The 56,235-nt window shown below is 65.1% G+C and carries 56 protein-coding genes and 1 pseudogene (1 of these 57 only partly in view); 35 read left to right on the top strand and 22 right to left on the bottom strand.

The features are described 5' to 3' along the window. A protein-coding gene (locus tag XI03_RS14730; RefSeq protein ID WP_271592514.1) for a protein adenylyltransferase SelO crosses the window boundary here: on the top strand, positions 1-538 show its final stretch. 935 nt of this gene lie to the left of the window's left edge; 538 of the gene's 1,473 nt are visible here — the last part of the coding sequence; the start codon falls outside the window, past its left edge; its stop codon occupies positions 536-538. A 100-nt stretch (positions 539-638) separates the two neighbouring features. Here the strand turns inward: XI03_RS14730 and XI03_RS14725 are convergent, their stop codons facing one another. Next, a complete protein-coding gene (locus tag XI03_RS14725; RefSeq protein WP_271592513.1) occupies positions 639-1,187 on the bottom strand; it encodes an REP-associated tyrosine transposase in 549 nt (182 codons plus the stop codon). 190 nt (positions 1,188-1,377) lie between these two features. Between XI03_RS14725 and XI03_RS14720 the strand changes: the two genes are divergently transcribed. The 5 genes from XI03_RS14720 (at position 1,378) to rnd (ending at position 6,949) form a co-directional block, all read left to right on the top strand. Continuing rightward, positions 1,378-2,226 (top strand): phosphodiesterase, encoded by an 849-nt coding sequence (locus XI03_RS14720; RefSeq protein WP_271592512.1) that lies wholly within the window; start codon positions 1,378-1,380, stop codon positions 2,224-2,226. 1 nt (position 2,227) lies between these two features. Continuing rightward, positions 2,228-3,178, top strand: coding sequence for a carbohydrate ABC transporter permease (locus XI03_RS14715; protein ID WP_271592511.1), 951 nt, complete (start codon positions 2,228-2,230; stop codon positions 3,176-3,178). Then, positions 3,175-4,044, top strand: a complete 870-nt coding sequence (locus XI03_RS14710) for a carbohydrate ABC transporter permease (protein WP_271592510.1) — start codon at positions 3,175-3,177, stop codon at positions 4,042-4,044. Before XI03_RS14715 ends, XI03_RS14710 begins: the two co-directional genes overlap by 4 nt. Before the next feature lie 11 nt (positions 4,045-4,055). Next, positions 4,056-5,390, top strand: a complete 1,335-nt coding sequence (locus XI03_RS14705) for an ABC transporter substrate-binding protein (RefSeq protein ID WP_271592509.1) — start codon at positions 4,056-4,058, stop codon at positions 5,388-5,390. 410 nt (positions 5,391-5,800) lie between these two features. Next, entirely contained in the window at positions 5,801-6,949 is a 1,149-nt protein-coding gene (gene rnd / locus XI03_RS14700; RefSeq protein WP_028144978.1) for a ribonuclease D, read from the top strand. Between the two features lie 218 nt (positions 6,950-7,167). Here the strand turns inward: rnd and XI03_RS14695 are convergent, their stop codons facing one another. From XI03_RS14695 to XI03_RS14675, 5 genes are all read right to left on the bottom strand, one after another. Continuing rightward, positions 7,168-8,550, bottom strand: a complete 1,383-nt coding sequence (locus XI03_RS14695; protein WP_028144979.1) for an aspartate aminotransferase family protein — start codon at positions 8,548-8,550, stop codon at positions 7,168-7,170. 218 nt (positions 8,551-8,768) lie between these two features. Then, the gene (locus tag XI03_RS14690) at positions 8,769-8,939 is read right to left on the bottom strand and encodes a hypothetical protein (RefSeq protein WP_162832232.1); all 171 of its coding nucleotides are present in this window, start codon (positions 8,937-8,939) and stop codon (positions 8,769-8,771) included. A gap of 30 nt (positions 8,940-8,969) precedes the next feature. Further along, positions 8,970-9,533 (bottom strand): isochorismatase family protein, encoded by a 564-nt coding sequence (locus XI03_RS14685; protein ID WP_028144980.1) that lies wholly within the window; start codon positions 9,531-9,533, stop codon positions 8,970-8,972. 25 nt (positions 9,534-9,558) lie between these two features. Further along, positions 9,559-10,179, bottom strand: coding sequence for a GNAT family N-acetyltransferase (locus tag XI03_RS14680; RefSeq protein WP_028144981.1), 621 nt, complete (start codon positions 10,177-10,179; stop codon positions 9,559-9,561). Then, positions 10,166-10,783 carry a hypothetical protein gene (locus XI03_RS14675; protein ID WP_212475972.1) on the bottom strand — a complete coding sequence of 206 codons (618 nt, stop codon included), beginning with the start codon at positions 10,781-10,783 and terminating at the stop codon, positions 10,166-10,168. The genes XI03_RS14680 and XI03_RS14675 overlap by 14 nt, the downstream gene beginning before the upstream one ends. A gap of 70 nt (positions 10,784-10,853) precedes the next feature. On the opposite strand from XI03_RS14675, the gene XI03_RS14670 reads away from it, so the two are divergent. Next, on the top strand, positions 10,854-11,894 hold the full coding sequence (locus tag XI03_RS14670) for a LysR family transcriptional regulator (protein WP_271592508.1): 1,041 nt from the start codon (positions 10,854-10,856) through the stop codon (positions 11,892-11,894). Between the two features lie 10 nt (positions 11,895-11,904). Here XI03_RS14670 and XI03_RS14665 read toward each other — a convergent pair whose 3' ends face one another. After that, entirely contained in the window at positions 11,905-13,041 is a 1,137-nt protein-coding gene (locus tag XI03_RS14665; protein WP_271592507.1) for an autotransporter outer membrane beta-barrel domain-containing protein, read from the bottom strand. Between the two features lie 379 nt (positions 13,042-13,420). Here XI03_RS14665 and XI03_RS14660 point away from each other — a divergent pair, with 379 nt between their 5' ends. Continuing rightward, the gene (locus tag XI03_RS14660; protein WP_007591938.1) at positions 13,421-13,627 is read left to right on the top strand and encodes a cold-shock protein; all 207 of its coding nucleotides are present in this window, start codon (positions 13,421-13,423) and stop codon (positions 13,625-13,627) included. Between the two features lie 90 nt (positions 13,628-13,717). Here XI03_RS14660 and purN read toward each other — a convergent pair whose 3' ends face one another. Continuing rightward, positions 13,718-14,371, bottom strand: coding sequence for a phosphoribosylglycinamide formyltransferase (gene purN, locus XI03_RS14655; protein ID WP_271592506.1), 654 nt, complete (start codon positions 14,369-14,371; stop codon positions 13,718-13,720). 14 nt (positions 14,372-14,385) lie between these two features. Further along, positions 14,386-15,459, bottom strand: a complete 1,074-nt coding sequence (gene purM, locus XI03_RS14650; protein WP_095424291.1) for a phosphoribosylformylglycinamidine cyclo-ligase — start codon at positions 15,457-15,459, stop codon at positions 14,386-14,388. A 157-nt stretch (positions 15,460-15,616) separates the two neighbouring features. Here purM and XI03_RS14645 point away from each other — a divergent pair, with 157 nt between their 5' ends. From XI03_RS14645 to ppx, 4 genes are all read left to right on the top strand, one after another. Next, positions 15,617-16,159: a CDP-alcohol phosphatidyltransferase family protein gene (locus XI03_RS14645; protein ID WP_025035876.1), complete on the top strand. Its 543-nt coding sequence runs from the start codon at positions 15,617-15,619 to the stop codon at positions 16,157-16,159. A 130-nt stretch (positions 16,160-16,289) separates the two neighbouring features. Then, positions 16,290-16,967: a DnaA ATPase domain-containing protein gene (locus XI03_RS14640; RefSeq protein WP_271592505.1), complete on the top strand. Its 678-nt coding sequence runs from the start codon at positions 16,290-16,292 to the stop codon at positions 16,965-16,967. Between the two features lie 158 nt (positions 16,968-17,125). After that, positions 17,126-19,318 carry an RNA degradosome polyphosphate kinase gene (locus XI03_RS14635; protein WP_028144988.1) on the top strand — a complete coding sequence of 731 codons (2,193 nt, stop codon included), beginning with the start codon at positions 17,126-17,128 and terminating at the stop codon, positions 19,316-19,318. Between the two features lie 15 nt (positions 19,319-19,333). After that, entirely contained in the window at positions 19,334-20,836 is a 1,503-nt protein-coding gene (gene ppx, locus XI03_RS14630; RefSeq protein WP_028144989.1) for an exopolyphosphatase, read from the top strand. 106 nt (positions 20,837-20,942) lie between these two features. On the opposite strand, the gene XI03_RS14625 is transcribed toward ppx, so the two are convergent. From XI03_RS14625 to XI03_RS14615, 3 genes are read right to left on the bottom strand one after another with little or no spacing between them, the layout of a single operon-like run. After that, entirely contained in the window at positions 20,943-22,322 is a 1,380-nt protein-coding gene (locus XI03_RS14625) for a sensor histidine kinase (protein ID WP_271592504.1), read from the bottom strand. Next, positions 22,319-22,984: a response regulator transcription factor gene (locus tag XI03_RS14620; protein ID WP_271592503.1), complete on the bottom strand. Its 666-nt coding sequence runs from the start codon at positions 22,982-22,984 to the stop codon at positions 22,319-22,321. The genes XI03_RS14625 and XI03_RS14620 overlap by 4 nt, the downstream gene beginning before the upstream one ends. Continuing rightward, positions 22,984-23,310 carry a PepSY domain-containing protein gene (locus XI03_RS14615; protein ID WP_038946536.1) on the bottom strand — a complete coding sequence of 109 codons (327 nt, stop codon included), beginning with the start codon at positions 23,308-23,310 and terminating at the stop codon, positions 22,984-22,986. The genes XI03_RS14620 and XI03_RS14615 overlap by 1 nt, the downstream gene beginning before the upstream one ends. A gap of 133 nt (positions 23,311-23,443) precedes the next feature. On the opposite strand from XI03_RS14615, the gene XI03_RS14610 reads away from it, so the two are divergent. The 5 genes from XI03_RS14610 (at position 23,444) to XI03_RS14590 (ending at position 29,536) form a co-directional block, all read left to right on the top strand. Next, complete coding sequence (locus XI03_RS14610) at positions 23,444-23,719, top strand: PepSY domain-containing protein (protein WP_028144993.1); 276 nt, start codon at positions 23,444-23,446, stop codon at positions 23,717-23,719. Between the two features lie 11 nt (positions 23,720-23,730). Further along, entirely contained in the window at positions 23,731-24,294 is a 564-nt protein-coding gene (locus XI03_RS14605; protein WP_212429128.1) for a cytochrome b/b6 domain-containing protein, read from the top strand. A gap of 725 nt (positions 24,295-25,019) precedes the next feature. Further along, positions 25,020-26,153 (top strand): efflux RND transporter periplasmic adaptor subunit, encoded by a 1,134-nt coding sequence (locus XI03_RS14600; RefSeq protein ID WP_271592547.1) that lies wholly within the window; start codon positions 25,020-25,022, stop codon positions 26,151-26,153. Beyond that, a complete protein-coding gene (locus XI03_RS14595; protein WP_271592502.1) occupies positions 26,154-29,228 on the top strand; it encodes an efflux RND transporter permease subunit in 3,075 nt (1,024 codons plus the stop codon). After that, positions 29,225-29,536 carry a DUF3240 family protein gene (locus XI03_RS14590; RefSeq protein WP_271592501.1) on the top strand — a complete coding sequence of 104 codons (312 nt, stop codon included), beginning with the start codon at positions 29,225-29,227 and terminating at the stop codon, positions 29,534-29,536. Before XI03_RS14595 ends, XI03_RS14590 begins: the two co-directional genes overlap by 4 nt. A gap of 6 nt (positions 29,537-29,542) precedes the next feature. Here XI03_RS14590 and XI03_RS14585 read toward each other — a convergent pair whose 3' ends face one another. Next, on the bottom strand, positions 29,543-30,403 hold the full coding sequence (locus XI03_RS14585; protein ID WP_028144998.1) for a TerC family protein: 861 nt from the start codon (positions 30,401-30,403) through the stop codon (positions 29,543-29,545). A 44-nt stretch (positions 30,404-30,447) separates the two neighbouring features. Continuing rightward, on the bottom strand, positions 30,448-30,870 hold the full coding sequence (ndk, locus tag XI03_RS14580; RefSeq protein ID WP_018317541.1) for a nucleoside-diphosphate kinase: 423 nt from the start codon (positions 30,868-30,870) through the stop codon (positions 30,448-30,450). A 314-nt stretch (positions 30,871-31,184) separates the two neighbouring features. On the opposite strand from ndk, the gene XI03_RS14575 reads away from it, so the two are divergent. The 3 genes from XI03_RS14575 (at position 31,185) to XI03_RS14565 (ending at position 33,809) form a co-directional block, all read left to right on the top strand. Further along, a complete protein-coding gene (locus XI03_RS14575) occupies positions 31,185-31,445 on the top strand; it encodes a sulfur globule protein precursor (RefSeq protein ID WP_271592500.1) in 261 nt (86 codons plus the stop codon). Positions 31,446-31,663: 218 nt separating this feature from the next. After that, positions 31,664-31,837, top strand: a complete 174-nt coding sequence (locus tag XI03_RS14570; RefSeq protein WP_162832233.1) for a hypothetical protein — start codon at positions 31,664-31,666, stop codon at positions 31,835-31,837. A 109-nt stretch (positions 31,838-31,946) separates the two neighbouring features. Further along, positions 31,947-33,809, top strand: a complete 1,863-nt coding sequence (locus XI03_RS14565; RefSeq protein WP_271592499.1) for an ABC-F family ATP-binding cassette domain-containing protein — start codon at positions 31,947-31,949, stop codon at positions 33,807-33,809. A gap of 93 nt (positions 33,810-33,902) precedes the next feature. Here XI03_RS14565 and XI03_RS14560 read toward each other — a convergent pair whose 3' ends face one another. Further along, entirely contained in the window at positions 33,903-34,871 is a 969-nt protein-coding gene (locus tag XI03_RS14560) for a tripartite tricarboxylate transporter substrate-binding protein (protein WP_097668191.1), read from the bottom strand. A gap of 161 nt (positions 34,872-35,032) precedes the next feature. Beyond that, on the bottom strand, positions 35,033-35,503 hold the full coding sequence (locus XI03_RS14555; RefSeq protein WP_038972959.1) for a MarR family winged helix-turn-helix transcriptional regulator: 471 nt from the start codon (positions 35,501-35,503) through the stop codon (positions 35,033-35,035). 97 nt (positions 35,504-35,600) lie between these two features. Here XI03_RS14555 and XI03_RS14550 point away from each other — a divergent pair, with 97 nt between their 5' ends. Then, the gene (locus XI03_RS14550) at positions 35,601-35,969 is read left to right on the top strand and encodes an antibiotic biosynthesis monooxygenase family protein (protein WP_271592498.1); all 369 of its coding nucleotides are present in this window, start codon (positions 35,601-35,603) and stop codon (positions 35,967-35,969) included. 26 nt (positions 35,970-35,995) lie between these two features. After that, a complete protein-coding gene (locus XI03_RS14545; RefSeq protein WP_271592497.1) occupies positions 35,996-36,469 on the top strand; it encodes a hypothetical protein in 474 nt (157 codons plus the stop codon). Positions 36,470-36,634: 165 nt separating this feature from the next. Here XI03_RS14545 and XI03_RS14540 read toward each other — a convergent pair whose 3' ends face one another. The 3 genes from XI03_RS14540 to XI03_RS14530 form a co-directional block, all read right to left on the bottom strand. Beyond that, the gene (locus XI03_RS14540; RefSeq protein WP_038946527.1) at positions 36,635-37,120 is read right to left on the bottom strand and encodes a hypothetical protein; all 486 of its coding nucleotides are present in this window, start codon (positions 37,118-37,120) and stop codon (positions 36,635-36,637) included. A gap of 166 nt (positions 37,121-37,286) precedes the next feature. Beyond that, a complete protein-coding gene (locus XI03_RS14535) occupies positions 37,287-37,739 on the bottom strand; it encodes a DNA polymerase III subunit chi (protein ID WP_018317550.1) in 453 nt (150 codons plus the stop codon). Positions 37,740-37,745: 6 nt separating this feature from the next. Next, the gene (locus XI03_RS14530; protein WP_271592496.1) at positions 37,746-39,245 is read right to left on the bottom strand and encodes a leucyl aminopeptidase; all 1,500 of its coding nucleotides are present in this window, start codon (positions 39,243-39,245) and stop codon (positions 37,746-37,748) included. Positions 39,246-39,584: 339 nt separating this feature from the next. Here XI03_RS14530 and lptF point away from each other — a divergent pair, with 339 nt between their 5' ends. From lptF to XI03_RS14485, 9 genes are all read left to right on the top strand, one after another. Further along, positions 39,585-40,754 (top strand): LPS export ABC transporter permease LptF, encoded by a 1,170-nt coding sequence (gene lptF, locus XI03_RS14525; protein ID WP_028145004.1) that lies wholly within the window; start codon positions 39,585-39,587, stop codon positions 40,752-40,754. Further along, a complete protein-coding gene (gene lptG, locus XI03_RS14520) occupies positions 40,751-41,848 on the top strand; it encodes an LPS export ABC transporter permease LptG (RefSeq protein ID WP_028145005.1) in 1,098 nt (365 codons plus the stop codon). Before lptF ends, lptG begins: the two co-directional genes overlap by 4 nt. 89 nt (positions 41,849-41,937) lie before the next feature. Further along, positions 41,938-44,337 carry an LPS-assembly protein LptD gene (locus XI03_RS14515; RefSeq protein WP_442869721.1) on the top strand — a complete coding sequence of 800 codons (2,400 nt, stop codon included), beginning with the start codon at positions 41,938-41,940 and terminating at the stop codon, positions 44,335-44,337. A gap of 69 nt (positions 44,338-44,406) precedes the next feature. Beyond that, positions 44,407-45,342, top strand: coding sequence for a SurA N-terminal domain-containing protein (locus XI03_RS14510; protein WP_028145007.1), 936 nt, complete (start codon positions 44,407-44,409; stop codon positions 45,340-45,342). Then, positions 45,342-46,379, top strand: a complete 1,038-nt coding sequence (gene pdxA / locus XI03_RS14505) for a 4-hydroxythreonine-4-phosphate dehydrogenase PdxA (RefSeq protein ID WP_038946520.1) — start codon at positions 45,342-45,344, stop codon at positions 46,377-46,379. The genes XI03_RS14510 and pdxA overlap by 1 nt, the downstream gene beginning before the upstream one ends. Further along, positions 46,379-47,239, top strand: a complete 861-nt coding sequence (rsmA, locus tag XI03_RS14500) for a 16S rRNA (adenine(1518)-N(6)/adenine(1519)-N(6))-dimethyltransferase RsmA (RefSeq protein ID WP_028145009.1) — start codon at positions 46,379-46,381, stop codon at positions 47,237-47,239. The genes pdxA and rsmA overlap by 1 nt, the downstream gene beginning before the upstream one ends. 16 nt (positions 47,240-47,255) lie before the next feature. Continuing rightward, positions 47,256-48,314: an alcohol dehydrogenase gene (locus tag XI03_RS14495; RefSeq protein WP_271592495.1), complete on the top strand. Its 1,059-nt coding sequence runs from the start codon at positions 47,256-47,258 to the stop codon at positions 48,312-48,314. A gap of 74 nt (positions 48,315-48,388) precedes the next feature. Beyond that, positions 48,389-48,625, top strand: a complete 237-nt coding sequence (locus tag XI03_RS14490) for a hypothetical protein (RefSeq protein WP_028145011.1) — start codon at positions 48,389-48,391, stop codon at positions 48,623-48,625. Between the two features lie 337 nt (positions 48,626-48,962). After that, positions 48,963-49,682, top strand: a complete 720-nt coding sequence (locus tag XI03_RS14485; RefSeq protein WP_028145012.1) for a Crp/Fnr family transcriptional regulator — start codon at positions 48,963-48,965, stop codon at positions 49,680-49,682. Between the two features lie 114 nt (positions 49,683-49,796). Here the strand turns inward: XI03_RS14485 and XI03_RS14480 are convergent, their stop codons facing one another. Continuing rightward, positions 49,797-50,534: a Crp/Fnr family transcriptional regulator gene (locus XI03_RS14480; RefSeq protein ID WP_038972967.1), complete on the bottom strand. Its 738-nt coding sequence runs from the start codon at positions 50,532-50,534 to the stop codon at positions 49,797-49,799. A gap of 158 nt (positions 50,535-50,692) precedes the next feature. Between XI03_RS14480 and XI03_RS14475 the strand changes: the two genes are divergently transcribed. After that, positions 50,693-50,926 carry a hypothetical protein gene (locus tag XI03_RS14475; RefSeq protein ID WP_028145014.1) on the top strand — a complete coding sequence of 78 codons (234 nt, stop codon included), beginning with the start codon at positions 50,693-50,695 and terminating at the stop codon, positions 50,924-50,926. Between the two features lie 16 nt (positions 50,927-50,942). Continuing rightward, positions 50,943-51,644 (top strand): Crp/Fnr family transcriptional regulator, encoded by a 702-nt coding sequence (locus XI03_RS14470; RefSeq protein WP_028145015.1) that lies wholly within the window; start codon positions 50,943-50,945, stop codon positions 51,642-51,644. 50 nt (positions 51,645-51,694) lie between these two features. On the opposite strand, the gene XI03_RS14465 is transcribed toward XI03_RS14470, so the two are convergent. Together XI03_RS14465 and XI03_RS14460 are read right to left on the bottom strand one after the other, a co-directional pair. Next, positions 51,695-52,309, bottom strand: a complete 615-nt coding sequence (locus XI03_RS14465; RefSeq protein ID WP_097668185.1) for a cupin — start codon at positions 52,307-52,309, stop codon at positions 51,695-51,697. Positions 52,310-52,486: 177 nt separating this feature from the next. Further along, positions 52,487-53,767, bottom strand: coding sequence for an amidohydrolase family protein (locus XI03_RS14460; protein ID WP_152103063.1), 1,281 nt, complete (start codon positions 53,765-53,767; stop codon positions 52,487-52,489). A gap of 1,515 nt (positions 53,768-55,282) precedes the next feature. Between XI03_RS14460 and XI03_RS14450 the strand changes: the two genes are divergently transcribed. Both XI03_RS14450 and XI03_RS14445 read left to right on the top strand, forming a co-directional pair. Next, complete coding sequence (locus XI03_RS14450) at positions 55,283-55,579, top strand: hypothetical protein (protein ID WP_244429075.1); 297 nt, start codon at positions 55,283-55,285, stop codon at positions 55,577-55,579. 132 nt (positions 55,580-55,711) lie between these two features. Next, positions 55,712-56,235 (top strand): annotated as a pseudogene (locus XI03_RS14445) (hypothetical protein); the annotation flags it as partial.

Raw genomic sequence — 56,235 nt, 5'->3', positions numbered from 1 at the left:
GCAGGAGAAGGCGGTCGCGGAGGCCCAGGACATCCTCGGCGCGTTCTCAGACCAGTTCAGCGCGGCTTATCAAGCCGGCCTGCGCAAAAAGGTCGGCCTGTTCACGGAGCGCGACGGCGACGAGGCGCTGATCCAGGACCTGTTAGATGCCATGGCCAAGAACCAGGCCGACTTCACCCTCAGCTTCCGCAATTTGGGCCATGCCGCCGTTGATGACAGTGCGGATGCGCGCGCGCAGTTCATGGAGCCCGCAGCCTTCGACGAATGGGCCAGCCGCTGGCGCGCACGCATCGCGCTGGAGCCGCAGAGCGCCGCCGAGCGGCAGGCGGCCATGCACGCCGTCAATCCCATGTTCATCCCGCGCAACCACCGCGTCGAGGCCGTGATCCAGGCCGCCGTCAACGACGACAATTACGCGCCATTCGAGGAATTGGTGAAGGTGCTGGCGAAACCCTTCGAGGACCAGCCCGATTACGCCGCCTATGCCGATCCACCGCTGCCGGACCAGCGGGTGTTGCAGACGTTCTGCGGGACGTAGCCACAAACCCGGTGCGTAGGGTGGATTAGCCGAAGGCGTAATCCACCACTTCTCTCGAAGCCGGAAAGTAAAGAGGTGGATTACGCTTCGCCAATCCACCCTACAGATTGGCGCGGCTATCACGTCCGCTCTCCGAACTCGCCGATGAACTGAGTGTCTCCCAATCCTCCGGAAGCAGTTCTGCACGAACATCGCGGTGAAATGACGAATACGGCCAGTCGCAGACTCGCGACACATGCCCGTGCTTGACGGGATTGTAATAACAATACTCGACGTGGCGGGCGTAGTCGGCCTCGTCCCGGATCAGGTGCTCCCAGAACCGTCGCTGCCATATGCCGCGTTCATTCCGTGAGAAACGGACAGCGCTCAGCCGCTCGGTCACCGGGAGTGCTTTGGCGAAACGAGAGTTGATCAAGCGCCAGCGCACCGAAAAATCGGCGTCGCCCGACGGCAGCTTCCAGATTGCGCGGAGATGGTCCGGCAGAACCACGAAAGCATCGATTGCGAAGGGGTGGCTCTGTCGCGTTGCGGCGACCGTGTCTCGTAGGCTCTCAATCTGGTCGGTCAAAAGAGCTTTCCGCCGATCGAGCAGGTTCACGGTAAAGAACCAGCATCCTCCCGGGACGAATGCGCGGCGGTAGTCGGACATCGCCCACCGATAGCACAACTTGAAGTTGGCTCACTGTGGTGGATTACGCCTTCGGCTAATCCACCCTACCAAGCGAGCACTGTGGACGCAGGAACCGCTGTCATCAAACTGAAACACACGCCCTCTAACCGCCTGTCAGGGTCGTCTTGCCGGAAGCGCCCATCCTCCAACCGTCCCGACAAAGCGCGCCATGCCCTTCAAATTCATCCACATCACCGACACGCATCTGGCAAACCCCGGCTTGAAGCTCTATGGCCTCGACCCGCGCGCCCGGCTGGACGCTGCGATTGCCGACATCAACAAGCATCAGTCCGACGCGGCGTTCGCGGTCGTGACCGGCGACCTCACGCATTGGGGCGAGCCGGAGTCCTACGCCAATTTCGCCGACGCGATGGCCGCGCTGAAGATTCCGTACATCGCGATGGTCGGCAATCACGACAAGCGCGTGACTTGCCTCGATAGCCTGAAGGCCGCGCCGCGCGATTCAAACGGCTTCGTGCAGGGCACGCGGACCACCGAGCACGGCCTGTTCGTCTTCCTCGACACGCTGGACGAGACCAGCCACGCCGGCGAGATGTGCGCCAAGCGCTTCGACTGGCTCGCGAAGACGCTCGCGGCTGCGCCTGCCGACCAGCTCTTCGTCGTGTTCATGCATCACCCGCCCTTCCCGATCGGCGTCCATGCGATGGACGAGATCGGGCTGAAGCAGAGCGCCGAATTTGCCGAGGTGATCGCACCCTATCGCGCCCGCATCCGCCATCTCTTCTTCGGCCATGTACACCGTCCCATCTTCGGCAGCTACGGCAAGATCCCGTTCTCGACCTTGCGCGGCACCAACCACCAGGTCTGGTTCGAGCTCGACGCCAACGCGCCGCACCTCGCCAGCCACGAGCCGCCGGCCTATGGCGTCGTGCTGATCGACGACGAGAATCTCGTCGTGCACAGCCACGACTTCCTCGACGAAAGTCTGCGCTTCCCGTTCGAACCACCCGTGGGAACGGACGGCCGCGACTATGCGCTCAATTTCCCGGCGCGGTGAGATGAGCCTCGCCGAACCCGCGGCTCTTCCGGTCGCGACCTCGGCGGCGCCGCGCCTGGACGTCCTGAAGCGCCTCGGCACGCGCTTCAAAGCTTCGCTGCCCGCCTATCTCCTGTTGCTGCCCTCGCTGGTCTTCCTCGCGCTGTTCACCTATGGCGCGATGGGCCGCGTGCTCGTCGATGCGCTCTACCAGCGCGCCACGCCGAAGGCCCCGGTCCGCTTCGTCGGTCTCGACAACATCAGCGCCGTGCTGGCCGACCCCGCGTTCACCGGCGCCGTCGTCAACAATCTCATCTATGCCGTCGGCACGGCGATCCCGAGCATCGGGCTGGCGCTCTTGTTCGCGCTGACGCTGTCGCGCACCCATGCCGTGAGCAGCGCGCTGCGCGCCGCGCTGTTCCTGCCGGTGCTGATCCCGATGGTCGCGGCCTCCGCGCTGTTCATGTTCATCTTCCTGCCCAATGTCGGCCTGCTCGATTACTATATCGGCCGCCTGCTTCCGGTGCTGCCGAACTGGCTCGGCGACCCCGACATCGCGCTTTATGCGATCATGATCATCACGATCTGGAAGAACGCCGGCTATTACATGCTGTTCTTCCTCGCCGGCCTGCAGGCCGTGCCCGAAGACGTGATGGAAGCCGCACATCTCGACGGCGCCGGGCCTTACATGCGCCTGCGCCACATCATCCTGCCGGAGCTCAAGCCCACTTTCCTGTTCGTTACCGTCATCGCGATCCTCAACGCGGTGACGCAGGTCGACCACGTCTTCGTCATGACCCTGGGCGGACCGTCGAACTCGACCAACCTCGTGCTGTTCTACATCTACCAGCAGGCGGTCGAGCATTACGACGTCGGCAAGGCCTCGGCCGCGACGCTGCTGACGCTCGCCGCGCTGATGGGCCTCACCGCGCTCTCCTTCCGCACCATGGCCCACCGCGAGGGCGGGCCATGAAGCTGATCGACGCCCTCTACAAGGACGCCCCGCTCGCCACAAGGGGCGAGATCACGCCCAAGCTCGGCTTCCTGCTGACCGTGCTGCTCGCAATCGTCTGGCTCATCCCGTTCCTGTGGATGGTCGTGGCGACGCTGCGCCCGGCCTCCGACGGCATCAACGCCATGGCCGAGTTGATGCCGAGCCTGAAGCCGACGCTCGACAATGTCAGGGATGCCTGGGAGATCGGCGATTTCCCGCGCTACACGCTCAACACCACGATCATCTGCGCCGGCATTTTGCTGGTGCAGTTCGCCACGATCACGCTGGCGGGCTTTGCCTTCGCGCGCCTCGCCTTCGTCGGCAAGACGCTGATCTTCTATCTGTTCCTGATGCAGCTGATGCTGATGCCGGTGCTGCTGATCGTACCGAACCTGTCGCTGGTGGCGCAGCTCGGCCTCTACGACACGCTCACCGGCGTGATGATGCCGTTCTTCGCCTCCGCCTTCGGCACCTTCCTGATGCGCCAGGCGTTCGAAGCCATTCCGACCGAGCTGGAAGACGCCGCGCTGATCGATGGCGCCAGCCTGCTCCAGCGCATCCGCCACATCTACGTGCCGCTGTCGATGCCGAGCTTCTCGGCCTTCGCCATCATCTCCGTGACCAGTCACTGGAACGACTTTCTGTGGCCGCTGATGGTGATCAATTCGCCGGACAAGCGGCCGCTCACGGTCGGGCTCTCCGTCTTCACCAAGACCGCCGAAGGCACCCAGGCCTGGGGCACCATCGCGGCCGGCACGCTGATGGTGATCGCGCCGCTGCTCATCACCTTCCTGATCTTCCAGAAACGCTTCATCAGCTCTTTCGTCACCTCAGGCATCAAATAGGAGATTTCTCGATGCTGTTTACCCGCAGGCTCATGCTGGGCCTCGCCATGGCAGGCTCTATGGCAGGCGCCCTCGCCTTTCCGGCTCTCGCCGGCGAAGGTCCGACCGAAATTGATCTGTTCTTCCCCGTCCCCGTCGACGGCAAGCTCGCCCGCGACATGGGCACCTTGATCAAGGAGTTCAACGAGACCCATCCGGACGTCAAGGCAACCGCGGTCTACACCGGCTCCTATGACGACACGCTGATCAAGACGCGCGCTGCGATCAAGGCCGGCAAGCCGCCGTCCGCCGTGATCATGTCGGCCAACTTCCTGCTCGACATGCAGATCGAGAACGAGCTCACCAATCTCGATGCCCTGATCAAGGCCGACGGCACCACCAAGGAGCAGTTCCTCGGCCAGTTCTTCCCCGCGCTGCAGGGCAACGCGGTGATCAACCGCTCGGTCTACGGCGTGCCGTTCCACAATTCGACGCCGCTGCTCTACATCAACGCCGACAAGGCCAAGGAAGCCGGCCTCGATCCGAACAAGCCGCCGCAGACCTGGGCCGAGCTCACCGACTGGGCCAAGAAGCTCACCAAGCGCGAGGGCGACAAGGTGACCCAATGGGGCATCGCGATTCCCTGCGCGTATGACTATTGCGGCTGGATGATGGAAACGCTGACCATGAGCAATGGCGGGCGCTACTACAACGAGGAGTTCGGCGGCGAGGTCTATTACGACACGCCCTCGATGCTGGGCGCACTGACCTGGTGGAACGACCTTGTCACCAAGCACAAGGTCCATGCGCCCGGCGCCACGCCCGGCCCTGCCGTCAGCACCTCTTTCATCTCCGGCAATGCTGCGATGATGATGCTGTCGACGGGCTCGCTCACTTACGTGCGCGACAACGCCAAGTTCAACTACAAGGTCGCCTTCATCCCGCGCAACGTCCGCAACGCCGTGCCGATCGGCGGCGCCTCGCTGATCGTTCCGGCCGGGCTCGAGGCCGACAAGCAGAAGGCCGCCTGGACGCTGATCAAGTGGATGACCTCGCCCGAGAAGAGCGGCTGGTGGAGCCGCGCCACCGGTTATTTCGCGCCCAACATGGCCGCCTACAAGACGCCTGAGATGGTCGACTTCCTGAGCAAGAACCCGGACGCCAAGACCGCCGTCGAGCAGCTCGATGTCGCAAAGCCCTGGTTTGCGACCTACAAGACCGTCCCGGTGCGCAAGACGCTGGAGGACGAGGTGATGCTGGTCCTCAACGGCAAGAAGCAGCCGAAGGAGGCCCTCGCCGCCGCCCAGAAGGCCGCGGATGAGACGCTGAAGCCGTACAATGCGGAGACGTCGCTGAAGCTGCCGTAAGGATCGCTGCATCGCCAACGACCATCGGCGCTCCGTCATGCGGGGCGCCGATTTCGTTTTAGGCGGCCGCCCGTATTAACCCCCCGTCCACCATCCGGCGGCCCGCACCGCCGGTAACCATCGCAATTAACAGACCCTCAACGCACCCCCGACAAATCTATCAATGTTTCTGGAGATTTCGCCGTGGATCTGTTGGTTTTCGAGTTCCTGGGATTGGCATTGGTCGCCATGTGCGTGGTCGTGGTGGCGTTGCCCTGTGCCCGCAAATCCTCGCACCGGGTCCGCTACGAATAGGATTTTCGTCGGAAAAAGCGATTCCGACCCAAATGCAAGGCTCGAATTCGCATCGAGCCCCTTGACATCACAGCGCTTTCGGCAGAACGGCTGATATCAAGTGTCATGGGCCGTTCATGGATTTGATTACCACCACCGCTGACCTCGCGGCTGCCTGCAGCCGGCTGGCCAAGCACCCCGTCATTACCGTCGATACCGAGTTCCTGCGCGAGACCACCTACTACCCGCTGCTATGCGTGGTGCAGATGGCCAGCGCCGAGGAAGCCGTCGTCGTCGATACCCTGGCCGAGGGGATCGACCTCAAGCCGTTCTTCGAGCTGATGGCCAACGAGGCCGTGCTGAAGGTCTTCCACGCCGCCCGTCAGGACATCGAGATCATCTGGCACCAGGCCAACATCATCCCACATCCGGTGTTCGACACCCAGGTTGCCGCGATGGTGCTGGGGTACGGCGACAGCATCGCCTACGACGCGCTGGTCGAGAAAGTCACCGGCCACCGCCCCGACAAGACCCACCGCTTCACCGACTGGTCGCGCCGGCCACTGACCAAGGAGCAGATGCATTACGCCGTGTCCGACGTCACGCATTTGCGCGACGTGTTCGCAGCGCTCGATGCCGACCTCAAGAAGCGCCGCCGCAGCGAATGGGTCTCCATCGAGATGGAGGTCCTGACCTCGCCCCGGACCTACGACTTCCACCCCGAGCGCGCCTGGGAGCGGCTGAAGACGCGCGTGCGCAAGCCGAAGGATCTCGCGGTCCTGATGGAGGTCGCCGCCTGGCGCGAGCAGGAGGCGCAGAGCCGCGACGTGCCGCGCGGCCGCGTGCTGCGCGACGAGGCCGTCAGCGATATCGCGACCCACGCGCCGAACACGCTCGAGAAGCTCGCCCATCTGCGCTCGGTGCCGAAGGGTTTTGAGAAATCCAAATGGGGCGCGGACATCGTCGCCGCGGTCGAGCGCGGGCTGGCGCGGGATTTTTCGACGCTGCCGAAGCTGGAGAAGCCGCGCAACAACAACAATGGCGCCGCCATCGTCGAGCTCTTGAAGGTGCTGCTGCGCATGACCGCGGAGCGGCATGCGGTCGCCAGCAAGGTGATTGCCACCGTCGACGATCTCGAAGAGATCGCAGCCGACGACGAAGCCGACGTCCCCGCCTTGCGCGGCTGGCGCCGCGAGCTGTTCGGCGATGCCGCCTTGAAGCTCAAGCGCGGCGAGCTGGCGCTGGCGATCGAGAAGGGCCGCGTGATCGGGGTGCAGCGGGCGTAAGGCTGCCGCCAGCTATCAACGCGGCATAATTCAGACCGTCATCCCCGCGCAACGGCGAAGCCGTTGTCTGCAAAGGCGTGCGATGCAAAGCATCGCACGGGGATCCTCGAAGGATGAGCGGCCACACTGCGAGCCAGCCGGGCCGTCGCCCTTCGAGGGCCGCTGAAGAAGCGGCCACCTCAGGGTGACGGTGTTAGATTGAGCGCCCAGACAAGAGCCTACGCCGGCGTCAGCTTCGCCACTTCCGCCTTCATGTCATTCAGCACGCCCGAAATGGCGGCGACGAGGTCGTCGATCTGCGCCTTGGTGACGATCAGCGGCGGGCAGATGGCGATGGCGTCCAGCATGTTGCGCGAGATCACGCCGCGCTCCTGGAGCATGCGGCTGGCGATGCCACCGACTGCGCCCGGCGTCGCCGCTGCGGTCTTGCGCCCCTTGTCGAGCACGAGCTCGATTGCCGCGATCATGCCGACGCCGCGGACTTCGCCGACCAGCGGATGGCTGGTGAGCTCGCGCAGTCTGCCCTGCATGTAGGCGCCGAGCTCGGCGGCATGCGCGACCAGGCCGCGCTCCTCGATGATCTTGAGGTTTTCCAGCGCAACCGCCGATCCGACCGGATGACCGCCCGCGGTGAAGCCGTGGCCGAGCACGCCGATCTTGTTGCTCTCGTCCGCGATCGGCTCGAACATGCGATCGTTCATGATGATGGCCGAGAACGGGAAATAGCTCGAGGTGATCTGCTTGGAAACCACGAGCACGTCAGGCTTGATGCCGTAGGTCTCGCAGCCGAACATCTTGCCGGTGCGGCCGAAGCCGCAGATCACCTCGTCGGCGACGAGCAGGATGTCGTACTTGTTCAGGACCGCCTGGATCTTGTCCCAATAGGTCGCCGGCGGCACGATGACGCCGCCCGCGCCCATCACCGGCTCGCCGAAGAACGCCGCGATCGTATCGGGACCCTCCTTCTGGATCAGCGCGTCGAGCTCCTCGGCCCGGCGCGTCGCAAACGCTTCCTCGGTCTCGCCGGGGGCGCCGTCCTTGTAGAAATGCGGCGAGCCCGTGTGCAGGATGTTCGGCAGCGGCAGATCGAACGAGCGGTGGTTGTTCGGCAGGCCGGTGAGGCTCGCCGAGGCAATGGTGACGCCGTGATAGGCGCGCATCCGGCTGATCACCTTCTTGCGCTGGGGCTGGCCGAGCGCGTTGGAGCGATAGGCGATCAGCTTGAGGACGGTGTCGTTGGCTTCCGAGCCGGAATTGGTGAAGAATACCTTGCTCATCGGCACAGGCGCGAGCGCGACCAGTTTCTCGGCAAGGTCGATCGAGGGCCCGTGCGATTTGGCGGAGAACGTGTGATAGAACGGCAGCGCCAGCATCTGCTTGTGTGCAGCCTCGACCAGCCGCCTCTCGTTGAAGCCGAGCCCGACGCTCCACAGGCCGGCCATCGCCTCGAAATAGCGCTTGCCCGACGCATCGAAGACGTAGGGACCCTCGCCGCGCTCGATCACCAGGGGACCGGCCTGCTGATGGGTGCGCGCATTGGTGTAGGGATGGAGCTGATAGGCTACATCCCGGGCCTCTTGCGAATTGGGCAGCATGGACATTTGCGAGGATCCTTGAAAGCGTCAGGTCGCAGGCACAGCCGGCGTCATCACTCGATGATCAAGTACCTTGGCTATTGCGACAGCGCAGAACTTGCAACGCCAATTCGTCGGCAGCAAGCGCTCAGCAGCGATGCACAAAGATGCACGCGAAAAAGCTGCACGTGACATTGCCGCACGTGACAAATCCGCTCATGACGAAGCAACACGTGGAGCAGCTCTCATGCCGCGTCGTCGTCATGCCCGTCGTCAGTGCCGGCGGCGGCTTCCCTCACCTCCACCAGCGCCATCGAGAGCAGATAGACCGTCGTCGGCAAACCCAGCCCGCGCGCCCTCTCGGCCGCACGCGACAGATCGCTCGCCAGCTCCTTGAGCTCGTCTCCCCGTGACAATCTCTCACCCCATCCGCCGGTCGCGGCCGCCTACACCGCAACGGCGCCGCTGGTTCTGATCAGTTCGGCGCTGGACTGGATTGTAGCAAAATTCCCGATGACATTCACTACCGCATGCTTATAGGCGGCGGCATCGCCCGTACCCGGCTGCCGGCAAGCCGCGGCGTCAGCGACGACCTGGTAGCGATGGCTGCGGTGAAACCCATCAACGGCGGTGGCCAGGATGGTCTCGTCCAGGGAAAAACCGATCAGAATGCAGCGCACAGTGCGGATATTGGACATGTAGTCCACAAACCGTGACGAGCTGTAGGCCGACGGCAGCGGATGGTCGAACGTCATTTCTCCCGGCCGCGGCTTGGTCTCCGCGATCCAATCGGTCAGCCTCGATGCCGGATTGAACCACGCCGCCTGTGCGATGCGCTTCAGATGCATCACCGGCCAGAGATTGCCCCGCCACAAGGTCAGGAGTTCCAGGCAGCGCGCAGTGACGGCGTCGCCGTCGAGGACGACGTGGCGGCGCCCAGGGGTCAGATATTCGACCTGGAGATCCGCGCAGACCAGGATCGGCGGATCTTCGTGAATGGAAGCCAGCATTGTCTTGCGCAGGGCTGCACCAGTTTCAACGGTCGGCGAGCGCGAGATCTCGCAGCGGTGAGGTCACCGCCCGCCCCGCCGAAGCGTCGAGCACGCCCGGCCGGTCCCAATCGCCTTCGGGGCGGATGATCACGTAGGGATCACTGTCCAGCGTGATCGCGTCCGGGCCCGGCTCGATCTCCAGCAGCATTTCCGTGTAGGAAAAATCCGAGAACGTGACCTTGCGATTGTGGCCGAGCGGCTTGGCGCCGAAATGGGCCCAGAAATCGACCAGCCTGTCCTGCGCCTGGCCGTAGATCTTGCGAAAACCCTTGCGCTTCACATAGTCGACGCTGGCCTGCACCAGCTTGAACGAGACGCGCGAGCGCCGGTATTGGTGGCGGACCGCGAGCCGCTCCACCTTGGCGAAATCGCCGAAGAAGCGCACCCGCAGGCAGCCTGCGGGCTCGTTGCCGACGAAGCCGATGAAATGGGCCGCGACCATGTCGTTGCCGTCGAACTCCTCCTCGAACGGACAATCCTGCTCGGCGAGATAGACCGCCGAGCGAATGGCAGTGACCAGCATGAGATCGCTTGGATCGCGCGCAAGGCGGATGGTGATGGCGCGGGAACAGGGCTTGGCGACGGGAATCCTAGTACCGTGCATCTGCAAAACTCCTTGCTTGGATGATCGCGCCTGGCATCCGCATCGGCTGCCGATGCCAGGGCCGCTCGTAGCACCAGAGGTCGGGCTGGAAGCTCGGGACCGGCGCAAAGCCGGTCGCCTTCATGATGTCGCGTCCGGCCACCGTTGACGGCTGCGCATAGCAATCGGCGCTGCGAAACCTTAGCTGTCGCAGATGTGCTGCAGCCTTGCCGAGACCGGCGATACCGCGTCCCGTCGCCGCGATTGCCCAGATGTAGATGGCAGCGACCTCTTCGTTCGCGGAAGCGAGATAGCGCGTCTCGGGCGCGGCGAGGCAGATCTCGTCGAGCAGCAGCGCATCGTGCCCGCGGTCATTGAGAAACAGGAAAGCCATGCCGCCGACGAGATCGCCTTTCCGGCGGAACGTCAGGATGCTCTGGGGATCGAACGTGAAGTAATGCGCAAGTTCGGCTGTCCCGATCCGCACGCCCGGCACCAGCCGGTGCGCCATCTGCGAAAGCGGTGCAATTTCGGACAATTGCGCGCAGCGGACATCCACATCCGGGCTCAGCGGCAAGGCATCGAAATCATGCCTTGCGGCAAACGAGCCCCTTTCCATAGCCATATCGCGCCTCTATCGTCCGGGCTTTCGTGCCCCGCTATGCCGACGAGCTTAGCGGCTGGGGATCAGGAGTATGCAGCAGTTATTGCACCGGGGTGCTGCTATGATGCAGCACCGTGAAGAAGCCCTGGGTGCGTCCTGGGACGATTTGAAACTGTTTTTAGCGTGCGCAAAATATAAAAGTTTTCGCAACGCTGCTGAGGAGCTCGGGCTCACCTCCACGACGCTGATGCGCCGGATCGACCGGCTCGAAGAGAGCATCGGCTGCAAGCTGTTCCTGCGCGACCAGAGCGGGCTCACGCTCAGCGATGAAGGCACCGCGATGATCGCCGACGTTGCGCATATGGAGCGTCATGCCTTCAACGTCTTCCGGCGCGCCTCGCGGTCGTCGAACGACACCTCAGGCACAGTGCGCGTCGCGGTGACGGAAGGCCCGGGCAATTTCTGGATCCTGCCGCGACTGATCGACTTCCAGAAGACCTACCGCAAGATCACCGTCGATCTGCGCTGCGCGATGGAGCAGGCCGACGTCGCACGGCTTGAATCGGACATCGCGATCCAGCTCGAGCCGCCGACCAATCCGGATCTGATCGTCGCCAAGCTCGGGCGTCTGCACATCTATCCCTTCGTCTCCAAGGAGTACGAAAATCTCTACGGCGTGCCGGCGACGCTGGCCGACCTGAAGAACCACCGCATCATCAAGCAGAGCGCGCCGCAGGTCGACGACGGCGCCTACGCGCGCGTGCTCGGACTGAAGTCGCTCGAGGGCATCGTCGGGATCAAGACCAACTCCTCGGTCGGCGTGCTCTATGCCGTCGAGCGCGGCGCCGGCATCGGCTTCCTGCCGACGGTCTCGATCGCGCTCGGCGCGCCGCTGATCGCCGTCGATCTCGGCGTCAGCCACCACGCCGATCTCTGGCTCACCTATCACCGGGAATTCCGCACCTCCGAGCGCCACAAGATCGTGGTCGACTGGCTGAAGAAGATCTTCGATCCCAAGACCCATCCCTGCTTCCGCGACGAGTTCATCCATCCGAACGCGCTGGTGCCGATGATGACGGGGGCGCGCGAGGGTTTTGGATTGACGGGATATGTCGCGGCGACGCCGACCTAGGAGGCTGCGCCTACCAGCGATATTCGAAGCCGACCGTGCCCTGGTGCGAGGTCAGCTCGTTGCGGAACTTGCCGTCGTAATTGACGTAGAGCCGCGCCACGCTGGTCAGGCTCAGCGAAGCCGAGGCACCGGCATCCACGCCGTAACGGCTCTCGCCGATCCCGGGAACGACGATGTTCTGGGCGCCGAGGCTGACCTGGACGGATCCCAGGTCCTGATGGAAATTGTCGACGAACTTGCCGTAGGCGGACAGGTCCAGGATCTTCTGGTCGATGATGAAGTAGCGGCCGATCTCGGCCCCGATCATGATGCGTGCGCGTGAGAGCGCCGTCGAACCAACGTTGAGCGGATCGAGGCCGCCGGCCTCCTGGAACGCCGCGCTGGTGGCGCGCACATATTCCAGTGCGCCCTTGGGCACGATGCGCATCTGGTCCTTGGTCCAGTAATAGCTGATCTCGGTCAGCGCGCCATCGACCGCGGCGCGATAGCCCGCGGTCGCAAGGCCAAGGCCGGTGTCGCGGCTGGAACGGACCTTGCCGAAACCGTGCACCACGGCAAAGGCCCAGGTCCATGGCCCCTTGTCGACCGAGCCGTTGAAGCCGATTTGCGTCAGGTCGAGCGTGGCCGACTGCAGCGCCAGCGGGACGTCGATGTCGGTGTGGCTCTGGTCGACCGAGAAGCCGAGATTGACGCCCGGGGCCACGCGCGCGCCGAAGCCTGCGACGCCGCCAACCGTTTTGCGCTTGTCGCCGACGAAGTCGCCTTGCGCATCGGTCCGGACCGAGATGCCGTAGCCCTCGAACCAGGTGCGGTAGCGCGGGTCTTCGGTGCTGGCGGACGCGCCGCCGCCGCCGGGATTGGTCCGGAACGCCCGGTCGAAACCGTTCGATGCCCGGTTGCCGAGCCGCTCCAGAAAATTCGAGCCGAGATCGAGCGCGGCGTTGCCGGCCGACGGGGACGGGATCGGGGTGGGTGACGGCGTGGGCGTCGGGGTCGGCGTAGGCGTCGGGCTTTGCGCGAAGACTGGCGACGTGGCCGACATCATCACGACGATCGCAAACGCCGTCGCGATCGCTGCCGCGACCCTGCGGACGCGGTCCAGCCCGATCGTCTGCCGTGTCCCGGAGGGCTGCGATGTGCAGCACATGACGACAAATCCCGAAGCAAATGGCGGCGCGCAAAAATGCAACACGCGCGGCGCACGCATGTCGCGATTTGTGCCGAACTGCCACGGAGGGTCAACTGCTTAGCCCGCGGTCACCGAGGCTATTGCCCTCGATTGTGGTTCCGCGGCCACAGGTCGGAAATTGCAGAACGGCACAATCCGCCCGCCCTTGAAATTTACGCGCGGCTTGCTAACGGGCGATTTTCATGTTGCAATGTTGGACACAATCGGAATTGGCCGCTCGGCTGTGCGTTTCGCGACATTGAGACTCAAGACTCGAACAGACTCCCGGAAGCCCGTTTGTGGCGTGGCACGCGAAAAGCGGCCGCGTCTTTTTTATATCTAGTGGAGGAGACTGAGGATGCCGCAAAAGGGCACCGTCAAATGGTTCAACCCGACCAAGGGCTATGGGTTCATCAAGCCGAACGGCAGCGACAAGGACGTGTTCGTCCACATCTCCGCCGTCGAGCGTGCCGGACTCTCGACCCTCAACGAGAACCAGGTGGTTGAATACGACCTCGTGGAGAACCGCGGCAAAGCATCCGCGGAGAACCTCAAGGTCTCCTGACGTCTCTCAAAGCTACGCGAGAGAGATCATGACGTTGCCCCCGGCTCTGCCGGGGGATTTTGTTTGGGACGCCCGTCGCAGGAATGCGGCTCAGCTCACCACCGGCGCAACCAGAAAATTCTCCGACGCCGCGCTCCCCGCCGTCTTGCACACATCACCCTCGATCCGGACCTTGCCGGTCGCGAGCAGACGTAGCGCTTCCGGATAGATGCGGTGCTCGACCTCGAGGATGCGCTCCGACAGCGTATCCCCCGTGTCGTGATCGCTCACGGGAACCGCGCCCTGCATCACGATCGGGCCGGCATCGGTCTCGGGGATGACGAAGTGCACCGTCGCGCCGGACAGCTTGACGCCGGCGCGCAAGGCTTGGCCGTGCGGGTCGAGACCGGGGAAGGACGGCAGCAGCGAGGGATGGATGTTGAGCATCCGCCCGTACCATGCCCTGGTGAACTCGGCCGTGAACAGGCGCATGAAGCCGCCCAGACAAATCAGCTCGATGCCGTGCTGGTCGAGCGCCGCCTGCAGCACCTTCTCGAAACCGGCGCGGTCCTTGCCGAACGGCTTGCTCTCGATCACCAGCGTGTTCACGCCGCTTGCCTTGGCCCGTTCAAGGCCGAGCGCATCGGCCTTGTTCGAGATGACGAGCGAAATCTCCGCCGGGAAATCCGCCGCGCTTGCGGCCCTGATCAGCGCGGACATGTTGGAGCCGCGGCCGGAGATCAGGATGGCGACGCGGCGCTTCATCACAGCGCCAGTCATTACAGTGCCATGTCGAGATGGCCGTTATAGACGACGCGGTGCTCGCCCTCGGCCGGGATCACGGTGCCGAGTTGCGCCACGGTCTCACCGGCGTCGGTGAAGACCTGCATGACCTCGTCGACCTTATCGGGCTCGACGATCGCGATCATGCCGATGCCGCAGTTGAAGGTGCGCAGCATCTCCAGCTCGGCGATGCCGGCCTGCGCGGCCAGCCATTTGAACACCGGCAGCACCGGCAGGCGCGCCAGATCGATACCGACGCCGAGGCTGTTCGGCAGCACGCGCGGAATGTTGTCGGTGAAGCCGCCGCCGGTGATGTGGGCGAGCCCCTTCACCGCGCCGGTCTCGCGGATCGCGCGCAGGCAGGATTTGACGTAAAGTTTCGTCGGCGTCAGCAGCGCGCCGCCAAGGGTCATGACCGGGGCGAACGGCGCAGGCGCCTCGAAGCCGAGGCCCGATTGTTCCACGATCTTGCGCACCAGCGAGAAGCCGTTCGAATGCACCCCCGACGAGGCGAGACCAATCACGGCGTCGCCAGCCGCGATGTCCTTGCGCGGCAGCAGCGTGCCCCGCTCCGCAGCACCGACGGCAAAGCCGCCGAGGTCGTAATCGCCGTCCTTGTACAGGCCGGGCATCTCGGCGGTCTCGCCGCCGATCAGGGCGCAGCCGGATTCGCGGCAGCCCTCCGCGACGCCCGCGACGATCGAGGCCGTCGCCTCCGGATCGAGCTTGCCGCACGCGAAATAGTCCAGGAAGAACAGCGGCTCGGCGCCCTGCACCACGAGGTCGTTGACGCTCATGGCGACGAGATCGATGCCGATCCCGCCATGCAGCCCGGTCTCGATCGCGATCTTGACCTTGGTGCCGACGCCGTCGGTCGCGGCCACGAGGACCGGATCCTTGAAACCGGCCGCCTTGAGGTCGAACAGGCCGCCGAAACCGCCGATCTCGGCGTCGGCGCCCGGCCGTGCGGTGGCGCGCACCATCGGCTTGATCAGGTCGACCAGGCGGTTGCCCGCATCGATATCGACGCCTGAATCGGCGTAAGTGAGGCCGTTTTTGCGGTCGGTCATGCCCGATTTCCAGTGGGTTCGCGGCTGGTTACGTCGAATTCCGGGGACGCGCAATGGCTCGCATGGCGCACCGCCGTATACTATGTAGAGATATCAACCGGTTCAGCCTCCCGAGAGGCCGGATTCGAGGTCAGACCGGGTGCCGGGAAGCGCTTTCGTGAGTATTCCGAATATCATTACCCTGGGCCGCATCATGCTGGTCCCGATCATCGTCTGGGCCATCGTGTCGAGCCAAATGGAGGTCGCGTTCGCCGTCTTCCTGATCGCCGGTATCAGCGACGCCGTGGACGGCTTCCTGGCCAAGCGCTTCAACATGACGAGCGAGCTCGGCGCCCTGCTCGACCCGCTCGCGGACAAGGCGCTGCTGGTCTCGATCTACATGGCGCTGGGCATCTGGGGCGCAATTCCGCGCTGGATCGTGATCCTGGTGGTCTCGCGCGACATCATGATCGTCGCCGCCGTGATCGTGTCCTGGCTGTTCGACCGGCCCGTCGAGATGAAGCCGTCGAAAGTGTCAAAGCTCAACACCGTGGCACAGGTGGCGTTCGCGGCGCTCGTGTTGGCAGCGCTTGCCTTCGGCTTCAAGCCGGCCCCTTATGATATCATCCTGATGGGCCTCGTCACGGTCTTCACACTCTCCTCCGTGTCGCTCTATCTGGTCGAGTGGCTGCGGCACATGAGCACGATCGAGGCCAAGTAGCACGATCGAGGCCAAGTAGCACGATCGAGGCCAAATGAGAGGCGATGCGGCCCCGTAAAAGGCCAACTCCCGCTCGATACGTCCGACCTCTTCGAATGACGCCGGCGCGCCGGCATGGAGCAAAGCAAGCGTGCCAGGCCGCGTTCACCCCCGACAATTGGCGTTTTCGCTTCCGCATGCGGAGAGCCTCAGCCGGGACAATTTCCTCGAAGGCCCCGCCAATGCGGCCGGTCTCGGCCTGATCGACAGCTGGCCGGAATGGCCGAACCGGATCATGTGGCTGGCCGGTCCCGAAGGAAGCGGCAAGAGCCATCTCGCCGCGATCTGGGCCGAGGCATCAGGGGCCCGCTCCACCACGGCCAATGCGCTGACCGCTGCGGGGGTCCCGGGCACGCTCGCCACCGGTGCGCTGGTGGTCGAGGATATCAAGGCCAGGGAATTTGACGAACGCGCCCTCTTCCACCTGATGAACCTCGCCCGCGAGGATGGCGCCTACGTCCTGTTCACCGGACGCGAGGTGCCGGCCTCGCTGGAGATCGAGCTTCGCGACCTGCGCTCGCGTCTGCGCGCCGTTCCAGTGGTCGCGCTGCTACCGCCCGACGACCAGCTGTTCCGCGGCCTGATCGTCAAATTCTGCGCCGACCGCCAGCTCACCGTGGACGAGAGCGTGGTCGGCTACCTCGCCACCCGCCTGGAGCGGTCCTCGGCCGCCGCCCGCCAGGCCGTGGAACTGCTCGACAGCGAAGCCCTCAGGCTCGGCCGCCCGGTCACCCGGGCGCTGGCCGCCGAGCTGCTCCGCGACGCCTGATCGGCCTCCGTGGCCGCCTCCAGACCCACGCCAAGCCCGCTTGACGCGGCGAACCGGCGGAACATCAATGTCATCGAAACGTCATCGCTCTAACACATGCTCCGGCCGGTTTTGCGCATAAGTCGCAAATTGGGGCGAACTGGATGGACCGACTTCTGATGGACTCTGCGCAAGCTGTTGAAACTAAAGAAAAAGCCCCAGAGACCGAGAGCCTGCCGGCGATCGCATCGAGTCCCGAGCGATTCATCAACCGCGAGCTCTCCTGGCTGCATTTCAACCGCCGCGTCCTGGAGGAATCGGTCAATCCCAGCCACCCCATGCTGGAGCGGGTGCGATTCCTGTCGATTTCGGCGAATAACCTCGACGAGTTCTTCATGGTCCGCGTCGCCGGCATCAAGGCCCAGGTGCGTGAGGGCATTGCCGAACGCAGCCCCGACGGCCTGACGCCGTCCGAACAGCTCGCGCTGATCAACCGCACCGTCTCCGAGCTCGCCTCCGACCAGCAGGCGATCTGGCGCGACCTGCGCGGCACGCTGGCCGATGTCGGCATCGTGCTCGTCGAGGGCAAGGAGGTCACCAAGGCGGAACGGACCTGGATCGAGGACTACTTCCTCAGCAACGTATTCCCGCTGCTGACCCCGCTGGCGATCGACCCGGCCCACCCCTTCCCGTTCATCCCGAGCCTCGGCTTCACCATCGCGCTCCAGCTCACGCGCGCCGCCGACGGCAAGCAGATGAACGCGCTGATCCGCATGCCCGGCAAGATCGACCGCTTCATCCGCCTGCCGACCGAGGGCAAGGCCGTCCGGCTGATCTCGCTGGAGCAGGCGACCGCCCTGTTCATCAACCGCCTGTTCCCCGGCTACAATCTGCACGGCCAGGGCGCCTTCCGCATCATCCGCGACTCCGAGCTCGAAATCGAGGAAGAGGCGGAAGACCTCGTCCGCCTGTTCGAGACCGCGCTGAAGCGCCGCCGCCGCGGATCGGTGATCCGGCTCGAGATCGACGCCAAGATGCCGGAGGAGCTGCGCAACTTCGTTCAACACGCGCTGTCGGCCGCCGATGACGAGGTGTTCCTGGTCGACGGCGTGCAGGCGATGAACGAGCTCTCGCAGCTCACCCGCCTCGACCGGCCCGATCTCGAATTCACCCCTTACGTGCCGCGCCACCCCGAGCGCGTGCGCGAGCATGGCGGCGACATCTTTGCCGCGATCCGGCAGAAGGACCTCGTGGTCCATCATCCCTACGAATCCTTCGACGTGGTGGTGCAGTTCCTGCAGCAGGCCACGCGCGACCCCGATGTCGTCGCGATCAAGCAGACGCTCTACCGCACCTCCAACAACTCGCCGATCGTCCGCGCGCTGGCGGAAGCCGCCGAGGCCGGCAAATCCGTCACCGCGTTGATCGAGCTGAAGGCGCGCTTCGACGAGGAAGCCAATATCCGCTGGGCACGCGACCTCGAACGCGCCGGCGTGCAGGTCGTCTACGGCTTCCTCGAACTGAAGACGCACGCAAAGCTCTCGATGGTGGTGCGCCGCGAGGGCGGCAGCCTCACGACTTACGTCCATACCGGCACCGGCAATTATCACCCGGTCACCGCGCGCATCTACACCGACCTCTCCTACTTCACCTCGGATCCGACCATCGGCCGCGACGCCGCGCGTGTGTTCAATTTCATCACCGGCTATGCCGCGCCGAGCGATCTGGAGAAGATGGCGGTGTCGCCGCTGACCTTGCGCAAGCGCATCATCGAGCACATCCAGGGCGAGACCGCGCATGCGCGCCACGGCCGCCACGGTGCGGTCTGGATGAAGATGAATGCACTGGTCGACCCCGACATCATCGACGCGCTCTATGAGGCTTCCCAGGCCGGCGTGCAGGTCGAGCTCGTGGTGCGCGGTATCTGCTGCCTGCGCCCCGGCATTCCCGGCCTGTCCGAGAACATCCGCGTCAAGTCGATCATCGGACGCTTCCTGGAACACGGCCGAATCTACTGCTTCGGCATGGGCCAGGGCCTGCCGAGCGCCAAAGCGGCTGTGTATATCTCCTCCGCCGACATGATGCCGCGCAACCTCGACCGCCGCGTCGAGGTGCTGTGTCCGCTGCAGAATCCGACGGTGCATCAGCAGGTTCTCGAACAGATCATGGTCGCGAATCTCAAGGACAATGAGCAGAGCTGGCAATTGTTGCCGGACGGGTCCTCAACGCGTATGAAGACCGCGAAAGGCGAGGAGCCTTTCAACGTCCACAACTACTTCATGACAAATCCGAGTCTGTCTGGCCGTGGAAAGTCGCTCAAGGAATCCTCGCCGCGTCGTCTCACGCGCCGGAACGAACGCCATCAATCCTGATCAGGGATGTTCGACGTGAAGCGGCCGCGCAAGCGCGGCTCGAGCGTCGCGGTCATCGATATCGGTTCCAACTCGGTCCGTCTCGTCGTCTACGAGGGGCTGACGCGGAGCCTCATTCCGATCTTCAACGAGAAGACGCTGTGCGGCCTCGGCCGCGAGGTGCAGAGCACCGGTCTGCTCGCGCCCGACGCCGTCGACAAGGCGCTGACCTCGCTGAGGCGCTTTCGCGCATTGTGCCGTGTGATGCAGGTCGGGCGCGTGTTCGCGATCGCGACCGCGGCCTGCCGCGACGCCTCCAACGGCCCCGACTTCATCGCGAAGGCCGAGCGCATCTGCGCCGTGAAGATCGAGATCCTCTCGGGCCCGCGCGAGGCGCGGCTGTCGGCGCTCGGCGTGATCTCCGGCATCCACCATCCCGACGGCATCGTCGGCGACCTCGGCGGCGGCTCGCTCGAATTGATCGACGTGCGCAGGAACAGCGTGCGCAGCGGCGTGACGCTGCCGCTGGGGGGCCTCGCGCTGCAGGACCTCGCGCATAAATCGCTCAAGCGCGCCGATCGCATCGTGCGCGAGGAGCTCGACGAGGTGCCGCAGCTCACCGCCGGCAGCGGCCGCACCTTCTACGCCGTCGGCGGCACCTGGCGCGCGCTGGCGCGCATTCACATCATCCAGAGCGGCTATCCGCTCCAGGTGATGCACGGTTACTCGCTGTCGGCGGCTGAAGCGCTCGACTTCTCGCGTCGTCTCCGTCGCCTGGCGGCCGCGGACATGCTCGCCGACATCGAGAGCGTCGCCGATGCCCGCCGCCCCCTTCTCACCTATGCGGCGCTGGTGCTCGAGCACATCATCCGGGTGGCGAAGCCGAAGACGATCGTGTTCTCGACCTTCGGCGTGCGCGAGGGCCTGCTGCACGAGAAGCTGTCGGAGCCGGAACGCAACAAGGACGGCCTGATCTGCGCCGCGGAAGAGCTGAACCAGCTGCTGTCGCGCTCGGCCAAGCACGCCCACGAGCTGATCGCCTGGACCGACCGCCTCGCGCGTGTGGTGAAGCTGCGCGAGACCGAGGAGGACCGCCGCTTGCGCCACACCGCGTGCCTGCTGTCCGATATCGGCTGGCGCGTGCATCCCGATCACCGCGGCGAGCAGACGCTGAGCCTCGTCGTCAACGGCAATTTCGGCGCGATCACCCACACCGAGCGTGCCTTCGTCGGCCTGTCGGTGTTCTATCGCTATGCGGGCCTGAGCGAGGAAAACCAGCCGCCGGTCACCATGCAGGAGCTGCTGACGCCGGCGCAGCTCGAACGCGCGCGCCTCTTGGGGGCGGCGTTCCGCGTCGCGCATCTGATCTCGGCGGCGCGCCCGGGCGTGCTGCCGGCCACGCATTTCCGCAGCCAGGGCCGCAAGCTGATGCTGGTGTTCGAGCACCGCCTCGGCGACCTCGTCGCCGACCGCGTCGGCAGCCGCTTCCGCGCACTCGCCCGCCTGGTCAGCCGCGCCGGCTCGATCGTGCGGCGCTAAAGCATGATCCGGAAAAGTGCGCAGCGGTTTTCCGAAAAGATCATGCTCAAACAACAACCTGAAGAGCGATGACGTTTCATCCTAATCGCATCGCGCTTTAGGGTCTTCAACCAGCAGCGGCCGTTTGATCGCGGCTGCCCTCTGGCGCGATGACGGCTTTCAGTCCGCCGAGCTCGGAATCGGTGAGGACAAGCAGCCATCCATAGGCACTGAGCACGTCCTGAACGATCGCGAGGCCGAGGCCGGCGCCCTCGCCGCGCTCATCCAGTCTCGCACCGCGTTCGAGCACGCGCGGACGTTCGGCGGCCGCGATGCCCGGCCCGTCGTCCTCGACCGTGATCGCCGGGCCCGCAATGGCATCCGCGCCAATGCGCACCTGGCTCTTGGCGTGACGGGCGGCATTTTCCAGGAGATTGCCTAGCACTTCGGCCAGATCGGTGCGATCGAGCGGCACGCTCGGTTCGCCCGTTATGCAGGCCTTGAATTCAAGCCTCTGCGCGGCAGGCGTGCGCGCCAGCGTCAGTATCAGGGACTCGACAAGCGGTCTGAGGGGCGTGGAGATACCGCCACGCTGTCGTGCCGTGCCTCGCGCCCGGGCGCGTGCCAGCTCGCGGTCGACATGACGGCTCATCGCGTCGGCGACAGCTTCGATGGCCTTGGCAACGTCCTGCTCACCTCGCTGACGCAAAAGCGCGACGTCGGCCGCGAGCGCGGCGAGCGGCGTCTTCAGCCCATGCGCCAAGTCGGCGGCGCGGCTGCGCGAACGTTCGATCTCGCCTTCCTGGGCGTCGATCAGATTGTTCACCTCTTCCACCAGCGGCTTCACCTCGGCAGGGACGTCGACGGGGAGATGCTTGCGTTGGCCTGAGCGGACGTCGGCGACGCCGCGGCGAAGTGCATCGAGCGGACGTAGGCCCAGTCCGACCTGGATCGAGGTGGCCGCCGCCAGCACCAGCCCCAGCAGGCCGAGCGCCAGTGCCAGATCCCTGGCGAATTGCGAGGCGGCGACCGACACGCGGGCAAGATCGGCCGCCACCGCGACGCGCACCGGGACGCGGCGGTCGCCCACGGTCAGCAGCACGCGGCGTTCACTGACCAGGAGCCGCGCGTTCGCCGGCCCGGGGATGACGTGACGGTGCAATTCGCGAGGCGACGGCTCGTCCTGCGGCAGGTCCAACGCCGTGTCCCACAGCGAACGTGAACGCAGCACCTGACCGCCGTCGTCCGATACCTGCCAGTACAGGCCCGAAAGCGGGTCGGCAAAACGCGGATCGGCCGGCGGCCGGCCCACCACCAGCTTGCCCTGGGCATCGACGTCGATACCCGCGACGAGCTGCTTCAAATAGATGTCGAGGTCGCTGCCGATCGTGCGCGTGACGTGGCGTTCGAACAGCAGCGTCAGCCCGGCGCCGGCAATGGTCAGCGCAACCAGGATGGCCACAACGCCGCCGGCCACCAGTCGCAGCCGCAACGAGCCCCAGCTCACGGCGTCGTCTCCGGTATCAGATAGCCGAAGCCGCGCCTGGTCTCGATCAGATCGGCGCCGAGCTTCTTGCGCACCCGGCCGACCAGCACCTCGAGGGCGTTCGACTCGTGATCCTCGCCGTGGCCATAGACGTTTTCGTCGAGCTCGTGCTGCGACACCACACGGCCGCGGTGGTGCAAGAGAAAGGCGATCAGGCGATATTCCAGCGGCGACAACGCGACGGGTACGCCGCGCAGCGTCACCTTCATCTGACGGTCGTCGAGTTCGACGTCGCCGGCGACGATCCGTGAGGAGGCATGGCCTGCCGAGCGGCGCACGATCGAGCGCAGCCGCGCCAGCAGTTCCTCCATGCGGAAGGGCTTAGGCAGGTAATCGTCGGCGCCCGCGTCGATACCATCGACGCGCTCGGCCCAGCTGCCGCGCGCCGTCAGGATCAGCACCGGCATGGAGCGTCCGTTCGCGCGCCAGCGCTTGAGCACCGCCAGGCCGTCCATGTCGGGCAAGCCGAGATCGAGGATGACGGCGCCGTAGTCCTCGGTATCACCGCGGAACCAGGCTTCCTCGCCGTTGCGGACGGTCTCGACCACATAGCCGGCCGCTTGTAACGCCCTCTCCACATCGGCCGCGATCCGTCGGTCGTCCTCCACGAGCAGCAGGCGCATCACTTCTCCTTGACGCGTTCGATCTCGCCGCTGCGCGCATCGACGTACACCTCGTAGAGGCGGCCCTTGTCGTCGACGACGCGAAACTCGTAGATCCAGCGGCCACGCTCGCGCTCTATCTCCACGCCGGCAACCTCACCCGGCAGCTTGCCGCGAATGGATGCGAGAATGTCGGCGAGCGGCTTGATCTCACCCGCCTCGACTGCACGGCGAACCGCGTCGGGCGCGCCTTTATCGTGGCCGCCTGCTGCGGCAGGCACCGGCGCGAGCAGGACCCCTGCCAGCAATGGCACCGCGAGGAATCCCAGGAGGCTGGCGGGCTGCATTCGCAAAGAATGCCCTAATCGACCTGACAGAACGCTGACGTGGATCAACAGGTGGCCGTCAGCGCTCTTCTGCCAGTGTCCGTCCATCGCCTCGCCGCATGACGCGGCCGGGCGCCACAAGCCGGAGAGAACCATGCGCAACATCACCATCTTCATCGCGACCGCCGCCTTGCTCGCAGCCACCGCGACCGCTCATGCCGGCAGCCTCGGGCGTCCCTGCACTGCGGCGCCGCAGACAAGCTGGCTGCCGCTCGAACAACTGCAGGCCAAGGTCGAAGCCCAGGGCTACAAAGTCCAGAAGGCCAAGCTCAAGAACGCCTGCGGCGAACTCTACACCATCGACAAGTCCGGCAGCCGGGTCGAATTGTTCGTCGATCCGACCAGCGGCCAGATCGTCGGTCAGCTGTAAGAGGCCGCGCCATGAGCTCGATTCACGATGCGATCGTGGCCGGCGGCGAGAAGCCGCCGGCCACCGTCAAGGTCTGGGACCCCTTTGTGCGCGTGTTCCATTGGTCGCTGGCCGGGCTGTTTCTGCTCGCGTATGCGACCGGTGACGAGATCGAGAATGTCCATATCGCCGCCGGCTACACGATTGCGGGGTTGCTCGCGCTACGGATCTTATGGGGCTTCGTGGGGCCGCGCTATGCGCGCTTCAGCGACTTCGTGCGCTCGCCGCGCGCGGTGCTCGCCTACATGCGCGACGTGGCGCTGCTGAGGGCGCCACGCTATCTCGGCCACAATCCTGCCGGCGGCACGATGGTCGTGGCGCTGATCGTCATGCTGATCGGCACCTGCACCACCGGTTACATGATGACGATTGGCAGCTTCTGGGGAGCAAAATGGGTGGAAGAGGTCCATGAGGCGTTCGCCAACCTCTCGATCGGCCTCGTCGTCGTCCATGTGCTTGGCGTCCTCGTGGCGAGCTTCGAGCACCGCGAGAGCCTGGTGAAGGCGATGATCACCGGGAGGAAGCGTCCATCATGAGCGAGCCCGGGGATGCCCCGGCACGAAGGCTTCTCAAACGCTCATCTGCCGACAAATCGGCTTCCGTTCCACCACAGCGTGCGGCTCGTGCCCCTCCCGTCCACGACTTCAACGACGGCCTGATCGTGGGAAGAAGACAGCCGAACGTCATGAGCGTGCACGGAAAGCACACGTCTGTAACGCCCGCTTTTCGAGACATACACCTCGTGCAGGCACCCTGCGGACCCGCAATAAACTGCCCTGTTGCGGCAACGAAAGTCGTCAAAATGGAGAGCCAGGAATTGAGCGCCCGGCACGGTCAGATAAAGAGCAAAGCGTTGGGCAGCGGCGATTGGCGCGCCGCACGCTGCATCCCATTTCCGCACGTCCGCTCGGATTTCAGGCGGCAGCATTTCGATGTGCGCAGAACTCCAGGGGTCCTGCGCCGTTCCGCTATGGGAGAGTGCCGGCTGCACGAGCCCAACCAGCGCGACAAAGCCGGTTGCCAGGATCGACGCGAATCTTGTTGGTCTCACGGCCGCCTCTCCGAAGGATGCAAAGCCAGCCTAGCTTCCCGGGCTGGGACGGAATTGAGCAAGATCAACCGAAGCCCTCCCGGGACGGCGAGCAGCCTTCCAAAGTGGTGGGCCCGCTTGAGACAGATCAACGCCCCAACGCGCTGGTGGGTTAAGCGAAACCTTCAATCGAGCAGCGCTTCGCTCGCCGGCGAATGCGGGACATTCCTCATGCGAGTCCGCCACGGACCTCTCCTTCTCACCTTCTCTGGCGGCACGCTCGCTCGTACGCTCATCGCCATTGCATTGAGCTTGTTACCTTCCGTGTCGATGGCACAGGACGAGGTGAAGCTGAGCGATGCGCAGGCGCGCAATCTCGGGGTGCGCGTGACCCATCCGGTCGCGAGCCGGACCGATCTGACGCTGCCCTATCCCGTCCAGATCGTCATCCCGACGCAACAATTGTGGGTCGTCAGCGCACCTGTGGCCGGCATGGTCGCCAATCTCCTGGTCGGGCGCGGTGACCGCGCCACGGCCGGCCAGCCGCTGGTCACTCTGGAAAGTCCGAGCTTCGTCTCCCAGCAACGCGACTATCTGCACGCGATCGCGCAGGAGCATCTCGCCAACCAGCAACTCAATCGGAATGCGGATCTGTTCGAGGGCAAGGCCGTGCCGCAACGCGTGCTGGAGGCCAGCCAGGCCGAAGCGCGCCAGGCCGCCCTCGTCGTCGCCGAACGGCGTCAGATGCTGCATCTGAGCGGGATGTCCGACGATGCAATCTCCCGGCTGGCCCAGCAAGCGGCGATCAGCGGGACGCTCACGGTCAATGCACCGCAAGCCGCGTCCGTGGTCGAACTCGCGGTGTCACCAGGGCAGCGGCTCGAACAATCCGCACCGCTCGTCAAGTTGGCGCGGCTCTCGCCGCTATGGGCGGAAATCGCGATCCCTGCCGCCAATATTCGAGCGATCCGTACCGGCGCGAAAGTCGAGATCGAGGGCTATTCCACCCCGGGCAAGGTCGTGTTGGTCTCAGAGACCATCGATCCGGCCACCCAGACTATTCTGGTTCGCGCGGAAGTCCCCAACGACGGCGAGCTGCATCCCGGCCAGACCACCGCGGCCCGCATCGGATTTCTCTCGACCGGCGAAAGCGCCTGGGAGATCCCTTACAGCGGGCTAGTCCGGCGGGGCGAGCAAACGTCGGTCTTCGTCGCCTTTGACGGCGGCTTCCGGCTGGTGCCGGTCAAGCTGCTTGCGGAAGATCAGGACCATGTGGTCGTAGCGGGCGCCGTCTCGGCCCGGGATGAGATCGCGATCGGCGGCATCTCGGCGCTTCGCGGCATCCTCTCCGGACTGGGGCAGTAAATGCTCCGGCGCCTGGTCGCGTTCGCACTGTCGCAGCGACTGTTCGTCATGCTCGGCGTGCTGCTGGTGATCGGCGCCGGCGCTGTCCTCCTGCCCGGCTTGCCGATCGATGCCTTTCCTGACGTTTCGCCGGTTCAGGTCAAGGTCATCATGAAGGCGGCGGGCCTCACTCCCGAAGAGGTCGAGCAGCGCATCACCGTTCCCGTCGAGCTCGAACTGCTCGGATTGCCGAACAAGAAGGTGCTTCGTTCGACCACGAAATACGCGCTGGCAGACATCACCGTCGATTTCGAGGACGGCACCGACATCTACTGGGCACGCAACCAGGTCTCGGAGCGCTTGTCGAACATCTCGCGCGATTTCCCGGACGGGGTGAGCGGCGGTCTGGCGCCGATCACGAGCCCGCTCGGCGAGATGTTCATGTTCACGATCGACAGTCCCGAGCTGTCGCTCGCGGAACGCCGCACCCTGCTCGACTGGTTGATCCGCCCGGCCTTGCGGACCGTCCCCGGCGTTGCGGACGTCAATGCGCTCGGCGGCTATGTCCGCGCCTTCGAGATCGTGCCGCGCAACGATGCGCTGGCCGCGCGCGGCATTTCCTACGATTTGTTTCGCCGGGCCATCGAAGCCAACAGCCGCAACGACGGCGCCGGACGGGTGAACCAGGGCGAGGACAGCGCTCTGGTTCGAATCGAAGGCAGCATCCGGTCGATCGAGGACATCAAGGCCATCGTCGTCGACACCCGCGAGGGCGTGCCGATCCTGGTCAACGACGTCGCGAGCGTCAAAGTCGGGACGCTGACCCGCTATGGCGCCGTCACGGCGGACGGCCGCGGCGAAACCGTCGAGGGACTGGTCCTCGGCTTACGCGGCGCCAACGCGGGTCAGCTGATCCGTGACGTGCGTGCTCGGCTCGCGGAGCTGCAACCCTCGCTGCCGAAGAGCGTGTCGATCAACGTGTTCTATGACCGCAGCCGCCTGGTCAACCGCGCCGTCGGCACCGTGGTGCGGGCCCTCGGCGAGGCCACCGCCCTCGTCATCGTCCTTCTGCTGCTTTTCCTCGGCAACTGGCGGGCCTCACTGGTGATCGCGCTCAGCCTGCCGCTGGCCATCGTCATCGCCTTGATCGTCATGCGCGTGGTGGGAATGTCGGCCAATCTGATGAGCCTCGGCGGACTTGCGATCGCGATCGGCATGCTGATCGACGCGCTGGTCGTCGTGGTCGAGAACATCGTCGGCAACCTCGGCAAGCACGACCCGGGCAAGGCCACTCCGCTGATCCACCTGATCTACCGTTCGGTCTGCGAAGTCCTGGAACCGGTCGCCTCGGGTGTGCTCATCATCATCATCGTGTTCGTCCCGCTGCTGACGCTGCAGGGGTTGGAGGGCAAGCTGTTCATCCCGGTCGCGCTGGCCATCATCTTCGCGCTGGCCGGCTCGCTGCTGCTGGCGCTCACCGTGATCCCGGTCGCAACCTCCTTCGTGCTCAAGTCGGCGTCACATCGCGATCCCCTGCTGGTGCGTGCGGCCCAACGGATCTACGCGCCGGCACTGGACTGGGCCCTCAACAACGAGCGCAAGGTGATGGCTGCGGCGCTGATCGGCCTCGTCGCGGCGGGCTTCGCCTATACCCAGCTCGGCAAGACCTTCATGCCGACCATGGATGAAGGCGACGTCATCGTCAGCGTCGAGACGCTTCCGTCCGTCAACCTCGACGAGTCGCTAGCGATGAATGCAAGGCTGCAGACCGCGCTTCTGGCCGTACCTGATATTGCCGGCATCGTCGCGCGAACCGGGTCGGACGAGCTCGGCCTCGATCCCATGGGCCCCAACCAGACCGACACATTCCTGGTGCTCAAGCCGGCCGCCGAGCGCGCGACCGACAATCGCGAGGCCCTGCTGCAGAAGCTGCGCGAGGTCCTCACCGGCTTCCCCGGCATCTCGCTCAGCTTCACCCAGCCCATCGACATGCGCGTGCAGGAGATGATCAGCGGCGTGCGCGGTGACGTCGCCGTCAAGATCTTCGGCCCCGACATCGCCAGGCTGAACGAAACCGCGGCAAAGCTGTCGGCGATCCTGTCCAGCATCGACGGTGCCGAGGACGTCTACACCACGCTGAATGAAGGCGCTCAATACTACACGGTTGCGGTCAACCGCATGGAAGCCGGCCGCTTCGGCCTGACCGTGGATTCCGTCGTCAACTCGCTGCGGACGCAGATCGAGGGCCGGACCATCGGGACCGCGCTCGAGGACGGACGCCGCACGCCGATCCTCGTCCGGGGCAGCGAGACGACGCGGGAAGCGCCAACGCTGCTGGCCAGCCTGCCGCTCACGCTCGCCTCCGGACAGCACGTCGCGCTATCGCAGGTCGCCCGTATCCAACGCGTAGACGGTCCGGTGAAGATCGATCGCGAGGACGGCGCTCGCATGAGCGTGGTGCGCGCCAACGTCCGCGGTCGCGACATGGTCGGCTTCGTCGAAGCGGCCCGCCAGAAGGTGGCGACCGAACTCCCGCTGCCGAACGGTTACCGGCTGACCTGGGGCGGGCAGTTCGAGAACCAGCAACGCGCCGCCGCGCGCCTATCCGTCGTAGTCCCCGTCGCGATCGGCCTGATCTTCGTGCTGCTCTTCACAACATTCGGTGCCATCCGCCAGGCCCTGCTGGTGCTCGTCAACATCCCGTTTGCCCTGATCGGGGGCGTCTTCGCGCTGGTCGTGACGGGCGAGTACCTGTCGGTGCCGGCTTCGGTCGGGTTCATCGCGCTGCTCGGCATCGCCGTGCTCAACGGCGTCGTGCTGGTCTCCTACTTCAATCAGCTCCGTGCCCACGGCCTTCCCGAGGATCGCATCGTCGTCGAAGGCGCCATGCGCAGGCTTCGCCCCGTGCTGATGACCGCGAGCATCACGGCGCTTGGCTTGATCCCGCTGCTGTTCGCCTCCGGCCCGGGTTCCGAAGTGCAGCGACCGCTCGCAATCGTCGTGATCGGAGGACTGCTGTCCTCCACCCTGCTCACCCTGATTCTCCTGCCGATTCTGTATCGCCGCTATGGCGGATCGTCGAAGGTGGCCAAATGATCGAGCAGCCGGTCTGTCTGACGCTGATTGTGCCGCATCTCCTCCGCGAGGAGGTGTTCGACTATCTCACTGAGCAGACCGACCTGGTTTCGGGATTCACGGCATCGCACGGAGCCGGTCACGGCACTGAGATCCGCTTGCATACGGCCGCCGAGCGCGTGAAGGGCCACGCCGATCAGGCCGTCGTGCAGGTGGTGCTCGCAGGGACAGATGCCGGCCGCTTGCTCGACCGTCTGCGGGTTTCGTTCGCCGGAACCAAGCTGGTCTACTGGACGATATCCGTGACGGAACTCGGCACGATCGACTGAGCGGGCCTACTCCGCCGACGCCCTGGCGTGCCGCTCGGACGATTCCAGCGCCGCGGCGGTCAGCTTGCGGCGGCGCCAGATGGTGCCGACCACCAGCACGACGACGACGCCGAGCGCTGCGCAGAAATATTCGCCGCCCGCCCCGCCATGGCCGAATTGCGGCGGGATGCGCAAGGCGCCGAGCATCGAGTCGAGCGCGGCACCGAACGGACCGTCGAACAGCGTGTGCAGCTTGGGCGCGACGCCGGGATCGGTCGCCATCACCTCGCCCGCGATCCAGCCGAGCAGCGCAGCACCCGCCCAGACCAGCACCGGCAGCTTCTCGAGCAGCGCCATGATCAGCGCCGCACCGGCGACGATCAGTGGCACGCTGATGGCAAGGCCGAGGATCAGGAGCGGCACGCTGCCATTGGCGGCGGCTGCGACCGCAATGACGTTGTCGAGACTCATGACGATGTCGGCGACCACGACGATCTGCACGGCCTGCCACAGATGCGAGGCAGCGTCGACGTCGTCCTCGTCCTCGTGTTCCGGCACCAGCAGCTTGGCCGCGATCACGATCAGCGCGAGTCCGCCGATCAGCTTGAGGTACGGCAACTCCATCAGGGTTGCGACGATGCCGGTGAAGATGATCCGCAGCAGCACCGCGGCGCCGGCACCGAAGATCATGCCCCACAGGCGGTGTCGCGGCGAGAGGCCGCGGCAGGCGAGCGCGATCACCAGCGCGTTGTCACCGGACAAAAGGATGTTGATCCAGATGATCTTGCCGACCGCAATCCAGAAAGTCGGTTCGGCCATCTCGTTGCGAAACTGGGTGAAGAACGCCCCGATCGTTGCGGGATCGAAGATCTGCCAGAGCCAGCTCACAATACGTCCTTTCGCCCCGTCGATTTAACTTATCAGCCGATGGATCAGCCGACGATCTCGTTGCCCGAGAAGAACTGCGCGATCTCGATCGCGGCGGTCTCCGGCGCATCCGAGCCGTGCGCGGAATTCTCGCCGATCGACTTGGCGTAGAGCTTGCGGATGGTGCCGTCGGCGGCCTTCGACGGATCGGTCGCGCCCATCGCGTCGCGGTACTTGGCGATGGCGTTCTCGGCTTCCAGCACCTGGACGACGACCGGGCCCGAGGTCATGAACTCGACGAGCTCGCCGAAGAACGGCCGCGCCTTGTGGACGGCATAGAAGGTCTCGGCCTGTTCCTTGGTCATGCGGATGCGCTTCTGCGCGACGATGCGCAGGCCCGCCTTTTCGATCACGGCGTTGACGGCGCCGGTCAGGTTACGCGCGGTCGCGTCGGGCTTGATGATCGAGAAAGTGCGTTCGATGGCCATAATCTTGTCCTTGGGAAGAAAAGCGGTGGTTGTCGAGTTGCCGGGCTTATATCGGCGCCTTTGCCATCCGGCAAGCGATCGCCGGTATGACGTCACAGGCGCTTCGCCGCAGGACCGGAGGATGCGGTTTCAACCTGGATTACGACAATTTCACCCAGATGAACCCAATCTGAAGCCCCTGTCAGGATTCGGTTCAGCCTTGCCGGCGTAGGGTTGGCCCCATCGAAACTGAAGCCCGATCACTGGGCGGACCGTTTCGGCGGCCTTTCCATCGGACGCGATAGCCCCGCGCCGGCAGTATTGAGGAGATCACCATGTTGAGGAAACTTTCGCTTGCCGCCGTCGCTGCGGTTGCGCTGGGTGCCGCGCTGGCGCCGACCTCGGCTTCCGCCCACTGGCACGGTGGCGGCCCGGGCTGGCACGGCGGCGGCGGCGGTGGCTGGCATCGCGGCCATGGCTGGGGCGGTCCGCGTTTCTATGCCCCCGTCTCCTACGGTTATGGCGGCTGCTATGTGCGCCGGTTGGTCCCGACCCCCTGGGGACCCCGCTGGCGGATGATCAACCGCTGCTACTGAGCCCGACAGCACCTTAACTTAAAGGCTACCGACCCCCAGGTTGCCTTCCAAGAGAAGCCCCGGCGATCCCCCCGCCGGGGCTTCGCATTTTGGGCGGATATGGCGGGACTCATACAATTTCGACGAGAATGCCGGCATTCCCCCAAAAACGGCGAAACCATTTTGGGGGCCAATGACTTGGTACCGTGTCCTAACTTTGAGCACACGGAACCTGCGCGATGGCTGGCCTTTTTGCCAATGACAGTGAGCAGATCGACCGGCGGACCAGCCGTTCGATTTGCGATGCGGTGGGCGAACGGCTCCAGCAGAGCCTGCGTCCCGAACCCCAGCTCCCGACCCATCTCGAGCAGCTCATGAAAGAGCTGAGGCAGCGCGACCGCGACTCGCATTGAGCCGAGCATGATCCGGAAAAGTGTGAAGCGGTTTTCCGGAACGATCATGCTTGAACGATAACCCCGAAAAACGGGTTGCGTTCGGCGCGCCTTGCGGTGACAAGGCCGCATGCTTGGGATCACCGACCTCTCCATCCGCCTTGCCGGACGCCTTCTGATTGACCAGAGTTCCGTGCAGATCACGCCGGGATCGCGCGTCGGCCTGGTCGGACGCAACGGCACCGGCAAGTCGACGCTGTTCAAGGTGATCCGCGGTGAGCTCGCGGCGGAGCACGGCTCGGTGACCCTGCCGCCGCGCTGGAGCGTCGGCAGCCTCGCCCAGGAAGCCCCGAACGGACCCGAAAGCCTGATCTCCGTCGTGCTCAAGGCCGACCTCGAACGCGACGCGCTGCTTCACGAAGCCGAAAGCGCGACCGATCCGCACCGGATCGCCGAGATCCAGACCCGGCTGGTCGACATCGACGCGCATTCGGCGCCGAGCCGTGCCGCCGCCATCCTCTCCGGCCTCGGCTTCTCCGCCGCCGATCAGCTCCGCCCCTGCGCCGAATTCTCCGGCGGCTGGCGCATGCGCGTCGCGCTCGCCGCGACGCTGTTCGCAGCCCCCGACCTGTTGCTGCTCGACGAGCCCACCAACTATCTCGACCTCGAGGGAACGTTGTGGCTGGAGGATCACCTCGCGCACTATCCGCGCACGGTGATCGTGATCAGCCACGACCGCGATCTCCTCGAAAGCTCGGTCGACCAGATCCTGCATCTGGAGCGCGGCAAGCTTACGCTCTACAAGGGCACCTATTCCTCGTTCGAGGAGCAGCGCGCCGCGCGCGAGCTGCTCGATGCCAAGCAGGTCAAGCGCCAGGAGGCCGAGCGCGCCCGCCTGCAGGCCTTCGTCGACCGCTTCAAGGCCAAGGCTTCGAAAGCCCGCCAGGCACAGTCTCGCGTGAAAATGCTGGAGCGGCTGAAGCCGATCACGGCGCTGGTCACCGAGGACGTGCGCGAGATCAGCTTTCCGGCGCCGGAGAAGATCCTGTCGCCGCCGATCATCGCCGTGGACAACGCTTCCGTCGGCTACGATCCGGCGGCGCCCGTGCTCGGCCGCGTCACCTTGCGCATCGACAATGACGACCGCATTGCGCTGCTGGGTGCCAACGGCAACGGCAAGTCGACGCTGGTCAAACTGCTCGCCGGAAGGCTCGCGCCGTTCTCCGGCAAGGTGACGCGCGCGGACAAGCTGTCGATCGCCTATTTTGCGCAGCACCAGCTCGACGAGCTCAACGTGGACGCCTCGGCCTATGGCCACGTCCGCAAGCTGATGGGCGATGCGCCCGAAGCAAAGGTGCGCGCGCGCGCCGGCGCGATCGGCTTCTCCGGCAAGGCAGCCGACACCAAGGTCGCCAAACTGTCGGGCGGCGAGAAGGCGCGGCTGCTGCTCGGCCTTGCGACCTTCTTCGGCCCCAACATGATCATCCTGGACGAGCCGACCAACCATCTCGACATCGACAGCCGAGCCGCGCTTGCCGAAGCCATCAACGAATTCCCCGGCGCCGTCATCATGGTCTCGCACGATCGCTACCTGATCGAAGCCTGCGCCGACCGGCTCTGGATCGTCGCCGACCGCACCGTCACCAATTACGACGGCGACCTCGACGAATACCGCCGCCTGGTGCTGTCTGCGCGCAACGGCGAGCCGGCACCGCGCGAGCGCAGTGTGCCAAGCGAAAAGCCGCAGCGCGCGCGGCCCGACAATCGCGGCTCGCTGAAGAAGCGCATCACCGAGGCCGAAGCCGAGATCGCCCGCGTCAGCGACATCATCACCAAGATCGACACGGCCCTCGCTTTGCCCGACATTTTTACGCGCGATCCCAAGCAGGCCGCGCAGCTGTCAAAGGCGCGCGCCAATGCCGCCGATGCGCTGGCGCGCGCGGAGGAGCAGTGGCTCGAGGCGAGCACGCAGTTCGACGAAGCGGCGGGCTGAATCCAAATCTGGAAAACAACCCCATGCACAGGAGCGGTAGTTAATCACCCTGCCTTAAGTGGCTCACCAAGCTACTCTCATGGGATTGTCCGCTCAGTCCGCGAACTGCCCGGCCGCCTTGATGATCGGGGCCCAGCGGTCGACTTCGCTCGTCAGCATCGCGCCCAGCGCCTCGGGCGTCGCCTTGTCCTGCGGCACGGGCTCGGTGTTGATGTCGTTGAACCGGGCGATCAGCGCCGGATCCTTGAGCGCCGTCTGCAGCGCGGCCGTCAGCTTCTGCACGACCGCGGGCGGAGTGCCCTTGGGAGCATAGAGGCCATGCCAGACGCCGAGCTCGAATCCCTTGAGGCCCGCCTCATCGGCCGTCGGCAGATCGGGCAGACTCTTCAGCCGCTCCTTTGTTGTGATCGCATAGGCCTTGACCTGCTTGGCCGTGATCGGCCCGGTGGTGTTGGTCGCCTGGTCGCAGGTGAGATCGATCTGCTTGCCGAGCAGATCGTTCATGATCGGACCGTTGCCCTTGTAAGGCACCGTGGTGAGCTGCTTCTGGATCGCCGTCATGAACAGCATGCCGCAGAGATGCGATGCCGCACCCAACCCGGCATTGGCGTAGGTCAGCTTGTCGCCCTGCTGCTGGGCGTAGGCGACCAGTTCCTTGAGCGTGTCAGCCGGAAAATCCGGACGCGCAATGATGGTCATCGGCGCATTGGTCACGAGGCCGATCGGGGCAAACGCCGTCTTCGTGTCATAGCTGAGATTGCGATACAGCGTCGCGGCGGTCGAGATGCCGACGTGATGGATCAGCAGCGTGTAGCCGTCGGCCTGGGCGCGCGCGGCGCGGGTCGTGCCGATGGTGCCGCCGGCGCCGGTCGCGTTCTCGACGACGATTTGCTGTCCCAGCGACTTCCCCATGCCTGCGGCCGTCAGGCGCGCGATGGTGTCGGTCGGCCCGCCCGCCGCGAATGGAACCAGCATGGTGATGGGCCTCGTCGGATAGTCCTGGGCAACGGCCGCGCCGAGCGGCAGAAGCAGAGCCGATACGAGGGCAATCGAGAACCGCATAGTCTCCTCCAGATTTTTATTGCTCCATATGAGCGCATTCCTGGCCGCAAGACCATCAGGAAAGCGACTCATCAGAAGCGTGCAGCAATTGTTCGGCCGCAGCGGCGTTCCGGGAACATGTCGCGAAGAGCTGCCCGTCAATTCCGCCTGCTCGCCGTGCGCTAGGTCTGGCTCTCTGTCTCGCTCTCGAGCTTCGTTCGCAGGTCCGCGACGATGCGATGAACGGTTTGCAGGTCCTTGACCGGAAGCCCATCCGAAAGGCCGTTGACCCACGGCGCCTGCAAAGCCATGGCGGCATCGAAAGCGTGCCGCCCCTTGTCGGTCAGGACGACGAGTTGCGCTCGGCGGTGATGCGGATTGGCCTCGAAAGCAACGAGGCCTTCCGCGTGCAGATCATTGACGATCCGCTGCACGTTCTGGCGATTGGCACCCAGATCGCGGGCAAGCCAAGCCACCGGCTGGGGGCGCTCCGCATGCACGATGGCGCCGAGAATCTGCCAGCGAGCGCTCGTGAGCCCGAGCCGGGCCACCAAGCGGTCCCCTGCGGTCAGGAGCAGGCTGTTCAGCCGGAACAGGTCAAGCACGAGGTTCGACAGAGCATCACCGGCCGGCGTTCGCAAGGATTTCGGCATCCGTCACCATAAACTGTTATTGACATCATGATGTCAAGTAATTACTTACGTATAGTACCACATTGACACCATATTGCCATATCGAACGGAGCCTGCCATGGCGCACCTACGCCCTCTGGACCCTAACTTTCCCATTGAACGTCAGCTTGGCATCGACACCAGCCCCGCAGTGCTGGTGAATGTGTTCACGCTCGACAAGACCGACGAGCAGAGCTTCCTCCAGGTTTGGCAGGACGATGCAGCCTTCATGAAGCGGCAGCCGGGCTTCATTGCCACCCAGCTTCACCGCGCAATCGGCGATAGCCCGACATATCTGAACTATGCCGTCTGGGAATCGACTGCCCACTTCCGGGCCGCGTTCACACATCCTGAGTTCAGATCGAAGATCGCAGCCTATCCCTCCTCCGCCGTCGCCTCTCCGCACCTGTTCGAGAAGGTCGCCGTGCCCGGCGTCTGCGTCGCGTAGCTCGCCTTAAAGAACAGCAGGACCCGATGACCAAGATCATTCACCCCGTCGCGGGCGTGGTCGCGCTGACGACCATTGCGACCTTCTGGCTCTCCACGGCTCTCTCCGAGCTATTCGCATCACACGCGAGCGTAACCCTGGTGAAGACAGCCATCCCCTGGGGCTTCCTGTTGCTGGTTCCGGCGCTGGCGGTGACGGGAGGTTCGGGTTTCTTTCTGGCAAAGGGACGGCGCGCTGGCCTGATCGGCGCGAAGATCAAGCGCATGCCGTTCATCGCGGGCAACGGCATCCTCGTTCTCATTCCCGCCGCCTTGTTTCTTGCCTCCAAGGCAAACGCCGCGGAGTTCGACACCACGTTCTATGCGGTACAGACTCTCGAATTGTTGGCCGGCGCGACGAACATCGGTCTTCTCGGCCTCAATATGCGTGACGGCTTCAAGATGAAGGGCCGCTTCCGCGCTCCCCAACCCGATCGCTTCGACACCAAGCCGATGCTCTGAGGTTCGCGCGCGAAGCGGACTTCCGATCGGGGCCGCCCACGCTCGCCCGTGTCCTTCAGAAGCACGGCATCGATGGCGTCATTTAAGCGGACGGCGATCTATGGAGCAGTACAATAACTTCTCCGATGCGCGCAGCCGATCCGTTGTGGTGCCGGGGATCCGCGCTTACGCGTGCTTCTTCGGCTTTGGCTTGGTCGCCCTCGGCACCGGTTGCGGATCGGGGTTGCCCTCGATTGACGACAGACGTCCAGCCGTGAACGTGTAGATGCCGGCGCGCGGTCCCGTGGCCCAGGTGACGACGGCAACGCGGCGGCCGACGGCATCATTGGAGAGATTGACGTTCGATGGCGCGCCGATGCCGCGCACCACGTCGCATTCGGTGTGGCCGAGCGCGACCGTGCCGCCCGTCGGCGCCGGTGCCGTCGTCGATGCATTGGCATCGGCCGGCCCGGGAGGCGGCGCCATGCCGGGACAGCCGCCGTCGGCGCTGACGAGATCCTCAGCTCCGACCGCCTTGTCGGGGGTCAGCGGCGGGGATTCGATCGAGATGTTCTTGATGAAGAGACGGCTGGGCGTGTTGAACCATTGTGCGTCCTTGGACAGCAGATCGGTCCCCGAGCAGCCCGCGACCAGCGGTGCTACGGCAGCCAACGCAACTATGAGCGACTTGGGAAGCTTTTGATGTCGCACGATAAACCAAATTCCCCGCGTGAAGGACCAGCCCTAAGCGATTGTCCCAACATCACTTTGCGGCACGAAGGTGACAAAAGCCAGCATCGCCCGAAAAGTGCAAATTATCATTAATTGCGAAGGACCCCTAATTCCGACGCTGCCATCGGCCCCGCTCGTCGGCCTGCCAATAGGTGACATCAAATCCCCGCTCCTTGCAATCCGTCCAGGCGCTGCGGGCGAGCGCGAGTGCGTCCGGATCGTCGCCGTTGAACAGCAGCACCATGCGCGCATAGCCCTGCGCGTCCTGCGGCAGGGCGGCATTGTCGACCAGGAAGCGGACATGGGCGCCGTTGGGATTGCCCTCCTCGATCGCCAGCACGATCGGCTGATCGGCGGCATCGTTCACGCGCCATGTCGCGTGCGGCAGGAAGGAATCGTCGCGATAGGTCCATAGATGCGCGTCGAGCGCATCGGCCCGCTCTTCCGAGGTCGACTGCACCACGACGCGCCAGCCGCGCTCGAGCGATTTCTCGAGAAGCGGCGGCAACACGTTCTCCACCGTCATGTTTTGCAGATGATAGAACAGGACTTCGGTCATCTCAGGTCATTTGCGCTCGTAATGGTCGGCGACCAGGCGATCGAGCAGGCGGACGCCATAGCCGCTTGCCCAGCTCTGGTTGATGTCGGTCTTCGGCGCGCCCATGGCGGTGCCGGCGATGTCGAGATGGGCCCAGGGCGTGCCGTCGACGAAACGCTGCAGGAACTGCGCCGCGGTGATCGAGCCGCCATGGCGGCCGCCGGTGTTCTTCATGTCAGCGAACTGGGAATCGATCAGCTTGTCGTATTCGGGACCGAGCGGCATGCGCCAGACCTTGTCCCCGCTCTCGATGCCGGCCGCCAGCAGGCGTTCGGCGAGTTCGTCATTGTTGGAGAACATGCCGGCGTGCTCGGTGCCGAGCGCGACCACGATCGCACCGGTCAGCGTCGCCAGATCCACCATGAATTTCGGCTTCACCTTCTTGGCGACGTACCAGAGCACGTCGGCCAGCACGAGCCGGCCTTCCGCGTCGGTGTTGATGATCTCGATGGTCTGGCCCGACATCGAGGTCACGATGTCGCCCGGCCGCTGCGCGTTGCCGTCGGGCATGTTCTCGACGAGGCCGATGGCGCCGACCACGTTGACCTTGGCCTTGCGCGCGGCAAGCGCGTGCATCAGGCCGACGACACAGGCCGCGCCCCCCATGTCGCCCTTCATATCCTCCATGCTGCCGGCCGGCTTGATCGAGATGCCGCCGGTGTCGAAGCAGACGCCCTTGCCGACGAAGCTCACCGGCGCCTCGCCCTTCTTGCCGCCGTCCCAGCGCATGATCACGGTGCGGCTCGGCCGCGCCGAGCCCTGGCCGACGCCGAGCAGCGCGCCCATGCCGAGCTTCTGCATCGCCTTGACGTCGAGCACCTCGACCTTGACGCCGAGCTTGCGGAGCTGACTGGCGCGGCGCGCGAATTCCTCGGGGAAGAGCACGTTCGGCGGTTCGTTGACGAGATCGCGCGCGATGATCACGCCGTCGACGACGTGGCCGGCCGAGGCAAACGCCTTCTTCGCGGCAGCGGCATCGCCGACAGCAAGCGTGATGTCGGCGCGCGAACCACCCTCCTCGCCGTCCTTCTTCTTGGTCTTGTAGCGGTCGAACTTGTAGGCGCGCAGGCGCAGGCCCGAGGCGATCGCAACCGCCTGCTCGCTCGTCATGGCACCACTTGGCAGTTCCGCCATGATGGTCATGGCGGCCGCCCCGGCGGCAAGCTTGCCCGCCGCCACACCGCCGAATTTGAGGAAATCGTTCGCCTTCAGGCCGGCCGCCTTGCCGGCGCCGATCACGAGCAGACGGGTGGCCTTCACTCCTTCCGGCGCCAGGATGTCGAGCGCAGCCCCGGTCTTGCCCTTGAAGGCGGCGGCGATGGCCGCACGCTTCACGAGTTCGATAGCGCCGCCCAGGGCTTTGGCCGTCGCCGGACCGACCTTCAGACTGTCGTCGCAAAACACGACCAGGATGCCACGGGCGGCGGCAGACAACGGGACAAAGCCGACCTTGATGGCATCGGACATGGGTAACTCCTTCAAAAATCTTGGTCTTTTTGCTGGTCACGGTTCCTGGCCAGGGCCGGACCTGAACGGCGATTCACTAAGCCTCCCGCACTATGGGCCAGCGCCCCGGCAGATGCCAAGCACCCCCCGTGGCCTCAAGGCAACAACGAGGGAAATATTAACCATATTATGAGGGTGCCACGGGGCAGCCATTTTGTTGACGGATCAAAGGGATGGTAGTGAGAGAGTGAGCTGGCGGAAGAGGCGCTCGCCAACCTTGGGGATCCCCTGATCGGGGATTGGTTGGACAGCGGAGTTTCGGCCGACATTGGGGACTTGGTGGGATTCGTGCGGTAGCGCATGGGGTCGATCGATAGGTATATCTTCCGCACGACGCTGGCGTCGTTTGCGCTGATCCTGGTCAGCCTCACCGGCGTGATCTGGATTACGCAGGCGTTGCGCGGCATCGACCTGATGACGAGCCAGGGACAGACCATCCTCACCTTCCTGGGCATCACCAGCCTCGTCGTGCCGGCCCTGGTCCTGATCATCTCGCCGATCGCGCTGATGATCGCGATCTCGCACACGCTGAACAAGCTCGCGACCGATTCCGAGATCATCGTGATGAATGCCGCCGGCCTGTCGCCGTTCCGGCTGTTCTATCCGTTCTTCTACGCCACCTGCGTGGTGGCGCTGCTGGTTGCCTTCATCGCGGCCTATCTCGCCCCCGACGGCATGCGGCGGATCAAGCAGTGGGATGCCGAGATCACCGCGGACGTGCTCACCAACATCCTGCAGCCCGGCCGCTTCGCCCAGCTCGACAAGAACCTCACGATCCGGATTCGCGAACGCCAGCCCGGCGGCATCCTTGCCGGCATCTTCATCGACGACCGCCGCGATCCCAACGAGCGCGTCTCGATCGTCGCCGAGCACGGCGAGGTCGTGAAGAACGAGACCGGCTCGTTCCTGGTGTTGGAGACCGGCAATCTCCAGCGCTTCGAGGCGGGCAAGCGCGATCCCGCGCTGGTGGCGTTCGGCCGCTACGGCTTCGACATGTCGAAGTTCTCCAACCAGGGCCGCGACGTCACCCTCGGCATCCGCGAGCGCTATCTCTGGGAGCTGCTCGCGCCGTCCGACAACGACCCCGTCTACAAGCAGATTCCCGGCCAGTTCCGCTCGGCCCTGCATGACAGCCTGCTCGCGCCGATCTATCCCTTCGCCTTCGCCGTGCTGACCTTCGCCTTCCTCGGTGCGCCCCGCACCACCCGCCAGAGCCGTAATTTCTCGATCGGCACTTCGGTCGTTGCGGTGTTCGGCCTGCGCATGGCCGGCTTTGCCTGCTCGGTCATGGCGGTGAAGTCGCCGAGCCCGGTGCTGGTACAATATGCGATGGTCATGGGCGCCATCGGCGTCGGGCTGTGGATGATCATCCGCGGCGTCGTGGTCGAGCCGCCCCCTGGCCTCATGGAGGCCATCAACAGGTCGAACGCGCGCATCGCGCAGCTGTTCGGACGGCCAGCCACCGCATGAGCATGCTCACCAACACACTCGGACGCTATTTCGCCGGCCGCTTCGTGGTCGCGGCGCTCGGCGTGTTCGCGGGCATTTTCCTGCTGCTGGTGCTGGTCGACTACATCGAGATGGTGCGCAAGACCTCGGGGCTGGCGTCCGCCTCGGCGCTCATGGTGGCCGAGACCTCGCTGTTCAGGGTGCCGCAACTGCTGGAGAAGCTGACGCCGTTCTGCATGCTGATCGGCGCCATGACCTGTTATCTCGCCCTCTCCCGCCGGCTCGAGCTCGTGGTTGCGCGCGCCGCCGGCATCTCCGCATGGCAGTTCATTTCACCGGCGCTCGGCAGCGCGCTCCTGATCGGGGTGATCGCAACCGTCGCCTACAATCCGATGTCGGCGAATCTGCGTGAGCTCTCCAAGCGCATGGAAGCCGAGTTGTTCGGCTCGGCGCCCGGCGGCGGCATCCAGGACGCTTCCGGCTTCTGGCTCAATCAGGTGACCAGCGACGGCCAGACCATCATCAACGCCGCGCGGAGCGAGCAGCAGGGCGTCCGACTCACCGGCCTGACGCTGTTCCGCTTTGACACAGACAGTCACTTCAAGGAGCGGATCGAGGCGCGCGAGGCGACACTGGAGTCCGGCCACTGGCTGTTCAAATCCGTTCGCCGCTTCTCGCTGGACTCCCCGCCGATCGACCAGGCCACCATGGAGATTCCAACGACGCTCACCGAGGCGCAGGTCCGCAACAGCTTTTCCACCCCCGAGACTGTGTCCTTTTGGCAACTACCGAGCTACATCCGCTCATCCGAGAGCTCAGGCTTCGCGACAGCCGGATACCGACTCCAGTATCAGAAGCTTCTGGCACAGCCGTTTTTGCTTGCGGCCATGGTGATGCTCGCGGCCTCCGTGTCGTTGCGCTTCTTCCGGATGGGCGGCGTGCAGAAGATGGTTTTGAGTGGCGTGGGCGCAGGCTTTCTGCTCTACGTTCTGTCGAAAGTGACTGAAGACTTGAGCAAGGCTGAGTTGATGCATCCGATCGCTGCGGCGTGGTTGCCCGTGGTGGTGGGCGGCCTCACCGGCTTTTTGGCCTTGTTGTACCAGGAGGACGGTTAGTGACTGCCGTCCATCGAGGACTCGTGTCTCGTTTGACGCGCCGCATCGTGATGCGCGCGAACGGGTCCGGCTTGTCTCTTCGCAGGCTCATGATGGCTGTCGCTGCCGTGGCATCGCTCGGCGCGCTGATCGACGTTGCTGCCGTGGCCCCCGCCTCGGCCCAGAGCTTCACCTATAATCCGCTGCCGCCGCGTCCGAAGCCGCCGAAGGCCGCCAACGACAACCAGATGCTGGTTCAGGCGACCGAGGTCGACTACGACTACAACAATTCACGCGTCTCCGCGGTCGGTAACGTCCAGCTGTTCTACAACGGCACCAGCGTCGAGGCCGACAAGGTCATCTACGACCAGAAGACCAAGCGGCTGCATGCCGAAGGCAACATCCGCATGACGGATGCCGACGGCAAGATCACCTATGCCGAGATCATGGATCTCTCCGACGATTACCGCGACGGTTTCGTCGATTCGCTGCGTGTGGACACGGCCGACCAGACCCGCATGGCCGCGAGCCGCGCCGACCGCTCCAGCGGCAACTACACAGTGTTCGAGAACGGCGTCTACACGGCCTGCGCGCCGTGTAAGGACGATCCGAAGAAGCCGCCGCTGTGGCAGGTCAAGGGTGCGCGCATCATCCACGACCAGCAGGAGAAGATGCTGTATTTCGAGACGGCGCAGATCGAATTCTTCGGTGTGCCGCTCGCTTACATGCCCTATTTCTCGACGCCCGACCCGACCGTGAAGCGCAAGAGCGGCTTCCTGATGCCGGGCTATGTTTCCGGCACGACGAACACGGGCTATGGCGTCGAGGTTCCCTATTATTGGGCGATCGCGCCCGACATGGACGCGACCATCAACCCCCGCTTCTTGTCGCGGCAAGGCGTGCTGCTGCAGGGAGAATTCCGGCAGCGCCTGATCGACGGCGCCTACCAGATCCGCGCCTATGGCATCGACCAGCTCGATCCCGGCGCGTTCTCCGGGCAGCCGGGCGACAAGCAGTTCCGCGGCGCCGTCGACACCAAGGGTCAGTTCGCGCTGAACGACAAATGGGTCTGGGGTTGGGACGGCGTCCTGATGTCCGACTACTATTTCTTCTCGGACTACCGGCTCTACCAGTACCGCGATCCGCTCGGCTCGTTCCTGCTGCTGCCGACGGAGGCGCTGTCGCAGCTCTATCTGACCGGCGTCGGCAACCGCAGCTTCTTCGACGCGCGCACGATGTACTGGCTGAGCTATTCGGGTAACCAGAGCCAGGTGCCGATCGTCTATCCGGTGATCGACTACGCCAACGTGCTCAACTATCCGGTGTTCGGCGGCGAGTTCAGCTACAAGACCAATTTCGTGAACATGTCGCGCGACCAGGCGGTGTTCGATCCGATCACCACGATCGCGAACACCAACAGCCTGTGCACGACGGCGTCGGCCGATCCGCTCGCCCGCACGCCGTCGCAGTGCCTGCTGCGCGGCTTCCCCGGCACCTACACCCGCCTCACGGCCGAGGCGCAGTGGCGCAAATCCTTCACCGATCCGCTCGGCCAGATCTGGACGCCGTTCGCCAGCCTGCGCGCCGACGCGATCAACTCCTCGGTCTCCAACCAGCCGGGCGTGTCGAACTATCTTCCCGTCGGCGACACCCAGGCGTTCCGCCTGATGCCGACCGTGGGCCTGGAATACCGCTACCCCTTCATCAACGTTCAGCCCTGGGGCTCGACCACCGTCGAGCCGATCGCGCAGATCATCATCCGGCCGAACGAGACCTATGCCGGCAAGCTCCCGAACGAGGACGCCCAGAGCATGGTGTTCGACGCCTCGAACCTGTTCAGCGTCGACAAGTTCTCCGGCTATGACCGCGTCGAGGGTGGCGGCCGCGCCAATGTCGGCGTGCAGTCCACCACGCAGTTCGACAAGGGCGGCGCCGTCAAGGCCCTGTTCGGCCAGTCCTACCAGCTGTTCGGCATGAACTCCTTCGCGGTCCAGGACCCCATCAATACCGGCCTCAATTCCGGCCTGGACAAGCCGCGTTCCGATTACGTCGCGAGCGCCAGCTACTCGCCCAACAGCACCTACACGTTCAGCGTCCGCTCCCGCATGGACGAGCAGACCTGGAACGTGCAGCGCTTCGAGGCGGAAGGCCGCGCCAACTTCAATCGCTGGGCGGTCAGCGTGCTGTACGGCAATTACGCGGCGCAGCCGGAGCTCGGCTATCTGACCCGCCGCGAGGGCATCCTGACCTCGGGCTCCATAAAGCTCGCGACCAACTGGGTGGTGTCGGGCTCGGCGCGGTGGGACCTCGAGGCCAACAAGATCAACCAGTATGTGCTCGGTGCCGGCTATGTCGACGATTGCTTCGTGCTGGCGGCGAACTACGTAACTTCGTATAGCTACTCGGCGGGCACCGCGCCGCCCGTCCTGAGCCATGCGTTCATGTTCCAGATCGGCCTGCGCACGCTGGCGACCTCGTCGACGACCAGCAGTTCCGCCGGCCTCCAGTGAACGGTTTGAAGTGCCGGCCGCGCTTGCCCCCATCACAGGCTCGACGCGGCTGACATGCGAGCGACAATCATGACGACCCCATTGCCCGTCTTCCGCCTTCTCCTCGCCATCGCTGCCGGACTGGTCCTGACCGGACTGCCCTCGCCGTCGCGCGCGCAGAACATCGTCGTCATGGTCAATGGCGACCCGATCACCGATTTCGACATCGAGCAGCGCTCCAAGCTCGACCAGCTGACGACGCAGAAGACCCCGAGCCGGCAGGAGGTCATCAACGAGCTGATCGACGACAAGGTGAAGATGAAGGAGGGCAAGAAGTTCGGGGTCGATCCCGGCGTCTCCGACATCAACCAGTCCTACGAAGGCATGGCGCAGCGCATGCGCATCACGCCGGACCAGCTCACCAAGTCGCTCGAATCCAAAGGCGTGCGCCCCGAGACGCTGAAGGGCCGCATGAAGGCCGAGATGGTCTGGACCAGCCTCGTGCGCGGCCGCTTCAAGGAGAAGCTGCTCGTCGGCGAGCGCGACGTCGCGCAGGCCGTGCAGGCCCAGACCGGCGACAAGCTCCAGATCGAGGGCACCGAATACAAGATGCAGCCGATCGTGCTGATCGTGCCGCGCGGCTCGTCCGCGGCGTTCCTGGAAACACGGAAGAAGGAAGCCGAGAGCTATCGCGCGCGCGTCGGAAGCTGCGAGGAAGCCAACTCGCTGTTCCGCTCGACGCCGAACGCCACCATCCGCGACAGCGTCACCAAGACCACCGCGGAGCTGCCCGAGGCGCTGCGCAAGGTGCTCGACGACACCCCGATCGGCCATTTGACCGCGCCCGAGATGACCAAGAACGGCATCGAGATGGTGGTGCTGTGCTCGCGCAAGCCGACCATGATCGACACGCCGAAGAAGCGCGAGGTCCGCGAGAAGATGTATCAGGAGAAGTACGAGAAGACCCAGAAGGCCTATCTCGACGAGCTCCGCAAGGCGGCGATGATCGAATATCGCAACCGCTGATGGCCAATCGCGCAGCCAAACCGCATACCCTTCCCCTTGCCCTGACCCTGGGAGAGCCCGCCGGCATCGGCCCCGACATCACGATCGCAGCCTGGCTCCGGCGCCGTGAACTGAACCTGCCCGCCTTCTATCTGCTCGGCGACGAGGCGCTGATCGCCCGGCGCGCCAAGGCGCTCGCCGCCGCGCTGGGTGCCGACGTCAAGACCGCGGCGGTGAGCCCGGACGAGGCCGCTTCCGCCTTCATTGACGCCCTCCCGGTGGTCGCCACCGGCGAGCGCGCAACCGCCGAGCCCGGGACGCCCGACGCATCGAGCGCGCCGGCCGCGCTCGCCTCGATCCGGCAGGCGGTCACCGATGTCCGCGAGGGCCGCGCCGGCGCCGTCGTCACCAATCCGATCGCCAAGAGCGTGCTCTACCGCTCAGGCTTCCGTCATCCCGGCCACACCGAATTCCTCGCCGAGCTCGCTGCGGAAGGCGGCCGCGTGCCGCAGCCGGTGATGATGCTGTGGTCGCCGCGGCTTGCGGTGGTGCCCGTGACCATCCACGTCTCGATCCGCGATGCGCTGGCAGAGCTCACCAGCGAGCTGATCGTCTCGACTGTTCGCATCGTCGCAGCCGAGCTGAAATCCCGCTTTGGCATCGCGCAGCCGCGCATCGCGGTCTCCGGCCTCAACCCGCATGCCGGCGAGGACGGCTCGCTCGGTCACGAGGAGCAGACGATCATCGCCCCCGCACTCAAGACGCTGCGTGGCGACGGCATCGAGGCCAGGGGCCCGCTACCCGCCGACACCATGTTCCACGAGGCCGCGCGCAGCACCTATGACTGCGCCATCTGCATGTATCACGACCAGGCGCTGATCCCGATCAAGACCGTCGCCTTCGACGACGCCGTCAACGTCACGCTCGGCCTGCCCTTCATCCGCACCTCGCCTGATCACGGCACCGCCTTCGACATCGCCGGCACCGGCAAGGCCAATCCGGCCAGCCTGATCGCGGCGCTTCAGCTGGCCAGCCGCATGGCGGCTTCGCAAAGCTGATGAGCGCGATCGACGACCTCCCGCCGCTCCGCGAGGTCATTCGCCAGCACGCGCTGTCGGCGCGCAAATCGCTCGGCCAGAATTTCCTGCTCGACCTCAATCTCACCGCCCGCATCGCGCGCGCGGCAGTGCCACTCGAAGATTCCACCATCGTCGAGATCGGCCCCGGCCCGGGCGGGCTGACGCGCGCCTTGCTCGCGCTCGGCGCGAGGCGCGTCATCGCCATCGAGCATGACGAGCGGGCGATCCCGGCGTTGCAGGATATTTCCGCGCGCTACCCTGACAGGCTCGAGATCGTGCATGGCGATGCCATGACCTTCGATCCCCGCCCGCTGCTCAATGGCGAACGCGCGAAGATCGTCGCCAACCTGCCCTACAACATCGCGACCCAGCTCTTGATCGGCTGGCTCACCACCGAGCCCTGGCCGCCCTGGTACGACATGATGGTGTTGATGTTCCAGCGCGAGGTCGGCGAGCGCATCGTCGCGCGCGAGGACGAGGAGGCCTATGGCCGGCTCGGCGTGCTCGCCAATTGGCGTTGCGAGACCAAGATCCTGTTCGACATTGCGCCGTCCGCCTTCGTGCCGCCGCCCAAGGTCACCTCCTCCGTCGTGCGCCTCACGCCGCGCGCAGAGCCGCTTGCCTGCGATCGCAAGCTGCTCGAGCAGGTCGCCGCGGCCGCCTTCGGTCAGCGCCGGAAAATGTTGCGGCAGAGTCTGAAGTCGCTGGGCGTCGACCCCGCGCGGCTCGCTGCGGCCGCCGGCGTCGATGCGACGCGGCGCGCCGAGACCATTCCGATCTCGGGCTTTGTTGCCATGGCGTGTGAATTGGCCAATATACGAACCGAAACAGAGCGATAATTTCGGAGGAAGAAATATGGCGTTGATGCGTCGGCAGTCCCTGGTCAAGTTTGATGCGCCGCTGTGCGAGACCATCGTCGACACGCCGAAGCCGAAAGGCGCCGAGGTGCTGGTGCGCATCGAGCGCTGCGGCCTCTGCCATTCCGACCTGCACATCCAGGACGGCTATGCCGATCTCGGCGGCGGCAAGAAGCTCGACACCACGCGCGGCATGACGCTGCCCTTCACGCTCGGCCACGAGATTGCCGGCGTCGTCGACGAAGTCGGCCCCGACGTCGCCACCGGCCTCGTCGGCGCGAAGAAGGCCGTCTTCCCCTGGATCGGCTGCGGCCAGTGCCGCGACTGCGCCAATGGCGACGAGAATCTCTGCGTGAAGCAGCGCTTCCTCGGCGTCTCCATCGACGGCGGCTTCGCCACCCACGTGCTGGTGCCCGACGCGAAATATCTGCTCGACTACGATCCCCTGCCCGTCAACCAGGCCGCGACCTTGATGTGCTCCGGCGTCACCGCCTATGGCGCGCTCAAGCGCCTGGTCGACCGTCCGCGCCAGCGCAATCTGCTGCTGATCGGTCTCGGCGGCGTCGGCATGATGGGCCTGTCGTTCGCGCAGGCGATGTTCAAGCAGCCGATCACGGTCGCCGACCTGTCGCCGGCCGCGCGCGACACCGCGCTGAAGAGCGGCGCAGCCAACGCCTACGATCCGTCCGAGCCCGACGTGATCAAGCGCATCCTGAAGGAGACCGAAGGCGGCTTCGACGAGATCGTCGATTTCGCCGGCAACGAGAAGTCGATGGCCTTTGCGGTCGCGGTCGCCGCGCGCGGCGGCAAGATCGTGGTCTCCGGCCTGATGGGCGGCCAGTTCACATTGCCGATGGTGCAATGGGTCTACAAACGCATGACCATCGAGGGTTTCATGGTCGGAACGCTCAAGGAGGCCCAGGAGCTGATGGCGCTGGCGCGCGCCGGCAAGATCAAGCCGACGCCGATGCGCGAGGAGCCGATGGGCGACGTCCAGAAATGGATCGACGAGCTTCGTGCCGGCAAGGTCGTCGGCCGCATCGTGCTGAAGAACTGAGCCGCACGCAGCGGGCCCGACGCAAGTTGGGCCCGCGTGACGGAACGCCTGCTGCCCCGCCGCGTTGGCAGCCCATGTCCATTCGTTGCACCGTCGAAAGCGCATTCTTCATCGCCTGGAGCTGCCTGGAGCAGAGCGGCGAGCTCGGTCCGCCGGACGAGAGCGCCAACGTCATTCTCGACGCCATCGAAGGTCAGCTCAGAACCGGCGAACGCCGGCAGCTGATGCTCGCCAACAAGGCGATCGACGCCTATCGCGCGCACGCAGCGCTGCACCGATCTTCGTGGAATCGCGAAGCACGCTTCGGGTGATGATCGTCGCCGCCCCTCGGGCCGCCGGCCCAGCGGCGTTTTGGCGGATTGAGGCCGGCGGTCCTCGGGCAAAGCGCACGGAATACGGCGCTCGGCGCCACATGCTACGCCAATCCGCAAGCGCGCTATGTTCACTCCTGAACAGACCTCGCCAGATCAGCGCTGCGCTAAGAACGCGCATGCAGACTCGCCCCTCCCAACTTCCGGGAGTCCAAGCCCGCGCGCTAGCATCTCAACTATGCACGGCCGCTTGTGTGCACTTTGGAACCGTCGGTTCCGCTGCGGAAACGTAGGGTTCTGGCTGGCGCCGATTCCCGGCCAGCCCAGAGAAGAAACTGTGACCGGTCGGCCCCCGAACGATCTGCTCCGGCAGCTCACCCACCAGGATTTCGAACTGCTCGCGCCTCACCTCCAGCCGGTCGAACTCGCGGCGAGCCACGTCCTGCATCACGCCGGCGACGACGTGGCGGCGGTACACTTTCCCTGCGGTTCCGCACTGGTATCGTTCGCCGTGCCGGTCGAGGACGATCGCGAGGTCGAAAGCCTGCTGGTGGGCCGTGAGGGTGCGGTGGGCCTTGCCGCAGGCCGCAACCCTTCGCTCGCATATTCGCGCATCGTCGTGAAGCTGGGCGGCACCCTCGTCCGGCTGCCACTGCGCGCACTCGAGCAGGCACAGCAGCGGTCGGCCACGCTTCAGGAGGTCTTTTCGCGCTACGCCGACTGCCAATTCGCGCAGCTGCTGCAGACGGCGGCCTGCAACGCCGCTCATTCGATCGAGCAGCGCGCCGCCAAATGGATCATCTCCGCGAAAGAGAGTATCGGCGGGGCCGAGATCCCCCTCACCCACGAGCAACTCGCCGGCATGCTCGGCGTCTCCCGCAGCTATGCCAGCCGCGTCATCCAGATGTTCAAGGCAAGGCGCATCCTCGCGACCCGCCGCGGCGCCATCCTGATCCTCGACGGGACAGCGCTCGAAGCCAGAGCCTGCAGCTGCAACGATTGGGTAAGGAAGCATTTTGATGAGGTGCTGGGCGGAGCAACACCTGCCGATGGCTAAAGCGCGATACGATCAGGATGCATCGTCATTCGCGCTTCAGGTTGTCGTTCGAGCTTGATCTTTTCGGAAAACCGCTGCGCACTTGTCCGGATCATGCTTTAGCACCGTTGCGGCTCACGTCTCCGGTGGCGACTGACGCTTCAGATGCAGATAGGCCGGGCTGAAATCGCCGAGCCGCTGCAGCTCGCGCCATTTCAGGACGATGAGCTCCCCGTCGCGCAGATCCATCGCGCCGCCCCGTCTGAGGTCAGCGAGCGTCCGGTTCACCGTCGCGATCGCCATGCCCAGCGTCTCGCCGAGCTGCACCAGGCTGATCGGCAGGCGGAAGCGATTGCCGCGGATGAGCTGCGCGGCGCGGGCGCGGTAGAACAGCTCGCAGAACAGGTGCGCCATGCGCGCCTGCATCGGCCGGGCGCTGTTGTTGGTGATGGCCTCGCGGAAGATCGAGGCATCGAGCAGCGTCTCGCGCCAGACCGAGAGCGCGAAAGTGGGCCGGCGCCGGAAGGCCGTGAACAATTCGCGATGCGGGATGAAGGCAACCGAGGCGTGCCCGAGCGCGGAGAGCCCATGGTCCATTTGGTCGATGAACAGACCCTGGGAATCCGGCAGGTCACCGGAGATATGGAACGCGAGATATTGCCGCCCCCCGCTGCCGAGCAGATGGTAACGCGCCACCATGCCGGAGACGACCAGCGCCGAATGTTCGGGCTCGTCACCCTGGCGGATGAAATCCTCGTTGGGCGCGACATCACGCTGCGTAAAGGTGAGCGCGCGGATCTCGTCGAGATCCTCCCCGGTGAGCGAGGTGTGCTCGCTCAGGTTCCGGATCAGCACGTCGTGGGCTTTTTCCATGAGACCACCAAAAATCGCGCCGGATCTATCAAATGATACTTCTGGCCTCGGTTCAGCGGACTAGAACGCGAGACGGACGCACAGGTTGCTAATCCGTTTGCGATCGTACGGGTCGCACCCACACCACACCTCGATCACCAACCGAGCCGGCCCTTCTCATGAGCCCTACGACGATCCTGGAGCGCATCCGCGGCCTGTTCGCATCCGAGACCAGCGAACACCTCGACTGCATCAGCGATGCCTTCGAGAAAGGAACGCTGCGCGAGCCGGCGCATCCGATGTCGGATCAGGAACTCGCCCACGCCATCCGCGAGTTCCGCAGCACCGAGGTCTCCGACTGGACCATCGCAAAGCTCTCGCGGCGCTTCATCGACGTGCCGCGAGACTGCTGAAGCACGCGCGAGGCTCATGCCGCATCCGAAGTTCATCGCGCGTCTCCAGGCCATCGAAGGCCTGTCCGAGGACGAACGCCGGCAGATCGCGGGCCTGCCGTCCACGCTACGCCAGGTCGCGGACGGCGAGATCGTGCTGCGTCAGGGCGAGGCCGCCGCGCGCTGCGTCTTCGTCGTCAGCGGCTTCCTCTACCAGGCCCGCATCGTCGGCGATCGCAGCCAGATCCTCGCGTTCCACGTTCCCGGCGACATGCCCTGCCTGCACACGCTGCTGGTCTCGCCGACGGATGCGGACCTCGTCGGCCTCGGCCCGACCGTCGTCGGCTACGTCGGGCACAGCCAGCTCCGCCAGCTGCTCGACGGCTCGATCCATCTGACCCGCGCGTTCTGGCGCGAGACGCTGATCGATGCGGCGATCTCGCGGCAATGGATCGCCCGGCTCGGCGCGCAGGCGGCCTTGCCGAAGGTCGCGCATCTGATCTGCGAGCTCGCGGCGCGGCTGGAGATCGTCGGCCTTCTCAAGGACGCCTGCTTCCAGATGCCGATGACGCAGCGGCACGTCGCCGATGCCTGCGGCCTGTCGATCGTGCACGTCAATCGCACCATCCAGGAACTGCGTCATCGCGGATTGATCGCATGGGAGGGCAACGAGATCGAGCTGCTGCAGCCCGACGAGTTGCGCAGGTTTGCCGATTTCACGCCCGACTATCTGACCTGAGCGCGGTGGGTGAGCGCGAAGAATGGGTGAGCGGAGCGCTACCCCTCGCGTCACGAACGCGACCGCGCGGTCCGCCATGATGTGAGCAGCGGACCGCCGCGGCCGAGGACAGGATCCGACTTCGGCTTGCGGACCTTGGCAATGCGCTTGACGGCATCGGGACGCTCTCGCATGTCGGTGCACTCGTCGTACGTCCCGCCCTGCGGATACGCTCCGACGACCCCGAAGTCCCGGCTGGATTCGATCAACCGGTGTCCGGTGCCGGCGGGCAACACCAGAACGTCGCCGGCTTTCACGCGGAGGATGCGCCCCTTGATCCCGCCGCACTCGACCCTGGCGGTGCCGCGCGCCACGCCCATCACTTCGTGGATCTGCGAATGATAATGGACGAAGTCATACACGGTGTCCCGCCACGACCGGCCCCAGCCGTTTGTATCGAACAGCGTGTCGATGATGACCTCGGGGGGAAAGCGCCTGGACTTCAGATTCACCGCGCCGCGATAGAGCAACACCGGAAAACTCGGATTGTTCGGCACGATGCCATCGTCGCGAAAACGGATGGCTGCCGGCTTCCGGGCCCGCACCAGCGCCCGCAGCGTTGCCGCATCGGGATGCTCCTCCACAAGCTTCTTGGCGAGATTCTTGATCTGGTCCTTGATCGGCATGGCCTGTCCTCAGCCACGATTCAACGACGGCGGGGGTGAGAAGTTTCCAGGCGAACGGGCTCGATCAGGAGCAGGGCTCACCCCACCCTGCGGGCTGCAGCCTCGATGCAGCCTGGATAACTCGCGCGTCGCACTGGTTCATGCGGGTCCCCACAACAGCTGAGACCGGCCGGCTCTCTATCGCACCGCGAACGGCGCCTGATAAGGCCGGCCGAACGGCACGCCGTTGATGACAGTCTGGACCGGCTTGAGCTGGGCCTTGCCGTCTCTCTTGTTGTTGCGGGTGTCGAGGAAGCTGACCGGCCCCTCCACCAGCTCCATGATGGCGACGTCGCCGGGCGCTCCGACTTGCAGGGTGCCGATCTTCGGCGCGCGATTGATGATCTTCGCCGGAGCCGTGGTGGCCATCGCGACCACCTGCTCCAGCGTGAAGCCCAGCGTCATGAACTTGCTCATCACGTTGGGCAGGAACGGGATGCCCGGCGAGTTGCCGGAGAAGACATGGATATCGGAGGAGATCGTGTCCGGAGTGCACCCACCGGGGATCGCCACTTCCGCCACGGTGAAATCGAAGCTGCCGCCGCCGTGACCGACGTCGAACATGACGCCACGCTGCTTGGCCGCCAGGGCCGCGGGCAGCAGCTTGCCCTCTTGCACGATATTGGTGAAGACGTTGGACATGTTCGGTGCGCCCGAATAGGCATGGGTCAGCACGTCGCCCGGGCGGAGCAGGTCGAGGATCTGCGACATCAGCTCCTTGGACTCGACGCCGCCGATATGCACCATCATCTTCGCCGGCCAGCCGCACATCTCGCAAGCCTGGATGCCGCGCTTCAGCGGCTCGAGCCCATGCTTGTAGATCACGTTCTCCGACATCCGCACTTTGACCCCGAGCAGGAAATCAGCGTTCTCGGCGAGCGCCATCGCGCAGGCTTCGGTCTGGGCGACGTCGATATTGTACAGCTCCGCGACCGGGAACGCCGACAGGCCGTTATTGGCGATATGGACGAAGGCATACATCCGCGCCCGCGTCTGGGCCACGATGAACCGGCGCAGCGCCGCCAGATTGTTGACCCCGGCGTCGCCCGCGGACACGACGGTTGTCGTGGCCTGGAATTGCACCAGCTCGTCGGCGGGAATACCGATTGCCGAGCCGTAGGGGTAGACGTGACTATGCAGATCGATGAGACCGGGCATCACGAGCTTGCCTGACGCGTCGATGCTCTTCAGCGCGCGCTCGGCCGGGATCGCCTCCTGTACCGTTTCGATCACGCCCCAGCGGATGCCGATATCGCGTCTGGCGCGCAGCGACTGGCTGGGGTCGAGCACCTCGCCGCCCCGGATCACCAGATCGTACTTGTCGTTCGGCCCCATCGCGGCGCCGGCGGGCGCGGCGAGACCGACAACTGCGGCTGACGTCGACAATGCCAGGAAATCGCGGCGTGACAACACGGACATGACGGCCCCCCATGCGCTTTTATTGGCGGCTACGGCCCCGCCTTGACGAGCAGATGCGCTTCTGCCGCCAACGTACGAGACCGGAATGAATGGAATTGGAATTGAAGCATCTTCGCGCGGATGATCCAATCCTATGACTGCACACGAGCCCTGAGGAGCCGCGAAATTTTCCGGAATCGCGTGAACCTTCCTGGGAAGAGCGCCGACTAAGCGAGCACATCCGCCGGGCCGCTTGGGTCATTCGTGGCGATGGGCCGTTTGCGCCATGCAGAACGGCAAGCAGAACTGACGGCGGCTCCCGAGAGGCGTCGGGCAAAACACCCGGTCAAGCCCTTGGCGTAAAAATATTCCACTTTCCCGAATTTCGGATTTATGGCATATCCTCGCCCATCCCGGCCCCTGCCAAAGGGGCGCTTCGCGATCGTCACGAGATGCGGGCCGGGTGGCGGTGGACGCGGTAGCGCCGGCGCGGCTCAGCATGATGACAGGGCGGGCAACCGTGAGTCCTCAGGCGACGCGATACGACACGGCGCGGTCACAGCGGTTTCGTCGATGCCTGGGGGCGAGCACACGCAAGCCTTCCGGGTATTTCGGCGGGATCGTCCGCGGACGGAGAAGTCGTGTGGTCCTGACGCCCGGGGTCTGTGCGTCAAGGCTTGCGGTGATGCGGCGGCCCGACCGGGCACGCGCATCGATCATCCGCAAGGCGACGGGGGCAATAGTGCATCGCTCCCCGGGGAGAGCACGAAGGACACCGTTAAAACCAGCCGCGCAGGGAAGGCCGGGCGACCGGCATCACCTGTGGTCCACCCCGTGTGCATCTTCGTCGCGCACGGACTTGCGGGTGCCGCCGGCGCCCAGCCTTCCCTGCGCCCTTTGGTCTTCAAGGAGCGCGAACGACAGCAAGCCTCGGGCGAAACGCGCCGCGAGAGCGCGAAGGCGTGTCTGCACCACATACTCGGTGTCATCGCAGACAGCGTCACTTGGAGCGGGCTGCAACCTCATACTCCGTTATTGCGAGCGCCTCAGCCTCCTCGGCTCTCGTGCCCCGGACGCAGCGCAGCGCCCCTTAGCGGTGCGCTGCAGAGCCGGGGCCCATGTCGCAGCGGCGCGCGGGCAGCGCTGGGTCCCGGCTCTGCGCAGCAGCGTAAGAACGCTGCAGCGCGTCCGGGACACGTGTGTGGGTACCACCGTCTCTCGCACCACTTTTCGCGCGCGCCGGGCTGGTAGAGTGGCGCCATTATTTTGGGGAATTTTGATGCGCGCGAGGATTTTCAATCGCGTTTTGGGGCTGGCGACACTGGCCTTGCTTGTCGGCACTGCGGACGAGCTCAATTTCGACCCTGATACCCCCGACGGACTCGCTCGCGCGATCACAAAGCTCCAGCAGCGGATTTCGATGGCGCCGAATGGAGAGCCGACCGAGGGCCTGTTGCTGCGCATGCGCAAGATGGAGGATCTCAAGCCCTGGGGCTTGATCGTCTACGGCCCGGACAACAGCAAATGGGGCATCTCGTGGAACCACGCCTCGCGGCGCGCGGCGGTGGCGGAGGTGGCGGGTTTGACGGCGCCTGGGTGGTCACCAGTGTCGGCTGCGGCGGCACCACGTCCGGTGCGGTCGTCGTCTCCTCGGGCAAGGTCATCGGCCAGGGTGTCACTGGCACCGTCAGCCCGAGCGGCTCGGTCAGCACGGTCGGTCAAGGCGACGGCGTGACCTTCACAGGCTCCGGCCGTCTCGGCGCTCGCAGCGGTTCCGGAACCTGGCGGCGCTCCGATGGCTGCGGCGGAACCTGGAGCTCGGCGAAGCAGTAACGCGCAAGGAAATGCCTGATCTCGCGGCGGAACGAACGCGCCGCAAGCCCAATTCAAGCCACATCCTCTCCGGATTTGCGGCTCATTGCCACCCAAGTCTTTGATGACAAAGGGCTGGTTAAGAGTTGCGTCATGCGTAACCGGGAGACCAGGATGGGCAACCGCACCGCAAAATTCGTATCCGCGCTAGTCGGCAGCATCATTGCCGGCGCGCCACTGGCCGCCGTGTCGCAGAACGCGCCGGCGCCATCGAGCACAGCCAACGCGGCCGCCGACTGCCTCGCCTCGCCGAAGGGCGCCGCGCCGCAGGGGCAACACTGGTACTATCGTCTCGACCGCACGACCAAGCGGCAATGCTGGTATCTGCGCGCCGCAGGCGGCAAATCCTCCCAGACCGCGCAGGCGACGACCGACACGCCCGAGGCGGATTCGGCCGTGCCGCAAGCGATGCAGAACGCGCGCGCCGAATACACCGCTCCGCAGACGAGTGCCGCACCAGGCACGCCGAACATGAGCGCGCCCGCGCCCGCTGCAACCAATGCGCCGCCGGTCGCCCAGCAGCCGCCAAGCGGCGCGCCTGCGACCAACGCGCAGCAGCCGGCTGTGACCGCGCGCTGGCCCGAGGCCTCTCCGGCCTCCGCCGCGCCCACACCGCC

This window comes from Bradyrhizobium sp. CCBAU 65884, assembly GCF_028128835.1.
Classification (GTDB): Bacteria; Pseudomonadota; Alphaproteobacteria; order Rhizobiales; family Xanthobacteraceae; genus Bradyrhizobium; species Bradyrhizobium ottawaense.
The sequence above is the reverse complement of the archived record's forward strand: the minus strand, read 5'-3'. Positions and strand labels throughout refer to the sequence as shown.

Coding starts and splice junctions, on each gene's coding strand:
- XI03_RS14710 (WP_271592510.1), top strand. CDS start 3,175: ATGAAGCTGATCGACGCCCTCTACAAGGACGCCCCGCTCGCCACAAGG.
- XI03_RS14620 (WP_271592503.1), bottom strand. CDS start 22,984: ATGCGCCTGCTGCTCGTGGAGGACGACCGACGGATCGCGGCCGATGTG.
- XI03_RS14490 (WP_028145011.1), top strand. CDS start 48,389: ATGTCCATTCGTTGCACCGTCGAAAGCGCATTCTTCATCGCCTGGAGC.
- XI03_RS14590 (WP_271592501.1), top strand. CDS start 29,225: ATGATCGAGCAGCCGGTCTGTCTGACGCTGATTGTGCCGCATCTCCTC.
- XI03_RS14470 (WP_028145015.1), top strand. CDS start 50,943: ATGCCGCATCCGAAGTTCATCGCGCGTCTCCAGGCCATCGAAGGCCTG.
- XI03_RS14720 (WP_271592512.1), top strand. CDS start 1,378: ATGCCCTTCAAATTCATCCACATCACCGACACGCATCTGGCAAACCCC.
- purM (WP_095424291.1), bottom strand. CDS start 15,459: ATGACCGACCGCAAAAACGGCCTCACTTACGCCGATTCAGGCGTCGAT.
- XI03_RS14675 (WP_212475972.1), bottom strand. CDS start 10,783: ATGGCTATGGAAAGGGGCTCGTTTGCCGCAAGGCATGATTTCGATGCC.
- XI03_RS14575 (WP_271592500.1), top strand. CDS start 31,185: ATGTTGAGGAAACTTTCGCTTGCCGCCGTCGCTGCGGTTGCGCTGGGT.
- XI03_RS14570 (WP_162832233.1), top strand. CDS start 31,664: ATGGCTGGCCTTTTTGCCAATGACAGTGAGCAGATCGACCGGCGGACC.
- XI03_RS14565 (WP_271592499.1), top strand. CDS start 31,947: ATGCTTGGGATCACCGACCTCTCCATCCGCCTTGCCGGACGCCTTCTG.
- XI03_RS14535 (WP_018317550.1), bottom strand. CDS start 37,739: ATGACCGAAGTCCTGTTCTATCATCTGCAAAACATGACGGTGGAGAAC.
- lptG (WP_028145005.1), top strand. CDS start 40,751: ATGAGCATGCTCACCAACACACTCGGACGCTATTTCGCCGGCCGCTTC.
- rnd (WP_028144978.1), top strand. CDS start 5,801: ATGGATTTGATTACCACCACCGCTGACCTCGCGGCTGCCTGCAGCCGG.
- XI03_RS14460 (WP_152103063.1), bottom strand. CDS start 53,767: ATGTCCGTGTTGTCACGCCGCGATTTCCTGGCATTGTCGACGTCAGCC.
- XI03_RS14725 (WP_271592513.1), bottom strand. CDS start 1,187: ATGTCCGACTACCGCCGCGCATTCGTCCCGGGAGGATGCTGGTTCTTT.
- rsmA (WP_028145009.1), top strand. CDS start 46,379: ATGAGCGCGATCGACGACCTCCCGCCGCTCCGCGAGGTCATTCGCCAG.
- XI03_RS14615 (WP_038946536.1), bottom strand. CDS start 23,310: ATGCAGCCCGCCAGCCTCCTGGGATTCCTCGCGGTGCCATTGCTGGCA.
- XI03_RS14515 (WP_442869721.1), top strand. CDS start 41,938: ATGATGGCTGTCGCTGCCGTGGCATCGCTCGGCGCGCTGATCGACGTT.
- XI03_RS14660 (WP_007591938.1), top strand. CDS start 13,421: ATGCCGCAAAAGGGCACCGTCAAATGGTTCAACCCGACCAAGGGCTAT.
- pdxA (WP_038946520.1), top strand. CDS start 45,342: ATGGCCAATCGCGCAGCCAAACCGCATACCCTTCCCCTTGCCCTGACC.
- lptF (WP_028145004.1), top strand. CDS start 39,585: ATGGGGTCGATCGATAGGTATATCTTCCGCACGACGCTGGCGTCGTTT.
- XI03_RS14705 (WP_271592509.1), top strand. CDS start 4,056: ATGCTGTTTACCCGCAGGCTCATGCTGGGCCTCGCCATGGCAGGCTCT.
- XI03_RS14510 (WP_028145007.1), top strand. CDS start 44,407: ATGACGACCCCATTGCCCGTCTTCCGCCTTCTCCTCGCCATCGCTGCC.
- XI03_RS14685 (WP_028144980.1), bottom strand. CDS start 9,533: ATGCTGGCTTCCATTCACGAAGATCCGCCGATCCTGGTCTGCGCGGAT.
- XI03_RS14550 (WP_271592498.1), top strand. CDS start 35,601: ATGGCGCACCTACGCCCTCTGGACCCTAACTTTCCCATTGAACGTCAG.
- XI03_RS14635 (WP_028144988.1), top strand. CDS start 17,126: ATGGACTCTGCGCAAGCTGTTGAAACTAAAGAAAAAGCCCCAGAGACC.
- XI03_RS14495 (WP_271592495.1), top strand. CDS start 47,256: ATGGCGTTGATGCGTCGGCAGTCCCTGGTCAAGTTTGATGCGCCGCTG.
- XI03_RS14670 (WP_271592508.1), top strand. CDS start 10,854: ATGCAGCAGTTATTGCACCGGGGTGCTGCTATGATGCAGCACCGTGAA.
- XI03_RS14610 (WP_028144993.1), top strand. CDS start 23,444: ATGCGCAACATCACCATCTTCATCGCGACCGCCGCCTTGCTCGCAGCC.
- XI03_RS14545 (WP_271592497.1), top strand. CDS start 35,996: ATGACCAAGATCATTCACCCCGTCGCGGGCGTGGTCGCGCTGACGACC.
- XI03_RS14560 (WP_097668191.1), bottom strand. CDS start 34,871: ATGCGGTTCTCGATTGCCCTCGTATCGGCTCTGCTTCTGCCGCTCGGC.
- XI03_RS14555 (WP_038972959.1), bottom strand. CDS start 35,503: ATGCCGAAATCCTTGCGAACGCCGGCCGGTGATGCTCTGTCGAACCTC.
- XI03_RS14695 (WP_028144979.1), bottom strand. CDS start 8,550: ATGTCCATGCTGCCCAATTCGCAAGAGGCCCGGGATGTAGCCTATCAG.
- XI03_RS14600 (WP_271592547.1), top strand. CDS start 25,020: ATGCGAGTCCGCCACGGACCTCTCCTTCTCACCTTCTCTGGCGGCACG.
- XI03_RS14715 (WP_271592511.1), top strand. CDS start 2,228: ATGAGCCTCGCCGAACCCGCGGCTCTTCCGGTCGCGACCTCGGCGGCG.
- XI03_RS14465 (WP_097668185.1), bottom strand. CDS start 52,309: ATGCCGATCAAGGACCAGATCAAGAATCTCGCCAAGAAGCTTGTGGAG.
- XI03_RS14605 (WP_212429128.1), top strand. CDS start 23,731: ATGAGCTCGATTCACGATGCGATCGTGGCCGGCGGCGAGAAGCCGCCG.
- ndk (WP_018317541.1), bottom strand. CDS start 30,870: ATGGCCATCGAACGCACTTTCTCGATCATCAAGCCCGACGCGACCGCG.
- XI03_RS14595 (WP_271592502.1), top strand. CDS start 26,154: ATGCTCCGGCGCCTGGTCGCGTTCGCACTGTCGCAGCGACTGTTCGTC.
- XI03_RS14480 (WP_038972967.1), bottom strand. CDS start 50,534: ATGGAAAAAGCCCACGACGTGCTGATCCGGAACCTGAGCGAGCACACC.
- XI03_RS14530 (WP_271592496.1), bottom strand. CDS start 39,245: ATGTCCGATGCCATCAAGGTCGGCTTTGTCCCGTTGTCTGCCGCCGCC.
- XI03_RS14680 (WP_028144981.1), bottom strand. CDS start 10,179: ATGCACGGTACTAGGATTCCCGTCGCCAAGCCCTGTTCCCGCGCCATC.
- purN (WP_271592506.1), bottom strand. CDS start 14,371: ATGAAGCGCCGCGTCGCCATCCTGATCTCCGGCCGCGGCTCCAACATG.
- XI03_RS14475 (WP_028145014.1), top strand. CDS start 50,693: ATGAGCCCTACGACGATCCTGGAGCGCATCCGCGGCCTGTTCGCATCC.
- XI03_RS14665 (WP_271592507.1), bottom strand. CDS start 13,041: ATGTGCTGCACATCGCAGCCCTCCGGGACACGGCAGACGATCGGGCTG.